The 57,671-nt window shown below is 65.7% G+C and carries 50 protein-coding genes and 1 tRNA gene (2 of these 51 running past the window's edge); 26 read left to right on the forward strand and 25 right to left on the reverse strand.

The features are described 5' to 3' along the window. The 4 genes from AC1DGP_RS07440 to AC1DGP_RS07455 form a co-directional block, all read right to left on the reverse strand. Positions 1-857: the 5' portion of an ABC transporter substrate-binding protein gene (locus AC1DGP_RS07440; RefSeq protein WP_441491944.1), read on the reverse strand. It extends 184 nt beyond the left edge of the window; 857 of the gene's 1,041 nt are visible here — the first part of the coding sequence; its start codon is at positions 855-857; the stop codon falls past the left edge of the window. Between the two features lie 69 nt (positions 858-926). After that, entirely contained in the window at positions 927-1,727 is an 801-nt protein-coding gene (locus AC1DGP_RS07445; protein ID WP_441491945.1) for an inositol monophosphatase family protein, read from the reverse strand. A 2-nt stretch (positions 1,728-1,729) separates the two neighbouring features. Beyond that, a complete protein-coding gene (iolG, locus tag AC1DGP_RS07450; RefSeq protein ID WP_441491946.1) occupies positions 1,730-2,734 on the reverse strand; it encodes an inositol 2-dehydrogenase in 1,005 nt (334 codons plus the stop codon). A 34-nt stretch (positions 2,735-2,768) separates the two neighbouring features. Further along, positions 2,769-3,569 (reverse strand): SDR family oxidoreductase, encoded by an 801-nt coding sequence (locus tag AC1DGP_RS07455; protein WP_441491947.1) that lies wholly within the window; start codon positions 3,567-3,569, stop codon positions 2,769-2,771. Between the two features lie 115 nt (positions 3,570-3,684). Between AC1DGP_RS07455 and AC1DGP_RS07460 the strand changes: the two genes are divergently transcribed. The 5 genes from AC1DGP_RS07460 to iolB are packed head-to-tail and all read left to right on the forward strand — an operon-like array spanning position 3,685 to position 10,058. After that, positions 3,685-4,551 (forward strand): MurR/RpiR family transcriptional regulator, encoded by an 867-nt coding sequence (locus AC1DGP_RS07460; protein WP_441491948.1) that lies wholly within the window; start codon positions 3,685-3,687, stop codon positions 4,549-4,551. 19 nt (positions 4,552-4,570) lie between these two features. Next, on the forward strand, positions 4,571-6,475 hold the full coding sequence (locus AC1DGP_RS07465; protein WP_441491949.1) for a bifunctional 5-dehydro-2-deoxygluconokinase/5-dehydro-2-deoxyphosphogluconate aldolase: 1,905 nt from the start codon (positions 4,571-4,573) through the stop codon (positions 6,473-6,475). 10 nt (positions 6,476-6,485) lie between these two features. Further along, positions 6,486-8,324, forward strand: a complete 1,839-nt coding sequence (gene iolD / locus AC1DGP_RS07470; protein WP_476831925.1) for a 3D-(3,5/4)-trihydroxycyclohexane-1,2-dione acylhydrolase (decyclizing) — start codon at positions 6,486-6,488, stop codon at positions 8,322-8,324. Between the two features lie 19 nt (positions 8,325-8,343). Then, complete coding sequence (gene iolE, locus AC1DGP_RS07475) at positions 8,344-9,243, forward strand: myo-inosose-2 dehydratase (RefSeq protein WP_441491951.1); 900 nt, start codon at positions 8,344-8,346, stop codon at positions 9,241-9,243. 14 nt (positions 9,244-9,257) lie between these two features. Then, positions 9,258-10,058 (forward strand): 5-deoxy-glucuronate isomerase, encoded by an 801-nt coding sequence (gene iolB / locus AC1DGP_RS07480; RefSeq protein ID WP_441505041.1) that lies wholly within the window; start codon positions 9,258-9,260, stop codon positions 10,056-10,058. A 58-nt stretch (positions 10,059-10,116) separates the two neighbouring features. Here the strand turns inward: iolB and AC1DGP_RS07485 are convergent, their stop codons facing one another. Beyond that, positions 10,117-10,341, reverse strand: a complete 225-nt coding sequence (locus AC1DGP_RS07485; RefSeq protein WP_441491953.1) for a hypothetical protein — start codon at positions 10,339-10,341, stop codon at positions 10,117-10,119. Positions 10,342-10,977: 636 nt separating this feature from the next. Between AC1DGP_RS07485 and AC1DGP_RS07490 the strand changes: the two genes are divergently transcribed. The 4 genes from AC1DGP_RS07490 (at position 10,978) to AC1DGP_RS07505 (ending at position 16,722) form a co-directional block, all read left to right on the forward strand. Then, positions 10,978-11,574, forward strand: a complete 597-nt coding sequence (locus tag AC1DGP_RS07490; RefSeq protein ID WP_441491954.1) for a TetR/AcrR family transcriptional regulator — start codon at positions 10,978-10,980, stop codon at positions 11,572-11,574. A 162-nt stretch (positions 11,575-11,736) separates the two neighbouring features. Beyond that, on the forward strand, positions 11,737-12,894 hold the full coding sequence (locus AC1DGP_RS07495; RefSeq protein ID WP_441491955.1) for an efflux RND transporter periplasmic adaptor subunit: 1,158 nt from the start codon (positions 11,737-11,739) through the stop codon (positions 12,892-12,894). Continuing rightward, complete coding sequence (locus AC1DGP_RS07500; RefSeq protein WP_476831926.1) at positions 12,891-16,046, forward strand: efflux RND transporter permease subunit; 3,156 nt, start codon at positions 12,891-12,893, stop codon at positions 16,044-16,046. Before AC1DGP_RS07495 ends, AC1DGP_RS07500 begins: the two co-directional genes overlap by 4 nt. Before the next feature lie 124 nt (positions 16,047-16,170). Beyond that, positions 16,171-16,722, forward strand: a complete 552-nt coding sequence (locus tag AC1DGP_RS07505; RefSeq protein WP_441505044.1) for an NADPH-dependent FMN reductase — start codon at positions 16,171-16,173, stop codon at positions 16,720-16,722. 105 nt (positions 16,723-16,827) lie between these two features. Here the strand turns inward: AC1DGP_RS07505 and AC1DGP_RS07510 are convergent, their stop codons facing one another. Further along, positions 16,828-18,726 carry an FUSC family protein gene (locus tag AC1DGP_RS07510; RefSeq protein ID WP_476831927.1) on the reverse strand — a complete coding sequence of 633 codons (1,899 nt, stop codon included), beginning with the start codon at positions 18,724-18,726 and terminating at the stop codon, positions 16,828-16,830. A 281-nt stretch (positions 18,727-19,007) separates the two neighbouring features. On the opposite strand from AC1DGP_RS07510, the gene AC1DGP_RS07515 reads away from it, so the two are divergent. From AC1DGP_RS07515 to AC1DGP_RS07540, 6 genes are all read left to right on the forward strand, one after another. Beyond that, entirely contained in the window at positions 19,008-19,397 is a 390-nt protein-coding gene (locus AC1DGP_RS07515; RefSeq protein WP_441505046.1) for a c-type cytochrome, read from the forward strand. 436 nt (positions 19,398-19,833) lie between these two features. Continuing rightward, positions 19,834-20,649 carry a cytochrome c oxidase subunit II gene (locus AC1DGP_RS07520; RefSeq protein ID WP_441491961.1) on the forward strand — a complete coding sequence of 272 codons (816 nt, stop codon included), beginning with the start codon at positions 19,834-19,836 and terminating at the stop codon, positions 20,647-20,649. A gap of 64 nt (positions 20,650-20,713) precedes the next feature. Next, positions 20,714-22,474, forward strand: a complete 1,761-nt coding sequence (locus AC1DGP_RS07525; protein ID WP_476831928.1) for a cytochrome c oxidase subunit I — start codon at positions 20,714-20,716, stop codon at positions 22,472-22,474. 12 nt (positions 22,475-22,486) lie between these two features. Beyond that, positions 22,487-23,206, forward strand: a complete 720-nt coding sequence (locus AC1DGP_RS07530; protein WP_476831929.1) for a cytochrome c oxidase subunit 3 — start codon at positions 22,487-22,489, stop codon at positions 23,204-23,206. A gap of 12 nt (positions 23,207-23,218) precedes the next feature. Continuing rightward, entirely contained in the window at positions 23,219-23,941 is a 723-nt protein-coding gene (locus tag AC1DGP_RS07535; RefSeq protein ID WP_476831930.1) for a heme-copper oxidase subunit III family protein, read from the forward strand. 7 nt (positions 23,942-23,948) lie between these two features. Further along, positions 23,949-24,284: a cytochrome C oxidase subunit IV family protein gene (locus tag AC1DGP_RS07540; protein WP_476831931.1), complete on the forward strand. Its 336-nt coding sequence runs from the start codon at positions 23,949-23,951 to the stop codon at positions 24,282-24,284. A 99-nt stretch (positions 24,285-24,383) separates the two neighbouring features. Here AC1DGP_RS07540 and AC1DGP_RS07545 read toward each other — a convergent pair whose 3' ends face one another. From AC1DGP_RS07545 to AC1DGP_RS07605, 13 genes are all read right to left on the reverse strand, one after another. Beyond that, positions 24,384-25,904: an amidohydrolase family protein gene (locus AC1DGP_RS07545; RefSeq protein WP_476831970.1), complete on the reverse strand. Its 1,521-nt coding sequence runs from the start codon at positions 25,902-25,904 to the stop codon at positions 24,384-24,386. 20 nt (positions 25,905-25,924) lie between these two features. Beyond that, a complete protein-coding gene (locus tag AC1DGP_RS07550; protein WP_476831932.1) occupies positions 25,925-26,782 on the reverse strand; it encodes a LysR family transcriptional regulator in 858 nt (285 codons plus the stop codon). Between the two features lie 235 nt (positions 26,783-27,017). Continuing rightward, positions 27,018-28,007, reverse strand: coding sequence for an ABC transporter substrate-binding protein (locus tag AC1DGP_RS07555; protein WP_441491968.1), 990 nt, complete (start codon positions 28,005-28,007; stop codon positions 27,018-27,020). Continuing rightward, the gene (locus AC1DGP_RS07560; protein WP_476831933.1) at positions 28,004-29,773 is read right to left on the reverse strand and encodes a thiamine pyrophosphate-binding protein; all 1,770 of its coding nucleotides are present in this window, start codon (positions 29,771-29,773) and stop codon (positions 28,004-28,006) included. Before AC1DGP_RS07560 ends, AC1DGP_RS07555 begins: the two co-directional genes overlap by 4 nt. A gap of 19 nt (positions 29,774-29,792) precedes the next feature. Continuing rightward, the gene (locus tag AC1DGP_RS07565) at positions 29,793-31,292 is read right to left on the reverse strand and encodes a tripartite tricarboxylate transporter permease (protein WP_441491970.1); all 1,500 of its coding nucleotides are present in this window, start codon (positions 31,290-31,292) and stop codon (positions 29,793-29,795) included. Between the two features lie 7 nt (positions 31,293-31,299). Further along, positions 31,300-31,758, reverse strand: coding sequence for a tripartite tricarboxylate transporter TctB family protein (locus AC1DGP_RS07570; RefSeq protein WP_476767762.1), 459 nt, complete (start codon positions 31,756-31,758; stop codon positions 31,300-31,302). An 88-nt stretch (positions 31,759-31,846) separates the two neighbouring features. Continuing rightward, positions 31,847-32,818, reverse strand: a complete 972-nt coding sequence (locus AC1DGP_RS07575; protein ID WP_476831934.1) for a Bug family tripartite tricarboxylate transporter substrate binding protein — start codon at positions 32,816-32,818, stop codon at positions 31,847-31,849. Positions 32,819-32,885: 67 nt separating this feature from the next. Continuing rightward, a complete protein-coding gene (locus AC1DGP_RS07580; RefSeq protein ID WP_476831935.1) occupies positions 32,886-34,400 on the reverse strand; it encodes an aldehyde dehydrogenase family protein in 1,515 nt (504 codons plus the stop codon). A 135-nt stretch (positions 34,401-34,535) separates the two neighbouring features. Then, positions 34,536-35,441 carry an NAD(P)-dependent oxidoreductase gene (locus AC1DGP_RS07585; RefSeq protein WP_476831936.1) on the reverse strand — a complete coding sequence of 302 codons (906 nt, stop codon included), beginning with the start codon at positions 35,439-35,441 and terminating at the stop codon, positions 34,536-34,538. Positions 35,442-35,455: 14 nt separating this feature from the next. After that, positions 35,456-36,064: a malonic semialdehyde reductase gene (locus AC1DGP_RS07590; protein WP_441491975.1), complete on the reverse strand. Its 609-nt coding sequence runs from the start codon at positions 36,062-36,064 to the stop codon at positions 35,456-35,458. A gap of 98 nt (positions 36,065-36,162) precedes the next feature. Further along, entirely contained in the window at positions 36,163-37,143 is a 981-nt protein-coding gene (locus AC1DGP_RS07595) for a LysR substrate-binding domain-containing protein (protein WP_476831937.1), read from the reverse strand. Between the two features lie 292 nt (positions 37,144-37,435). Further along, positions 37,436-37,511 (reverse strand) — tRNA-Ala (locus AC1DGP_RS07600). A gap of 169 nt (positions 37,512-37,680) precedes the next feature. Next, positions 37,681-38,079: a TIGR02300 family protein gene (locus AC1DGP_RS07605; RefSeq protein WP_113515648.1), complete on the reverse strand. Its 399-nt coding sequence runs from the start codon at positions 38,077-38,079 to the stop codon at positions 37,681-37,683. Positions 38,080-38,245: 166 nt separating this feature from the next. On the opposite strand from AC1DGP_RS07605, the gene aroA reads away from it, so the two are divergent. From aroA to AC1DGP_RS07620, 3 genes are all read left to right on the forward strand, one after another. Then, complete coding sequence (aroA, locus tag AC1DGP_RS07610) at positions 38,246-39,586, forward strand: 3-phosphoshikimate 1-carboxyvinyltransferase (RefSeq protein WP_441491977.1); 1,341 nt, start codon at positions 38,246-38,248, stop codon at positions 39,584-39,586. 23 nt (positions 39,587-39,609) lie between these two features. Further along, positions 39,610-40,236 carry a (d)CMP kinase gene (cmk, locus tag AC1DGP_RS07615; protein WP_441492057.1) on the forward strand — a complete coding sequence of 209 codons (627 nt, stop codon included), beginning with the start codon at positions 39,610-39,612 and terminating at the stop codon, positions 40,234-40,236. A gap of 77 nt (positions 40,237-40,313) precedes the next feature. Then, positions 40,314-41,126 (forward strand): DUF1194 domain-containing protein, encoded by an 813-nt coding sequence (locus tag AC1DGP_RS07620; RefSeq protein ID WP_476823435.1) that lies wholly within the window; start codon positions 40,314-40,316, stop codon positions 41,124-41,126. Between the two features lie 7 nt (positions 41,127-41,133). Here AC1DGP_RS07620 and hrpB read toward each other — a convergent pair whose 3' ends face one another. The 3 genes from hrpB to AC1DGP_RS07635 form a co-directional block, all read right to left on the reverse strand. After that, a complete protein-coding gene (hrpB, locus tag AC1DGP_RS07625) occupies positions 41,134-43,638 on the reverse strand; it encodes an ATP-dependent helicase HrpB (RefSeq protein WP_476831938.1) in 2,505 nt (834 codons plus the stop codon). 46 nt (positions 43,639-43,684) lie between these two features. Beyond that, positions 43,685-44,473, reverse strand: a complete 789-nt coding sequence (locus AC1DGP_RS07630) for a class II glutamine amidotransferase (protein ID WP_441491980.1) — start codon at positions 44,471-44,473, stop codon at positions 43,685-43,687. A 92-nt stretch (positions 44,474-44,565) separates the two neighbouring features. Further along, on the reverse strand, positions 44,566-45,045 hold the full coding sequence (locus AC1DGP_RS07635; RefSeq protein ID WP_476831939.1) for a hypothetical protein: 480 nt from the start codon (positions 45,043-45,045) through the stop codon (positions 44,566-44,568). 153 nt (positions 45,046-45,198) lie between these two features. Here AC1DGP_RS07635 and AC1DGP_RS07640 point away from each other — a divergent pair, with 153 nt between their 5' ends. Continuing rightward, a complete protein-coding gene (locus AC1DGP_RS07640; RefSeq protein WP_476831940.1) occupies positions 45,199-46,617 on the forward strand; it encodes a sodium:proton antiporter in 1,419 nt (472 codons plus the stop codon). 110 nt (positions 46,618-46,727) lie between these two features. Here AC1DGP_RS07640 and AC1DGP_RS07645 read toward each other — a convergent pair whose 3' ends face one another. The 3 genes from AC1DGP_RS07645 to AC1DGP_RS07655 all read right to left on the reverse strand — a co-directional run bounded on the left by AC1DGP_RS07645 (position 46,728) and on the right by AC1DGP_RS07655 (position 50,358). Further along, positions 46,728-47,738 (reverse strand): Lnb N-terminal periplasmic domain-containing protein, encoded by a 1,011-nt coding sequence (locus AC1DGP_RS07645; RefSeq protein ID WP_441505064.1) that lies wholly within the window; start codon positions 47,736-47,738, stop codon positions 46,728-46,730. 36 nt (positions 47,739-47,774) lie between these two features. Then, positions 47,775-49,385, reverse strand: coding sequence for a phosphoenolpyruvate carboxykinase (locus tag AC1DGP_RS07650; RefSeq protein WP_441492058.1), 1,611 nt, complete (start codon positions 49,383-49,385; stop codon positions 47,775-47,777). Positions 49,386-49,578: 193 nt separating this feature from the next. Further along, a complete protein-coding gene (locus AC1DGP_RS07655) occupies positions 49,579-50,358 on the reverse strand; it encodes a HugZ family pyridoxamine 5'-phosphate oxidase (protein ID WP_141740036.1) in 780 nt (259 codons plus the stop codon). 202 nt (positions 50,359-50,560) lie between these two features. Here AC1DGP_RS07655 and AC1DGP_RS07660 point away from each other — a divergent pair, with 202 nt between their 5' ends. From AC1DGP_RS07660 to AC1DGP_RS07690, 7 genes are all read left to right on the forward strand, one after another. Further along, complete coding sequence (locus tag AC1DGP_RS07660; protein WP_113515657.1) at positions 50,561-51,262, forward strand: response regulator transcription factor; 702 nt, start codon at positions 50,561-50,563, stop codon at positions 51,260-51,262. A gap of 72 nt (positions 51,263-51,334) precedes the next feature. Next, positions 51,335-53,131 carry a stimulus-sensing domain-containing protein gene (locus AC1DGP_RS07665; protein WP_476831941.1) on the forward strand — a complete coding sequence of 599 codons (1,797 nt, stop codon included), beginning with the start codon at positions 51,335-51,337 and terminating at the stop codon, positions 53,129-53,131. 9 nt (positions 53,132-53,140) lie between these two features. Continuing rightward, the gene (locus AC1DGP_RS07670; protein WP_441491985.1) at positions 53,141-53,608 is read left to right on the forward strand and encodes a hypothetical protein; all 468 of its coding nucleotides are present in this window, start codon (positions 53,141-53,143) and stop codon (positions 53,606-53,608) included. A gap of 110 nt (positions 53,609-53,718) precedes the next feature. Next, on the forward strand, positions 53,719-54,120 hold the full coding sequence (locus AC1DGP_RS07675; protein ID WP_043234821.1) for a PTS sugar transporter subunit IIA: 402 nt from the start codon (positions 53,719-53,721) through the stop codon (positions 54,118-54,120). Between the two features lies 1 nt (position 54,121). After that, positions 54,122-54,457, forward strand: a complete 336-nt coding sequence (locus tag AC1DGP_RS07680; RefSeq protein ID WP_069878534.1) for an HPr family phosphocarrier protein — start codon at positions 54,122-54,124, stop codon at positions 54,455-54,457. A gap of 290 nt (positions 54,458-54,747) precedes the next feature. Continuing rightward, on the forward strand, positions 54,748-56,148 hold the full coding sequence (gene ahcY, locus AC1DGP_RS07685; protein WP_476831942.1) for an adenosylhomocysteinase: 1,401 nt from the start codon (positions 54,748-54,750) through the stop codon (positions 56,146-56,148). A gap of 497 nt (positions 56,149-56,645) precedes the next feature. Then, a protein-coding gene (locus tag AC1DGP_RS07690) for a sensor histidine kinase (protein ID WP_476831943.1) crosses the window boundary here: on the forward strand, positions 56,646-57,671 show its start. The gene runs 1,341 nt beyond the window's last position; only the first 1,026 of its 2,367 coding nucleotides appear in the window; its start codon is at positions 56,646-56,648; its stop codon lies off the right edge, out of view.

Below are 57,671 nucleotides of genomic sequence, written 5' to 3' on the forward strand. Positions count from 1 at the left end.
GCCTGAGCCGCCGGGGTCAGCGCCCAGTCATAGAACTTCTTGGCGTTGTCGAGATTGCGCGCACCCTTGATGATCGACATCGAGCCGATCTCGTAGCCGGTGCCCTCGCAAGGCGCGACAGCCTTGATCGGATCGCCCTGGACCGCGAAGACGACCGCGTCGTGGATGAAGACGATGCCGACGGCGGTTTCTCCGAGGCTCGCGGCCTTGGCGGGGGCGGCGCCCGACTTGGTGTACTGGCTGACGTTCTTGTGCAGCTTCTTGAGATAGTCGAAGCCCTTCTCCTCGCCCATCAGCTGGACCACGGTCGCAAGCAGGTTATAGGCCGTTCCCGAGGAGTTCGGATCGGCGACCTGGACGTCGTCCTTGAGCTTCGGATCAAGCAGGTCAGCCCAGCATTTCGGCTCGTTCAGGCCCTTCTGCTTGATCTGCTGGGTGTTGAAGCCGAAGCCGAGAGCGCCGGCGTAAATGCCGACGGAGCGCTTCTGAGCCGCCTTCCACTGCGACAGCGCCCAGTCGTGAAGGTCCTTGTTGACCGGCGATTCATATTCGAGGGTCAGCCCTTCCTCGGCAGCCTGGAGATGGGGGTCACCCGTGCCACCCCACCAGATATCGCCGCGCGGATTGGCCGATTCCGCCTTGAGCTGGGCATAGATCTCGCCCGCCGATTTGCGGGTCATCGCGACCTTGATCCCCGTATCGCGCTCGAACGCGGTCGACATGGCGCGGCACCATTCCTCCTGGACGCCGCAATACATGACGAGTGCACCCTGGGCCTGTGCGGGGGCCGCCGCAAAAGCAGCCCCGCTGGCCAGCGCTGCCAGGACCCCGGTCCGGAGCCATTGAAATCCCTGCATGTCATCCTCCCGTTACGTGTCGTTCTTGGTCTTGTTATTGGCTTGATAGTGACGTGTTGCCGGCAAAGATCAATCGTTCGCCTGCCGGCTCCCGATCTGCGTGACCTGTTCGAGTTCGCGGCGAAGCCCCGGCGTGCAGCACAGGATCGGGTTGCCCTTGGCAATACCGTCCCCGCTGAAGAAATCGCTGACATAGGCGCCGGCTTCGGCTGCGATCACGACACCCGCCGCAACATCCCATGCGTTGATGTGGAGTTCGGCATAGGCCTCCGTCCGGCCATTCGCGACATGGGCCAGGCCGAGCGCGCCGGAGCCACCGCGCTTCACCGAGGCGCCTGCGGCGTAGCCACGCCCGATCATCGCGACATAGCGTTCGGCCGGGATGCGCGTCGACCAGCCCAGTTCGACATAGGCGCGCTTGATATCGGTCTGCCCCGACACCTTGATCGCCTCGCCATTCAGGGTCGCGCCTTGCCCCTTGCGTCCGACATAGATCTCGCCCAGCGCCGGCGCAGAGAGAATGCCGATTTCGGGAACGCCGTTCAGCAGAAAACCAATCGAGATGCACCAGTTGCGGTCGCCACGGGCGAAATTCGAGGTGCCGTCGATCGGGTCGATGATCCAGACCGCGTCCGAGGCTTCGCCGCCACCCTCTTCGCCGATGATCGCATCCTGCGGGAACATCACGGCAAGGCGCTGCCGCAGGAAATCCTCGACAGCACCATCGGCGACGGTGAGCCAGTCCTGGGCGCCCTTCATGGTGACGCCAAGGCTTTCGCTCTTGTTGAAATAGTCGAGCGCCATGAAGCCGGCCTGCTGGACGAGGCCCAGCACGGCATATTGGCGCAGATCGAGTTCAGCGGGCGTCATGATCAGATCGCCCCGAGATCGACAGCGACCGGCTTGCCGCTGCGAGCGGATTCGGTCGCCGCATCGGCCAGGATCTGTGCCTTCAGGCCATCTTCTCCGGAGGGCAGGGGCGCCGTCTTGCCCTTCAGGGCGGCGACGAAGGCATCGAGTTCGGCGCGATAGGCGGCGGCATAACGCTCGAGGAAGAAATTCTGCACCGGGTCAGCCCGGAAGCCGGCGCCGGTTGCGATCTCGACCGTGGTCTCGTGGATATTGCCGGCCCGCAGCATGCCCTTCGAGCCATGGACTTCGATGCGTTGGTCGTAGCCATAGCTGGCGCGGCGCGAATTCGAGATCTGCGCGATCTTGCCTGACGCCGTGCGCATCAGAACCGCAGCCGTATCGACATCGCCGGCCTGCCCGATCGCCGGATCGACCAGCGCCGAACCGAGCGCGAAGACCTCGACGGGCTCTTCGGCGAGGAGGAAGCGGGCCATGTCGAAATCATGGATCATCATGTCGCGGAACAGGCCGCCCGAGCGCTTGACATAGTCGACCGGCGGCGGCGAGGGGTCGCGCGAGATCACGCTGACGATCTCGATCGCGCCCGCCTCTCCGGCCCGCAGGCGGTTCTGGAGCGCAGCGAAGCTCGGGTCGAAGCGCCGGTTGAAGCCGATCATCAGCGGCCTGCCGGTCTTGGCGACGGTCTTGAGGCATGCCCTGATGCGCTCGGCGTCGAGATCGACCGGCTTTTCGCAGAACACCGCCTTGCCGGAGGCGACGGCTGCCTCGATCAGATCGGCATGGGTGTCGGTCGGCGTGCAGATCAGGACCGCATCGAGCGTCTTGTCGGCGAGAATCGCGTCGAGACTGGCAACTGTCGCGCCGGTCTCGGCTGCCAGCGAGGCCGCCGCATCCGCAAAGGCGTCCGCAACCGAAACCAGCGTCGCGTCCTTGCGCGCCGCAAGGTTCAACCCATGAATGCGTCCGATCCGGCCGGCACCCAGCAATCCCATGCGCATCGTCATATGTCCTGTCGTCAAGGCTGTGGCTGCGGCAGGGTTACTGCCGCGCTCCAAGAATCGTCTGGTCGAAATCGATGTTCGAGCCAGTCATCAGACCAGATTCGGCCGAGGCCAGATAGGCGACGGCGCGGGCGACCTCTTGCGGGTCGAGCAGGCGGCCGAAGGGCTGGCTCGCGGCAGCCTGATCGAGCCAGCCATCCTGCGCGTCATGGCGCAACCGCATGATCGCGTCTTCGCCCGGCGTCGCCATCCAGCCGATATTCAGTCCATTGACCCGGATACGGTGCGGCAGGAGCCCGAAGGCGGCGTTGCGGGTCAGCGTCGCCAGCGCCCCCTTGGAGACGCTGTAGGCGCTCAGGAATGGCTGGCCGCCATGGGCCGACATCGACTGGATGTTGACGATGGCGCCCGCGATCCCGAGCCGGCACATCAGCTCGGCGGCGCCCTGGATCAGAAAGAACGGCGCACGCAGATTGACCGCCATGATGCGCTCATAGAGCTCGGGCGTCGTCTCCAGGATGGAGCCGCGATCCGTGTCGCCGGCGGCGTTCACCAGGATGTCGAGACGACCGAACGCCGCCTCGGCGGCCGGAACGATTGACTTGACCTGATCGAGATCGGAAAGATCGGCGGCGTGGAAACGAACATCGCAGCCAGCATTGCGAAGATCGCGGGCAACGGCCTCGCCGCGCTCGCGATTGCGGCCGGTCAGCAGCAGGGAAGCAATCCCGCGCGCCTGAAACTCGCGGGCGACGGCTTCACCAAGCCCCTGGCTGCCACCGGTCACGATGGCGGCCTTGCCGGTCAGATCCCGACCGAATTCGTTCTTCCCTGACACCTGACGCCACGCTCCCCAGCGAAATTTTGATATGAATGGATTGTCTTTGTCTGATTTTGGAATAAACATTCCGCCGATCAGCGCTTGAAGTCAAGGCGCTTTAACCGGAACCGGCATGTCATCAGGATCACAGCCTCAGCCCACGGACAGGCCGGAATTCGACCGTTTCGTCGCCTTGCTGCGGGAACGGCGGCCATCCCTGCCGAAGCGACTGAAGCAAGTCGCTGATCATGCGCTTGCCCATCTCGACGACATGGCCTTCGGCTCCACCGCGCAGATCGCGGAGAAGGCCGGCGTGCAGGCCTCGACGCTGGTGCGTTTCGCGCAGGCGCTCGACTATTCCGGCTTCAGCGAACTCCAGGAGGTGTTCCGCTCGCGGCTGCGCCGGCATGCCGCCGATCACCGCGCGCGCCTGGCAGCCCTACGAACGGCAGGAACAGGCTCGGGGGGGGGCGCAGCCCTGCTCGACGGCTTCATTCAGGCGAGCGAAGCGTCGCTTGCCCAGCTCAGGGCGGCTGTCAGGCCCGACCAGCTGGAAGAGGCGGCTGCCTTGCTGGCCAGGGCGCAAACCATCGTCCTCGTCGGCGCGCGACGCATGTTCCCGGTGGTGTCCTACCTCGCCTATGCCTTCGGCAAGCTCGGCATCAGAGCGGTGCTGGTCGACCATGTCGGCGGCCTCGGCCAGGAGCAGGCAGCCCTTGCCGGGCCAGGCGACGCCATCCTGGCGATCAGCTGCGCGCCCTATACGACTGCCACGGTCGAGATCGCTGCCGCCGCACATCAGCGCGGCATTCCGGTGCTGGCCCTGACCGACAGCCCGCTCAGTCCGCTCGCCGAGAACTGTGAGCTCTGGCTGGATGTGGCGGAAGCAGATTTCGGCGCATTCCGCTCGATGGCGGCCAGCTTCACCCTGGCGATGGCGCTTGCAGTCGCTACCGCCGAACACGCCGGCGTCAGCGCCGATCCCGATCTCGCAGGTTAGTGCGGAAGGCCGAAGCTCCATGCCCGTCGCCCCTCAGCTCGACGTCATCACGATTGGCCGCTCCTCGGTCGATCTCTACGGCCAGCAAATCGGCGGCCGGCTTGAAGACATGGGCAGCTTCCTCAAAGCGGTCGGTGGCTGCCCGACCAATATCGCAATCGGCACCGCCCGCCTGGGCCTCAAATCGGCCGTGATCACCCGTGTCGGCGACGAGCAGATGGGCCGCTTCATCCGCGAACAGCTGGAGCGCGAGGGCGTCGAGACGAGCGGCGTGATCACCGACCCCAAGCGGCTGACCGCACTCGTCATCCTCGGCGTCCGCGACGAGAAGACCTTCCCGCTGATCTTCTACCGCACCGACTGTGCCGACGCCGCATTGCAGGAAAGCGAGATCGACGAGGCCTTCATTGCCTCCGCCAGGGCGATCGTCGTCACCGGCACGCATTTCGCCATTCCCAACGCCGCCGCGGCTCAGAAGAAGGCGATCGCGCTCGCCCGCAAGCATGGCCGCAAGGTCGTGTTCGATGTCGACTATCGGCCCAATCTCTGGGGACTTGCCGGGCACCAGGCCGGTGAGGAGCGCTATATCCGCTCCGAGACGGTGACCGAGCATCTCCAGGCGATCCTGCCCGATTGCGACCTGATCGTCGGCACGGAGGAAGAGCTCCACGCCGCCGGCGGCTCGGAGGATACGCTTCAGGCCATCCGCACGATCCGATCCTTGAGCGCCGCGACGATCGTCTGCAAGCGCGGGCCGATGGGCTGCGTGGTATTTCCCGGCGCGATCCCCGCGTCGCTCGAAGACGGAATCAAGGGCCCCGGCTTTCCGGTCGAGGTCTACAACGTGCTCGGCGCCGGCGACGCCTTCATGTCCGGCTTCCTGCGCGGCTGGCTGCGCGACGAGCCGCTTGCGACCTGCTGCGCCTTTGCCAATGCCTGCGGCGCCTTCGCCGTCTCCAGGCTGCTCTGCTCGCCGGAAAGCCCGACCTTCCCCGAGCTGCAATATTTCCTTGCTCATGGTTCGCCGCACCGGGCGCTACGCCGGGACGCCGAGATCAACCATGTGCATTGGGCGACGACGCGCCTGCCGCAGCCCGCGGGCGTGATGGCGCTCGCCATCGATCATCGGGCGCAGCTCGAGGAGATGGCCGACGCGGCAGGCGTGCCGCAGGAGCGGATCACCCATTTCAAGACGCTTGCGGTGAAGGCGGCCGCCCGGGTCGCCGACGGACGCCCTGGCTTTGGCATGCTGGTCGACGGCATCCATGGCCGCGAAGCCCTGTTCCGGGCGGAGGATCACGGCTTCTGGATCGCCCGCCCCCTCGAACTCCCCGGCTCGCGCCCACTCGCGCTGGAGACCGATGCGACAGGGTCTCTCGGCGCCACCCTGGCCGAGTGGCCGGTCAGCCATGTCGCCAAATGCCTGTGCTTCTACCATCCGGATGACCCCGAGGCTCTCAGGAGTGCGCAGGAGCAGGTACTGAAGCGCGTCGCCCTCGCCTGTCGACAGGTCGGGCGGGAATTGCTGGTCGAGATCATTGCCTCGAAGCACGGACCGGTTGCTGACGACACGGTTGCTCGGGTGATGACGCGACTCTACGCCATCGGCATCAAGCCCGACTGGTGGAAGCTCGAGGGCCAGCCCTCCCCGGCTGCATGGCGCGAGATCGATGCGGTCATCGCGGGCCATGACCCCTATTGCCGCGGCGTGTTGCTGCTCGGGCTCGACGCTCCGGAAGAGACGGTCGCGCAGGCCTTCCGGGCAGCGCAGGGCTCGGCATCGGTCAAGGGATTCGCCGTCGGCCGCACGATTTTCGGTGAAGCGGCGCGCGGCTGGCTTGCCGGCGGACTCGACGATGAGGCCGCAACGACGATGATGGCAGAACGCTTCGCCAGGCTGGTCGCAGCCTGGCAGGAACGCTGAGGAACTCCCAATGGGTACGATCCGCCTCACCATGGCGCAGGCGCTGACACGCGCCATGCAGGCACAGAAGACGGTGATCGACGGCAAGACCGTGCCGATCTTCGCGGGCGTCTGGGCCATCTTCGGGCACGGCAATGTCGCCGGGCTCGGAGAGGCGCTGCATGCCGCTCGCGACACGCTGCCAACCTATCGCGCCCATAACGAGCAGGCCATGGCGCATGCTGCTATCGCCTTCGCCAAGGCTTCGCGCCGGCGCCAGATGATGGCGGTGACGAGCTCGATCGGACCCGGTGCCACCAACATGGTCACGGCCGCCGCCGTCGCGCATGTCAACCGCCTGCCGCTGCTGCTGTTGCCGGGCGATGTCTTTGCCGGGCGCCTGCCGGACCCGGTGCTGCAGCAGATCGAGGATTTCGGCGACGGCACGGTCTCCGCCAATGACTGCTTTCGCCCGGTCTCGCGCTATTTCGACCGGCTGACACGGCCGGAGCAGCTGATGCCGGCCTTCGAGCGGGCCATGGCCGTCCTGACCGATCCGGCCGGATGCGGGCCGGTGACGCTGGCGCTCTGCCAGGACGTGCAGGCCGAAGCCTATGACTATCCCGAGAGTTTCTTTGCCGAGCGGCTCTGGACGCCACGCCGCCCACGCCCGGACGAGCAGGAGCTGGCCGAGGCCGTCAGACTGCTCAAGGCGGCGAAGAAACCACTCGTCATTGCCGGCGGCGGCGTACTCTATAGCGAGGCCGAAGCCGCGCTCGCCGAATTCTGCGAGGCGCACGGCATTCCCGCCGCTGAGACGCAGGCCGGCAAGAGCAGCCTCGGGGCAACCCACAGGCTCAATCTCGGCGCCATCGGCGTCACCGGCACGGCCGCCGCCAATGCGCTGGCGCGCGAGGCCGATCTGGTCCTGGCCGTCGGCACGAGGCTGCAGGATTTCACCACCGGCTCCTGGGCACTCTTCGCCAACCCGGCCTGCCGGATCGTCGGGCTGAACACGCAGGCCTTCGATGCCGGCAAGCACCGCGCGCTCCCGCTGGTCTGCGATGCCCTGGCCGGCCTCTCCGAGCTGGCTACGGCACTGGCGGGACATCGCGCTCCGGCGGCATGGACGGAGCGGGCGGAATCCGAGGGCAAGACCTGGCTTGGCCTCGCCGCGCGCTACACCGATCCCGGCAACCAGCCCCTGCCGAGCGATGCGCAGGTGATCGGCGCCGTGCAGCGCTGGAGCGAGCCGTCCGATGTCGTGCTCTGCGCCGCCGGCGGACTGCCCGGCGAATTGCACAAGCTCTGGCAGGCCGGCGCGCCCGGCGGCTACCACATGGAATACGGCTATTCCTGCATGGGCTACGAAATCGCCGGCGGGCTCGGCGTCAAGATGGCCGATCCGAGCCGCGAGGTCGTCGTCATGGTCGGCGACGGCTCCTATCTGATGATGAACTCCGAGATCGCAACCTCGGTGATGCTCGGCCTGAAGCTGACGATCGTCCTGCTCGATAATCGCGGCTACGGTTGCATCAACCGGCTGCAGAATGCGACGGGCGGCGCCTCCTTCAACAACCTGCTGCGCGACACCCGCCACGAGACGCTGCCCGCAATCGATTTTKCCGCGCATGCCGCTTCACTCGGTGCCGTCGCCACGAAGGTCGGCAGCCTCGCCGAACTGGACGAAGCGCTGCGTGCCGCCCGCGCGCATGCGCGCACCACCGTCGTGGTGATCGATACCGACCCGCTCGCCTCGACCGATGCGGGCGGCCACTGGTGGGATGTCGCGGTGCCGGCAACCTCCGCGCGCGCCGAAGTCCGGCAGGCGCGTGAGCGTTATGAGACCGCGCTGAAGTCACGCCCCTGATCCCGAAGGACACTTATCCATGCCCATCCGCATTGGTGCCAACCCGATTGGCTGGTCGAATGACGATCTCCAGGAGATCGGCGGCGCGACATCGCTCGAAACCTGCCTCGCCGAGGCGCGTGAGGCCGGCTTCACCGGCATGGAGCTTGGTCACAAGTTCCCACGGCAACCGGCAGCCCTGAGGGCGGCTCTCGCCCCCTTCGGCATGGACTGCATCTCGGGCTGGTATTCAGCTGAACTGCTTCAGCGCGACGCCGACGAGGAGATGCACCATCTGCGGCCGCATCTCGATCTGCTCAAGGCCATGAGCTCGACCGTGCTGGTCTTCGCCGAGACCTCGAATGCGATCCATGGCGACCGCTCGAAGCCGCTCTCGCAGCGCCCTGTGATGAGCGCGCAGGACTGGGCCGAGTTCGGCCGCCGGATCACGCAGGTTGCCGAGCGCACGCTGAGCGAAGGCGTCCGGCTGGTCTATCATCACCACATGGGCACGATCGTGCAGAGCGAAGCCGATATTGACGCCTTCATGGCGGCGACGGGCCCTGCCGTGCATCTCCTGCTCGACACCGGCCATGCCACCTGGGGTGGCTCGGACCCAGCCGCGCTCGCCGCGCGCTATCGCGAGCGGATCAGCCATGTCCACGCCAAGGACGTGCGCCCGCATGTCATGACGCAGGCAGCGGCGGAAGGCTGGAGCTTCCTTGATGCCGTGCTCGGCAAGGGCAGCGATCTCGGCATCTATACCGTGCCGGGCGACGGGATGGTCGATTATCCCGCCGTGTTCCGCGCATTGCCGGGCTATTCCGGCTGGGTCGTGGTCGAAGCCGAGCAGGATCCGGAAAAGGCCCATCCGCTGACCTATGCCAAGAAGGGCGTCGCCCATCTCAAGCACAGCCTGAAGGAGGCCGGGCTCGTCTGAGGCCCGGATGCGCCATGTCGAAGCTGCTCGTCAAACCATCCGCCCCAGATCAGGACGGCCGCATCCATCATGTCACCCCGGAATCGGCCGGCTGGGGCCATGTCGGCTTCGAAGTCTACCGGCTCGCCGACGGCCAAGTGCTTGACCGGGAGACCGGAGACCGGGAGGTCTGCGTCGTCCTGCTGTCCGGAAAGGCCGCAGCCATGGCCGGGGGCACCGATTTCGGCATCATTGGCGGTCGGTCCTCCCCGTTCGAACCCGACCCCTGGTCGCTCTATGTACCGGCCGGATTGTGCTTTGCCGCGACGGCGCAGGGCCCCTGCGAGCTGGCGATCTGCTCGGCGCCGGGAAAACCGGGTTCAAAACCCCGGGTGATCGCGCCAGGGGATGTCGGCTGCATGACGCGCGGCAGCGGTACGAACACCCGCCATGTCCGCAATATCCTGCCGGAGACCGAGCCCGCCGAAGGGCTGCTCGTCGTCGAGGTGATCACCCCGTCAGGCAATTGGTCGAGCTATCCGCCGCACAAGCACGACCAGGACAGGCTGCCGCAGGAATCGCTGCTGGAGGAGACCTATTACCACCGGCTCTCGCCGCCCCAGGGCTTTGCGCTGCAGCGCGTCTATACCGACGACCGTTCGCTCGATGAGACGCTCTGCGCCGAGGACGGCGATGTCGTGCTGGTGCCAAGGGGTTATCATCCGGTCGCAGCACCGCACGGCTATGAACTCTATTATCTCAACGTGATGGCGGGTCCGAAGCGGGTTTGGAAGTTCGCCAACGATCCGGCCCATGAGTGGATCGTCAAGCCCTGAACGGTCGGGCGCGGCGGGTCGCGCGAATGCAATCCGCCGCCTTGCGATGCCCCGGCGCTCAGCGGCGTTTCCGGATTTCCCGCAAGCGTTCGATATCGGCGCAGAGACGCTCGGCGATCTCCGGGGGATATCCACGCAGGACCCGGCCCCGTTCCAGCGAGGGTAGCCACAGCAGATAATCGACATCCCGCTCGTGGCACCATTCCGGCGAAGAAATCGCGACCATCTGCCCGGCCAGGTCAGACCAGATCATGCGTTCCCCGCCGCCGTTATCCTTGGTCATGCCCAGCCCCCCGCTGGAGATTCAGAACAGCGTTACCTGATATTTGTTCCAATCACCTAGTATTTTGGCCATTCTAATTCTTGCGTTACTCCTCTCTCAGAGAGTCTGACGTGATATTTCTCAATAATACTTGAGAATCCGAAACCCTGAATTCCGCGACCGGCCCCATCGGCAATCACAGATCCGCCGCAAGTCGGGACCCTTCCAAAATATACGACCCAAAGACCCCGAGAACGATTTTCACAGTACAAATAAATCATAACCTCGGTAAAATACCAGAGGATCATCTGACTGGATCGCTGAAGATGGCTTGGGGTCTCGTTTCAGATACTCCTGCCCTTCGGCGGAAGCTGCGGGCCAACACGACTTGCACTCGCCTGAGAGGGGCGTCGCGCGCCGCCGCCGGCATTACGCCATGCTCGGCATGACCCTTGGCCAGGCCAGCATCTCCCTTGCGTAACGATCTCGTGACTAAGGCCGTCACCAGGCGATCGCGTGCGCCCTTGCGTCCCGCTTCACGCTGAAATATCCTCACTTGTAGATTTTATAGCAATCATCCGAGCAATGCCGCGATCCGAGCGATCCACTTCCCCCAGCCCAGCTCCGCGCCCTCGCGGTCGGCGGCTCAAGGACCAGATGTCGGGCCGCGAGGCTTTGCTTCTCGCTGCGACGAGCGCCTTTGCGCGTCATGGCTATGACAGCGTCGATCTGCGCAGCCTGGCCGCTGCCGCCAAGGTCGACCCCGGGCTGGTGCGTGTGCATTTTGGCGGCAAGGAGGGGCTCTGGCTCGCGAGCATCGACCATGTCGCCTCGTATACGACGCAGCTGCACGCCGAGATCCGACGCCTGACGGCCGAGACACGCCCGCTCAGGGACCGAGTGACCGATGCCATCCGCCTGACAGTGCTTTTCCATTTCAGCCACCCGGAACTCGGCCTCTTCATCGCGCAGCAGGCGAGGGAGAGCGGGGCGCGACTGGCCGCATTGAAGGAACTCCTGCTTCGTCCCGCGCTCGATGCCTTCATACCGCTTCTCGATCAGGCGGTTCGCGAAGGTGTCACGCATGCGAGCGACCCCTTCATCGCCTTCTCCATTCTCGCCGGCGCATTCTTCTGGCCCTCGACCGCGCCCGACCTCGTTCAATCCCTGTCCGCGAGCCCGATGGATCGCGGACAGTTTCAGGAGCATTTCCTTGAGAATCTCGTCGCCGTATTCCTGTCCAAGCCTGACTAGAGGGAGGACACCCCTGCCTCATGCCCCCGCAAAGACGATGAAGGCTACCCGCGCTTCCGGTGGGCAATGCTCGTGGTTGGATACGGGCCTTGCTCATGGAAGACTGCGCGATGCCCCGACGGCGACCGCGCCGCGACCTGCACTACTGGAAGGATGCGACGGATGACCACCTACACGCCGCGGCGCCGTTTCGCGCTCTTCAGCCTTGCCTTCATCTGGCCGCTGCTTGGCGCAGCAACCCTGGCCCAGGCGCAGGGGGCCGCGCCCCCGCCTCAGGTGACCGTGGTCGAGGTCAAGGCCGGCAAGGTGCCGCTGACATTCGAGTATGCCGCACGCGTCGAGGCCTCGCGGGAGGTTCAGGTCCGGGCCCAGGTTGGCGGGATTCTGCTGAAGCGGAACTTCGTCGAGGGCGCCGAGGTCAAGGCCGGCGACATTCTCTTCGAAATCGATCCGAGGCGCTACGAGGCCGACGTTGCCAAGGCCAAGGCACAGCTCCAGCAGGCGGAGGCACAGCTCGCCCAGGCGACGCGTGATGCCGAGCGCTATACGCGGCTGGCCCTGACCGGCTCCGGCACGGAAAAGGCGCGCGATGACGCCCTCTCCGCCAAGGAACTCGCAACGGCTTCGGTCGCCGTCGCTCACGCCGACCTGAACGTCGCGGAACTCAATCTCGGCTACACCAATGTGAGGGCGCCGATCAGTGGGGTCACGAGCCGCGAGGAGTTGCCCGAGGGCAGCCTGATCGGCACCACTGGCGACAGCAGCCTGCTCACCAAGATCACCCAGCTCGACCCTGTCTACGTCATCTTCAACTCCAGCGAGAGCGAAGTGGCCGAGGTCAGGGCCCTGCTCGAGGCACAGGGCATCTGGGAGCGTGCCGGGGAGGTCCTCTCGGTCAAGCTCACCTACGGCGATGGCCGCGTCTATGCGCAGCCCGGCGTCATCGATTTCGCCTCCTCCGGCCTTGATCCGGAAACCGGGACGCTGCGGCTGCGTGCCGTTGTCCCCAATCCCGAGCATCGCCTGCTGCCCGGCCAGTTCCTGCGCGCGATCGTGATGGGGGTCGTGCTCAACGACGCCATCGTCGTTCCGCAGGCAGCCGTCTCGCAGGGACCGCGCGGACAGTTCGTCTACACAGTCGACAGCCAGGGGAAGGCCGAAGCCCGCCCCGTCGTACTCGGACGTCAGGTCGCCGACGGCTGGATCGTCACCTCGGGCCTCAAGCCCGGCGACAAGCTGATCACGGAGGGGATCATCAAGGTTCGTCCCGGCGCGCCGGTCTCGATCGCTGCTGCGGCGCCCGGAGCTGCCAAGCCATGAATCGCTTCTTCATCGACAGGCCCGTCTTCGCCGCCGTCATCTCGATCGTCATCGTGCTTGCCGGCCTCGTCGCGATCCGGGCGCTTCCGATCGCGCAATATCCCGAGCTGACGCCGCCGCAGATCGTCGTCAGCGCCACCTATCCCGGCGCCAGCGCCGAGACGATCGCGCAGACGGTGGCAGCGCCGCTCGAGCAGCAGATCAACGGCGTCGAGGGCATGCTCTACATGCAGTCCTCGAACTCGAGCAGCGGCCAGATGTCGCTGACGGTGACATTCGCTCAGGGCACCGATCCCGATCAGGCAACGATCAACGTCAATAATCGCGTCCAGCGCGCGACGCCGACCTTGCCGCAAGAGGTCACCCGGCTCGGCGTGACGGTCAGCCAGCGCTCGACCTCCATCCTCGGCCTCGTGGCGATGTATTCGGAGAACGACCGCTTCGACACGACCTATGTCGGCAACTATGCCCTGCTGAACGTCATTGACGATCTGAAGCGCATTCCTGGCGTCGGTGACGCGGCATTGCTCGGCCAACGCGACTACTCGATGCGGATCTGGCTGAGCCCCGACAAGCTCGCCCGCTACGGCCTGACGACCACCGATGTCGCGGCAGCCATTCGCGAACAGAATGCCCAGTTTGCAGCCGGCCGTTTCGGCGATGAGCCGAACGACCCATCGACCCCCTTCACCTATTCCGCCACGACCCAGGGGCGTCTCCCGGATGCCGAGGCGTTCGGCAACATCATCCTGCGCTCCGACATCAACGCGGCGACGCTCAGGCTCAGGGATGTGGCGCGGGTCGAGCTCGGCTCGGCCAGCTATACCGTCGACAGCAAGCTCAACGGCAAGCCTGCGGTGCCGCTTGCGGTCTATCTTCAGACGGGAGCGAACGCGCTCTCGACCATGGAGGCGCTCAAGAGCCGCATGGACGAGCTGAAGCAGTCCTTCCCGGAGGGCATGGCCTACAGCATTCCCTACGACACGACGAAGTTCATCCAGGTCTCGATCGAGGAGGTGGTCAAGACCTTCGTCGAGGCCATCGTCCTGGTCATCCTCGTCGTCTTCCTCTTCCTGCAGAACTTCCGGGCGACCCTCATCCCGGTCATCGCGGTGCCGATCTCGATCATCGGCACCTTTGCCGGCATGTACATGTTCGGCTTCTCGATCAACCTGCTCACCCTGTTCGGCCTCGTCCTCGCCATCGGCATCGTCGTCGACGACGCGATCGTGGTTCTGGAGAATGTCGAGCGCATCATGGCGACCGAGCACCTGTCGCCGCGAGAGGCTTCGATCAAGGCGATGAGCGAGGTCACCGGGCCGGTCATCGCGATCGTCCTGGTGCTGTGCGCGGTCTTCATCCCCGTGTCGTTCATGGGCGGGTTGGCCGGCGCGATGTACAAGCAGTTCGCGGTCACGATCGCCCTGTCGGTCACGATCTCGGGCATCGTCGCGCTGACCCTGACTCCGGCTTTGTGCGCGCTGATCCTGAAACCGGGCCATCAGGAGCCGGCATTGCCGTTCCGGCTGTTCAACCGCTTCTTCGACAAGCTGACGAGCGGCTACGTCTCCGGTGTCGGCTTCCTGGTCAAACGCTTCGCCATCGGCCTTGTGCTCTTCGCCGTGCTCATCGCCGGCACCGGCATCCTGTTCCGGACCATTCCGGGCTCGCTGGTTCCAGACGAAGACCAGGGCGTGCTGCTCGGGGTGGCCATCCTGCCTCCGGCCGCCTCGCTGAACCGCACCGTGGCGGTGATGGATGAGGCTGCGACCAATATCGGCAAGCACCCGGCTGTCGAAAACGTCTTCGCCATTTCGGGGTTCGACCTTCTCTCCGGAAGCGAGCGGACCAGCGCCGCCACGACCTTCGTGACGCTGAAGGACTGGAGCGAGCGCCGAACCCCGGACCTCGATGCGCGCAACCTGGTCAAGACGTTCACCGGCATGAATATCGGGATCAAGGACGCCATGGTCCTGTTCTTCAATCCGCCGCCGATCAGCGGGTTGAGCACCACGGGCGGGTTCGAACTCTATGTGCAGGATCGCACCGGAGGCGGCGTCCCGTCGCTCTCCGCCGCCACCGCACAACTGGTCGAAGCCGCCTCGAAACGTCCCGAACTGGCCGGCGTGCGCACGACCTTCGACACCGGCGTTCCGCAGTACCGGCTCGACCTGGACCGCGACATGGCCAAGGCGCTCGGCGTGCCGATCAGCTCCGTCTTCGAGACGATGCAAAGCACGTTCGGCAGCCTCTACGTCAATGACTTCACGCTCTATGGGCGCAACTACCGCGTCAACCTGCAGTCGGAGGCCGCTTTCCGTCAGGCACCGAAGGATCTCAAGCAGGTTTTCGTGCGCTCGAGCAACAACAAGATGGTGCCGCTCGATACGCTAGTGAAAGCCGTGCGCGTCGCCGGCCCCGACCAGTTCGAGCGCTTCAACGCCTTTGCCGCGGCCAAGGTGATGGGCAATCCGGCGCCCGGATACACATCGGGCGCGGCGATCGCTGCGATGCAGGAGGTGGCGCGTGAGTTGCCGCAGGGCTTCCAGATCGCCTGGACGGGCTCGGCCTATCAAGAGCTCGCCACCAGCGGGACCGGCTCGCAGGCCATGATCTTCGGCATCATCATGGTGTTCCTGATCCTCGCCGCGCAGTACGAGAAATGGACCCTGCCGCTGGCGGTCATTCTCGCGGTTCCATTCGCGCTGTTCGGGGCGCTGCTCGCGGTCTGGCTCCGCGGCCTGACCAACGACGTCTACTTCCAGATCGGCCTTGTCACGCTGATCGGTCTGGCCGCCAAGAATGCCATCCTGATCGTCGAATTCGCCGTTCTGGTGCGGCAGGAGGGCATGAGTGCCGCCGAGGCCGCGCTCGAAGCAGCGCGGCTGCGCTTCCGGCCGATCGTGATGACCTCGCTCGCCTTCATTCTCGGCGTCGTTCCGCTCGCGATCAGCAGCGGAGCGGGCTCCGCGAGCCGGCACTCGATCGGCACGGGCGTGATCGGCGGCATGTTGGCGGCGACCTTCATCGCCACCTTCTTCATCCCGATGTTCTACCGGCTCATCGACTGGCGCGACCCTCGCCCGGCCAAGGATGCAGGGTCGGCGGCGAAAGTCGAGGTGACGGCGGAGAAGGCGGGAAGCTCGATCTGAACCTCGGACCGGTCTCGTATCCACCTCGCTCACGTCGCGCGCGGCCGGGATGATCGCGCGCGACAAATCGGGTGTCGGGCACTAGGCTCGACGCCGCAACCAGCACGATGTGATGGGACACACCATGAGCGAATTCAGAATTGCCGTCGTGATCGGCAGCCTTCGTCGCGATTCCTTCAATCGCAAGCTTGCCACGGCCATCGCCAAACTCGCCCCGCCCGAATTCAGGTTTCATCAGGTCGCGATCGGCGATCTGCCGCTCTACAATCAGGATGACGACGCGAACCAGGCCCCGGTCGTGAAGCGACTGAAGGCTGAAATCACCGGCTCCCAGGGCGTCATCTTCGTCACTGCCGAGTATAACCGCTCCATCCCCGGCGTGCTGAAGAACGCGATCGATCAAGCCTCGCGGCCCTATGGGCAGAGTGCCTGGGTCGGCAAGCCGGCCGGTGTTCTCGGCGTGTCGGTCGGCGCTATCGGAACAGCGATTGCGCAGCAGCATCTGCGCAATGTCCTCGCCTATCTCGACATGCCGACGCTCGGACAGCCGGAAGTCTTCATCCAGGCCAAGGATGGCTTGTTCACCGAGAGCGGCGAGATCGGTGATTCCAGCCGGGCTTTCCTGCAAGGCTGGATGGATGCCTATGTCGCCTGGGTGAAGAAGCACTCAGCCTGAGGCGCCCTTTCTGGGAAAATCTAACGACGACATCCCGGCTCTGTGCCGCTGAAGCGGCCTGACCGGGATGAGCGCCGAGCTTGCGCCGGCCTCCTGCGCACGCCATTACGCGCCGGCGAGAAAGGCCTCCGCCTGCCGAAATGCTGCTGCGGCCTCCTTCACGGCGCGTGCGGCCTCGGCATTCGCGATTGTTCGCGCGGCCTCGTCGAACAATTCCGGCCTGGGCGATTCCGTCCTGAACCGCCCCAGAGCCGCGAGCCCCTGCGCAATCAGCCGCCGATCCTCGTCCCCGAGCCCTCCCTCAGACATCAACCGCTGCAGCGCCGTCGCCGCGATGCCGAGATTGAGCACGCCAAGCAGGCCATGCGTAGCGCCGCCATCGCCCTCTCCGGCTCGGGCGAGGTGCAGAGTGAGGCGCATGATCTGCCGGGTCATGCCCTGATCCCAGCTTGCCCCGCGCCTGGCCTGCGGATTGGCGAGGAGCCGCTCGAGGTCTCGCCGGATATCCTCGCGGGTCCTTGCCGCGTGCCGGTCATGCCTGCGCGGCAGCAGAATGAAGCTGCTTGTCACCAGCACCGCAGCGGCGACAAGCGCGCCGGCCTCGCTCAGGATTGCGGCGGGTCTGGTGACGGCCGGCAACACCGCCTGGCTGGCCAGGAGAAAACACATATTGGCGTCGATCGCCGCGATTGCCGTCCTGCGGCTCGCGCGCGCCAACCCTCCAAGCAGGAGGAACGGGGCCACAGAAACCAACAGCTCGGGCACGGTCTGGACATGCGGCTGCACGCCGAAGCGATAGATCAGGGCAGCCACCACCCCAGCCAGCACCCCCTTCAGCATATGCGGCGCAATGGCCTGCGGCTGCGCCAGCGAGCCCAGGACCATCGAGAAGATGCAGACTCCCAGCGCTGCGAGCTCCGCCACCGGCCAGTTTGCAGCATAGGCCGCAGAGGCAGCCAGCCAGGTGGCCAACCCCGACACCGCGCCGGCGGTGGTGCCCAGCGACCAGTCGCCATGAGGATTGTGCAGGAAGACAGGCACCAGGCCGGAGAGCTCATCTCCGGCCGGGCGGTCCGCACTGAGCGCGGCTTCTGCTGCGACCAGCCGCCGCAGACTGTCCGACAGGCGGGGATCCAGCCCTTCGGCACGGGGCACCTCCCCTTGCGCCTCTGTCTCCCGTTCGAAACGTTGCGCCAACCGGTCAAGTTCTGCCAGAGCCCTGGCGTTGGTCTCCTCCGACGCCTCCCGCGACGCAGCCGCGCGCCCTGCCGACATCACCAACAAGGCGGCCGCGACCAGTGCATCGACGCGCTTGCGACGCCGCGAGCCCCGCAGCGAGCCTGCCGTCATCTGATCCGCCGCCTGGGTGACGCTGCTCATCTCGGCGAGAAGCTGCCGTTCGGCTACGGCAACCCGATCCTGCGGAACGCCCTGGAGCGCCAAGGCTGCGAACCGCACCGCTTGCCGGGCCATCAGCCGCGCCCGGGACATGAGAGCAGAACGCGATGCTGACGGCGTGAATAGCGCCGTGACCAGCGTCACCACCGCCACGCCGATCAACGTGCACTCAACCCGTGCAATGGCGATGTCCCAGGATCGTTCCGGAGAGAACACCGTTGGCAGGATGACGATGGCCGCGGTCATGCCGCTCATCAAGGCGCCATAGGCGGTGACGCCGCGCAGCACAAGCGTCAGCGCAGTGTTGAAGCCGACCCAAAGACCAAGCGCGAGCAACAGAAAATAGTGGTTGGGAATCAGATGCAGCAGGCCGAAGCCGACGGCTGCACCAATCAACGTTCCGAGAATCCTGAGAAAGCCACGGGCGAACAAGAGCCCGCGCGAGGCTTGCGCCACAACCCAGACCGGCATTGCGGCCCAATAGGCGTTGGTGATGTGAAGCGACGATGCGAGAGCAAATGCGAGCCAGGCGGCAAGAGCCAGCAGCGCTGCTTGCCGGAGGCCCGCACCATCCAGCCCCAGCCGGAGCAAGGGCGAGGACCTCACGGCCACGGCTCGCGCATGTCCTGAGCAGCCTTCTCCAAGCGGACCTCATGTCGGTCGGTTGCCCGGCACCAAGCCCGGCGGGCGTTCACGCCACCATACCGCATGAGGCCGGTGGACGAGCCTGCATCGGCGGGCACGACCATGTCGACGACTGAGACCGACCGGTTCCAGCGCAGGCAGATTGGAGCTGCACCAATGATAGTGTAGGATTTGTGGCTACGGATGCGCGGGCCGGCCTGCTGCGTGTGGTGGGGCGAACCGAACCCGAAGGAGGCCCTTCGATGATACGCTTGGCCTTGACGACCGTCCTGCTTCTCCCCCTCCTTTCCCATCCAGTCATTGCCGCAGCAGACGCCACCTCCGGCGAGAAGATCTTCCTGCGATGTCGTGCCTGCCACCAGATCGGCGAGACCGCGAGGAATGCGGTCGGCCCGAAGCTCAACGGCCTGATTGGGCGCCCGGCAGGGTCCGTCGAGGGCTACAGCTACTCGGCTGCCAACAAGAACTCCGGCATCACCTGGGACGAGCCGACGTTCCGCGATTACATCAAGGCGCCTCAGGCCAAGATCCCCGGTACGAAGATGGTGTTCCCCGGCCTGAAATCCGATCAGGAGATCGACGATATCGTCGCCTTCCTCAAGCAATTCGACGCCGACGGAAAGAAGAAGTAGCCGCCTTCGACGCGCAGGTGCGGCGATAGCGCGGCTGGCTCAACGCCGGCCTCGATTGACAACCAGCGAACGCGGCTGGACAATATTCAGCGACCATAGGCTGAGAAGCGGAGCGCTTTGCAGCCTGGGCGGGAGCTTTGCGTCACATGTGACGCGCAATCGTCTGACGAACCGGGAGGTTCGGCGATGGCGAGCAGGAAGCGACGCTTGAAACCGGTTGACGCGCTCGTCCGAGCCCGCGCCACGCGATCCCTCTGCGCCATCCCTCCAGTCTTTCTCCCTGCCCCGTTCTCGCCGCTCCCCGGCACCGCCATGAGCAGGCGGTATCGTTCTCGGGCCGACGAGAAGCCCGCTTTCACGACGTCGCCACGCTCCTATCGCGTCGCGGCGCCGACCGGACCCCGTTCATCGCCGCCATAGGCAAGGGTGACTGACCATGGGTGTTGCCGTCGTACTTGCGCTGGTCGTGGTCGGCTCGGTGGCGTTCCACCTGCTAAGCCCATGGTGGTGGACCCCGATCGCCTCCAACTGGCACTATATCGACAACACCATCATCATCACCTTCTGGATCACCGGCACCGTCTTCGCTGCCGTGGTGCTGTTCATGGCCTATTGCCTGTTCCGCTTCCGCCATCGCGAAGGACATCGGGCAGCTTATGAGCCGGAGAACAAGCGGCTGGAATGGTGGCTCGCGATCGGGACCGGCATCGGTGTCGCCGCCATGCTGGCGCCTGGCCTCGTCGTCTGGAAGCAGTTCGTGACGGTGCCGGCCGATGCCGCAACGGTCGAGATCGTGGGCCAGCAATGGCAATGGAGCTATCGCCTGCCCGGCGCCGATGGCCGGCTCGGAGCGACCGACGTAACCCTTGTCAGCCCCGAGAACCCGCTTGGCCTCGATCCAAAGGATGCGCGCGGCCAGGACGACATCATCATCCAGGGAGACCAGCTTCACCTCCTGCTCGACAAGCCGGTGAAGGTGCTGCTGCGCTCACTCGACGTCGTCCATGATTTCTACGTGCCCGAGTTCCGCGCCAAGATGGACATGATCCCGGGCAACGTCACCTATTACTGGTTCACGCCGACCCGTACCGGCACGTTCGAGGCGCTGTGCGCCGAACTCTGCAGCACCGGCCATACCTTCATGCGCGGTGGCGTCGTGGTCGAGCCGGAAAGCGAATACCGCGCATGGCTGCAGCAACAGAAGACCTTCGCACAGCTCACCGCAGCGGCGCGGGCGCAGGCGAGAAACTAGGGGATGGAAGACGGCTGAGCCTCCGACGAGGCGTGCCATCTGATGGAGAGCGGGAGGCGGTTTGATGGTCGATGTGCCGAGTGACGCTGCCGGACCTCTCTCGACCGCCGAGGTCGAGGATGTCGAACTCTATCATCCGAGAAGCTGGGTCACGAAATATGTCTTCTCCCAGGACGCCAAGATCATCGCGATCCAGTACTCGTTGACGGCGCTGGCGATCGGCCTCGTCGCCCTCGTCCTGTCCTGGCTGATGCGGCTGCAGCTCGGCTTCCCTGGCCTCGTCTCCTTCATCGACCCGGAGCGCTACTACCAGCTCATCACCATGCACGGCATGATCATGGTGATCTACCTGCTGACCGCGCTGTTCCTCGGCGGCTTCGGCAACTACCTGATCCCGCTGATGCTCGGCGCGCGCGACATGGTCTTTCCCTATGTCAACATGCTGAGCTACTGGATCTATCTGCTTGCCGTGCTGGTGCTCGTCGCCGGTTTCTTCGTGCCGGGCGGAGCGACCGGAGCCGGCTGGACCCTCTATCCGCCGCAGGCGATCCTCCCCAACACGCCCGGGCAGCCCTGGGGCATCATCGTGATGCTGGTCTCGCTGATCCTCTTCATCATCGGCTTCACCATGGGTGGGCTGAACTATGTCGTGACCGTGCTGCAAGGCCGGGCGAAGGGCATGACGCTGATGCGCATGCCACTCACCATCTGGGGCATCTTCACCGCGACCGTGATGGCGCTTCTGGCCTTCCCGGCTCTCTTCGTCGGGGCGGTGATGATGCTGCTCGACCGGCTGATCGGAACGAGCTTCTTCATGCCGTCCATCGTGGCTCTGGGAGAACAGCTCCCCTATCGCGGCGGCAGCCCGATCCTGTTCCAGCATCTGTTCTGGTTCTTCGGGCACCCTGAAGTCTACATCGTCGCATTGCCGGCCTTCGGGATCGTCTCCGACCTGATCAGCACCCATGCGCGCAAGAACATCTTCGGCTATCGCATGATGGTCTGGGCGCTGGTGGGGATCGGCGCGCTCAGCTTCGTCGTCTGGGCGCACCACATGTATGTCAGCGGCATGCATCCCAGTTTCGGGTTCTTCTTCGCGACCACGACGCTGATCATCGCCATCCCGACCGCCATCAAGGTCTATAACTGGGTGCTGACGCTCTGGCGCGGCGACATCCATTTCACCTTACCCATGCTGTTCGCGCTCGGCTTCATCGTCACTTTCGTCAATGGCGGTTTGACCGGGCTGTTCCTCGGCAATGTCGTCGTCGATGTGCCGCTCTCGGACACGATGTTCGTCGTCGCGCATTTCCACATGGTGATGGGTGTTGCTCCTATCCTCGTCATCTTCGGCGCGATCTATCACTGGTATCCCAAGGTCACCGGGCGGATGCTCGATACCACCCTCGGAAAACTGCATTTCTGGGTCACTTTCCTCGGCGCCTACCTGATCTTCTTCCCGATGCACTATATCGGCTTGATGGGCGTGCCGCGCCGCTATCACGAGATCGGCGACATGGCCTTCGTTCCGGCGTCGACGGCGACGCTGAACGGCTTCATCACCATCGTCGCCCTGATCGTCGGCGCCGCCCAGCTCATCTTCGTCTTCAATCTCGCCTGGAGCCTGAAGCGAGGCCGGCCGGCTGGCGGGAATCCCTGGCGCGCGACCACGCTGGAATGGCAGACGCCCGAGACACCGCCGGCCCATGGCAACTGGGGCAAGACGCTGCCCGTGGTCTATCGCTGGGCCTATGACTACAGCGTGCCCGGCGCCGCAGAGGATTTCCTGCCGCAGAACCAGCCTCCCGATCCGCAAACGGCGTGAGGAGGCAGCATCGTGGTCGTCATCCTCCTGTTCATGGTCCTGATGGCAACGCTCGCCGGCTGGTGGCTGTCGCATCAGCGGCTGACAGCCAAGCCCTGGCTCGAAGTCGGGGTCATCGACGAGGCCGGAGATGCGGGGACGCGATCCCTCCTGATCGCGAAGCTCGGCCTCGGCGCCTTCCTCGCCGTCGCCGGCTCGCTCTTCGCACTCCTGATCAGCGCCTATTCAATGCGCATGAGCATGACGGACTGGCGCTCTCTGCCGATGCCAATCGTGCTCTGGTTCAACACCGGGCTGCTCATGCTTGCGAGTGTCGCCCTGCATTCGGCGGTAATCGCTGCGCGCTGTGACGAACCGTCGAGCGTCCGCTCTGGACTGCTGGCTGCAGGGGTCTGCTCGCTGGCCTTCCTCGCCGGACAGGTGCTGGCCTGGCGCGAACTCGCGGCTGCCGGCTATTTCAGCGCGGCGAACCCGGCGAGCGCCTTCTTCTATCTGGTCACCGCAATCCACGGCCTGCACATGCTTGGAGGTCTCGTGGCGCTGGGGCGGACAACGGCCCGGTCTTTCGCGCCGGCCGAGCGTACCCCCCAGGCATCGGGCGCCTTGCGCCTCAGCGTCGAGCTCTGCGCGATCTACTGGCATTTCCTGCTGCTGGTCTGGCTCATTCTCTTCAGCCTGCTGATGCGCTGGACCGACGACCTGATCGAGATTTGTCGCGGATTGCTGAGCTAGGAGGCGCGACCGATGAACGAGCTATCGCCAACCGCCCTGAAGCCCGAAAGCATAGGTCTCACCGGCTGGAGCAGTGTCGAGGCGGACTGGTCCGCGGATCAGCGGGCGTTCAGGACGGCCTCCTGGGGGAAGGCCATGATGTGGATCTTCCTGCTCAGCGACACCTTCATCTTCGGCACCTTCCTGATCTCCTACATGACGGTCAGGATGTCGACGGTCGTGCCCTGGCCCAATCCGAGCGAGGTCTTCGCGCTTGAGATCGGCGGCCACCACCTGCCGCTGATCCTGATCGCCATCATGACCTTCGTGCTGATCAGCAGCAGCGGCACCATGGCGATGGCCGTCAATTTCGGCTACCGGCGCGACCGCCGGAAGACGGCGATCCTGATGCTGCTGACCGCACTGCTCGGCGCAACCTTCGTCGGCATGCAGGCCTTCGAATGGTCGAAGCTGATCGCGGAAGGGGTCCGTCCCTGGGGCAATCCCTGGGGCGCCGAGCAGTTCGGCTCGAGTTTCTTCATGATCACCGGCTTCCACGGCACCCATGTCACGATCGGCGTGATCTTCCTGCTGATCATCGCGCGCAAGGTCTGGCGCGGCGATTTCGACCAGGAGCGCCGCGGGTTCTTCACGAGCCGGAAGGGCCGCTACGAGATCGTCGAGATCACCGGCCTGTACTGGCACTTCGTCGATCTCGTCTGGGTCTTCATCTTCGCGCTGTTCTATCTCTGGTGAGGTCGCCATGGCTCAATCAAACACTCCGCACGGCGATACGCAGCAGCATCCCATCCGGCTCTATCTCGTCGTCTGGGCCTGGCTCTTCATCCTCAGTGCCTGCTCCTACATGGTCGATTACTTCGGCCTCGTGGGCTATCTGCGCTGGTCGCTGATCCTGCTCTTCATGGCGCTGAAGGCAGGGTTGATCATCGCGGTCTTCATGCACATGGCCTGGGAGCGCCTTGCGCTCGCCTACGCGATCCTGCTGCCGCCTGCGGCGTTGATGGTCTTCGTCGCGATCATGGTCTTCGAAGCACACTACACGCTCTTCAACCGGCTGGCATTCTTCGCGACAGGATGACGTGCCCGACCGCCCGGCGCGCTACGCCACGACCAAGCAAGCGGCCTCCCCTCCCGACGGCCCCGGGCAGGCGGTCAGGAGGGCGAGGACGCACCGCTATCAGGCGTTGCCGACGCTGCCATAGACCATGCGCCCGCGATGGAATGTGGCGCTGCGTGCGGGCAGGCGGGCGACCGCCTCGGCGGAGCAACTGGCCCCGACCAGCGTGAAGGCAGCGTCATCGCCGGCCTTTGGCCAGACGCGATTGCCACCATTGTCCAAGGGCAGCACCCCGCCGGTGGCGATCGCCATGGCACGCGACAACCGGAACTCATCGCTGCCCCGGTAGAGCTGAGCATACAGGTTGGCTTTTTCCAGCATGTCGGCGCAACCGAACGGCGACCAGTGATCGATCACGCTGTCGGTCCCGGTCATCACGAAGACGCCTGCTTCGCTCAACCGAGGCAGCGGCATCATCAGGCCGCCGATCGGTACCGTCGAGGCGATGGTCATCTGCTGCGCCGCCAGACGGGAGGCGGTTTCGGCCAGAGCGTCCGGAGGGAGCGTGGTGAGCGCGAAGGCGTGGCTGATGGTCACCTTGCCGCGCAGTTCCGGATTCTTTTCCACCGTATCGATCATGTGGTTGATCGCGGCCACCCCGGCCGGATTGGTCTCATGCAGGTGGATATCGACGCCCTTGCCGGTATCGAGAGCGATCTGGAACATCGCGTCGAGCGATTTCTGCATTGAACCGTCGACATTGGTCGGGTCCAGACCGCCGACATAGTGCACGCCCATCTGCATGGCTTCGCGCATCAGGCCGTCGACCTGGGAATGCAGCAGGCCGTGCTGCGGGAAGGCGACGATCTCGCAGCTGAAATCGCTGCGGTGGTTCTCCAGCGCGCGCTGCAGGTGCTCCAGGCTCTTCAGCCCGCTGACCGGGTCGATGTTGCAATGGCTGCGCGCCACGGTCGTGCCCTTGGACTGCAGCAGGGCAATCAGCTGCTCGGCGCGCTGTTGCGAGGTCGGCAGCAGCTTGGGGAGCAGAGTCTGTTCCAGCGCGATCATGTCCATAATGGTCTTGCCCTGGCGCGGTCGCGGCGCCTGCCACGGGCCACCGTAGAAGGTCTTGTCCAGGTGAATGTGCATGTCGCGCATCGCCGGCAGCATGAGCTGGCCATGCGCCTGATAGCGCGGCACGCCGGCGGGCGGAGCGGTGTTTGCCGGGTGCAGCGCGGCGATCTTGCCGTCCTTGATCTCAAGCGTGTGGAGCGCGGTGCGGGTGCCGATGACCGTGTCGCCATCATACTCGAAGCCTTCTTCGAGCCGCACGTCGCTCAGGTAGTAATGACGATCGGTCAGCGTACTCGCGCCGGCCTCGGATGGGCGGCCGGCGCTGGCCGGCGCGGCCTGTGCGCCTCCACCGGCCAGGCCGATGACTGCGCAGGCGGTGGTGAGTTTCCCGGTCTGGCTGAGAAAGCCCCTGCGGCTGTGTTGATGGACGCTTTCCACGTTTGTTTCCTTAACCTCGGGTCTGGGCGTTTCGGCTCCTAGTTTACGAATGGGCTGCGCGGGTTGGCAGCGATATTTGCCAATGATGACTATTCGATTTGGCAATGATGTCCGTCGCGGACATAGCATCACCGTCAACTCGGGCCCGCTCACCGTTCCAGGTGGCAGAACTCGGCCAATCTTGCTGCCAGCATGACGGCCGCGGCGGGCGCGTTGTCGCGGTAGTACAGCGCCAGCTCGAAATCGTTCACCGGCGGCAGGCCTTCCGCCGCGCCCAGAATTCGGTGGTCGGGCAGCCGGCAGCCGGCCGGCAGCAGGGTCACGCCCAGCCCGGCGGCGGAGGCGGCAGCGAGGGCAGCCAGGCTGGCGCTGCTGTAGCTTACACGCCAGCGAATGCCGAGGCTGTCCAGCGCCTGGCAGAGCTCCTCGCGATAGAGACCGTTGAGCGGGAACACCGCCAGCGGCACCGGCGAGCGTTCGATGGCCGGGTGCGCTTGGCTGTCCAGCCATAGCAACGGTTCGAGCCTGGCCGCGCGCGGCGGCTGACGGCGGCGCTGCTTGACCAGGATCAGGTCCAGCTCTTCGCGCTCATAGGCGCTGCGCAGATCGGCGCTGAGGCCGCTGGTGACGTCCAGCCGCAGATGCGGCTGCTCACGGCTGAATGCCGCCAGCAGGTCGACGGTGGGGACCGTAAAATCCTCCGGCATGCCCAGCCGCAGCACGCCGTCGCGCCAGAAGCCGGTCAAGGCGTCATGCGCCTCCTCGTTCAGGGCGATGATGCGCCGTGCATAGCTCAGCAGCCGCCCACCCTCCTCGGTCAGCTCGACCTGATGGGAGGAGCGTTCGAAGAGCGGCTTGCCCAGCATCTCCTCCAGACGCCTGACCTGCTGGCTGACGGTGGACTGCGACAGGGACACGCGGTCGGCGGCGCGGGTGAAGCTCTGGCTCTCGCAGACCGCGACGAAGCTGAGCAGCAGCTGCGGGTTGAACATCGGATAGCGATTCATGCGCCCGCCGCCAGCATTTCACGAGCCGATTTGCCTGATACTAGGCGGTGCGGGCGGTCATGGCCAAGGCGAAGCAAGCCTTCGCGGGCGAATATCCGCGCGTTGGCGTCGGACTCAGCAGCCGCTGAATCCCGTCCTTGAGCTGCGCGCGGCAATCTGCCCGGCACTGGCCTTCGCTCACTGCGCCTGTCGGCCAGACGGAGCGGCGTTGGCGCCTGGCGCCACTGAGGATCCCTCAGCGGTGATTCGGAAAGATCTCCGGGATCGAGAGACATCTGTCGGTAAGCCCCTGTTCCCGGGAATAGCGGGCCATGGCCTCGATCGCCGTGCGGTTGGGCTCGATCCCATAGGGCCAGTAATCCTTGCCCATGACCTCTTCGGTCTGGCGCAGCGCCGCCTCCTGCCAGGGCAGCATCGCCGTGTCATAGGCAAACTGATGCAGCTCGTTGGCGGCGAAGGCCTTGGCCTGCTCGAAGGCCACGGTCAGCGACGCAGCCAGGTCGGGATGGCGATCGGCGATGTCGGAACGGATGCCGATCAGATGCATCGGCGGGAACAGGCCGGTCTTTCGGAAATAGGCCCTCTCAGCCGCCGGAACATCCGGAAACAACCGCCGGATCGCCGGATGCCCGTCGGCGAAGGCCTTCGGCGCGCGCGGCGCGATGATGGCATCGAGCTTGCCCTCGAGCAGCCACTGCCAGAGCGTCTCGCCGGCGGGCAGCCGCGTCGTCTCGAACCGGGCGGGCAGGGTGACCGGCACCTTCTCCTCGCGACCGGGCGCATCGATGCCGCCGATGATCCAATGGACTGCTTCCGGCCGGACGCCATATTCGTCGGCGAGGAGGCCGCGCACCCAGACATTGGCCGTGAGCTGATATTCCGGGACGCCGACGCGCCGGCCGGCGAAATCCTCCGGCCGCTCGATCCCGGAATCGCTGCGGACATAGAGCGCGCTGTGGCGAAATTTGCGCGAAACGAACAGCGGCAGCCCCAGATAGCGACAGGTGCCGCGCGAGCGCAGCAGGAGGTAGGTCGAGAGCGACATCTCGGTTATGTCGAACTCGCCTCCAAGCATGCCGCGCAGGAAGACCTCCTCCGGCGGGAGCACCGACCAATTGAGCGTATAGCCCTTCGGCCGGAACATGCCCGCAATCAGCGGCCAGGTCCGGTCATAGGCGCCGCAGCCGACGGTGAGCCGCGTGTCCTCTCCCAGGGGCCCGTTCATCGGTCGGAATAGCCGGGGATGATCAGCGCATCGATGATGTAGCGACCGCCGGCCGCGACAACGGCAGCGCCCCGCTCCAGCTCGGCGAGCAGCTCGTCGACGCTACGGACCGAAACAGCCCCTTCGAAACCCTGCGCGCGCGCCAGCCCGATGATGTCGGGCGCCGGATCATCCAGCCGCTGGCCGATCCACTTGTTCTCGACCGGCCGGCCGCGCTGGCGTGCCATGCGCTCCTGATGGACCTCGTCGTTGAAATAGGACCGGTTATTGGCGACGACGAGCAGCATCGGCACGCGCTGATGCGCGGCTGTCCAGAGTGCGTTCACGCCCATCAGGTAATCGCCGTCGCCGATGACTCCAATCGTCATCCGGCCGCTGCCCTTCAGCGCAATCGCGGCGCCGATCGTGTGGCCAGGCCCTGTGCCGACGGCGCCGCCGCCATCCTTGCCGAGAAAATCCAGTGGCGTGCGGAACCGGCAGGCGCTGCGCGGCCAGCCGAAGGAGAGACGGGCGAACGTCACCTCCCGATCGCGCGCGAAGGCAGAGATCGTGAAGGCCATCTGTTCGGCGTTGAAGGGCGCGGTACGGTCCGGGCCCTCCGAGGCTATCTGCGTCCAGTGGCTGCCTTCGGACACCAGTGACGGCGCCGGTTGCCAATCCGTACCGGCAGCCTCCAGCAACTGGCTGACGAAGCGATCCGGATCGGCCGCGATCCTGACATCGCAGGCCGGCAATGCCTGATGGTCCATGCTCCAGCCATTGGCGACATGGCCGTCGAGCGAGCAGTGGACGATCGCGGTCGTCAGCGGCTCCTGCGTCTGCGAGGCACCGCAGCGGGCGCTGAGGAAGCCGGCCAGATCGTGCCAGTCGAGGCTGACGATGGCATCGGCCTCGCGCAGCAAGTGCTGCTCGGCGTCGTTCGGGCGCTCGCCGACCGGGGCCAGCGCATGAAGCCGGTGCTCGGTCGGAAAGCCTGATGCATTATGCGTGGTCGTCAAAACCGTCGCCCCCAGCCGCTCGGCCAATGCGATACGGCGTTGCCAATCGCCGGCATGGCGCGAGACCCGGCCGATCAGGAGCAGGGGCGCACGCGCATTGCGCAGGATGTCCAGGGTCCGAGCGATGTCCTCGGCGGGAGCCGCGGCCGGCCGCGGCGGCGCAAAGCGGCGGATATCGGGGACCCTTACCGCGCGGTCGAGCCGGCTTTCCTGCATCTCGGCGTCGAGGCAGACATAGACCGGGCCGGTCGGAGCGGTCCGCGCGATCTGGTCGGCGCGCAGCACGGATTCGACCGCGGCCTCGGCCGAGGCCGGCTGGTCGTCCCATTTGGTGTAATGCCGGACCAGCGCGCCCTGGTCGCGCGCAGTGTGGATCCAGTCGATCCAGGGCCGGCGGCGATGCGCGTCGACCGGGCCCGTCGCGCCGAGGATCAGCATCGGCCGGCGATCGCACCAGGCGTTGAAGATCGTCATCGTCGCATGCATCAGCCCGACATTGGAATGCAGGATGACGGCCATCGGCTCCTGCGCCACCCGCGAGAATCCGTCGGCGATCGCCACCGCGTGTTCCTCGTGCAGGCAGACGATCATCGCCGGGTCATGGTTGCCGAGGTGGTTCACCAGGCTGTCATGCAGGCCCCGGAAGCTCGCGCCTGGAACCAGTGCGACATATCTGTAGCCCAGCGCCCTGATCGTCTCGGCAACGACGTCGCTGCCCCATCTTTCGGTCGCCGGCGCCACGGCGCCCCCCTCGGTCTGCATGGTCATGTCCATCTGGCTGTCGCGCTTATTCGCTGAAGACCTCGTCGCGGCCCTTACGGATCGCCGGCAGGATGGCGACGGTGAGCATGGCGAACGCGATCAGGATGAGGATGGCGGCGATCGGCCGCTCGACGAAGGTCATGGGGTTGCCGCGCGAGATCATCAGTGCCTGACGGAGGTTTTCCTCCATCATGCGTCCGAGCACGAAGCCGAGGGTCAGCGGCGCCGGCTCGAAGCCGAACTTGGTGAGGCCGTAGCCGAACACGGCCAGCGCTCCCATGATCAGGATGTCGGCCGGCTCGTTGTTGATCGAGTAGACGCCGATGCAGCAGAAAATGACGATGCCGACGAACATCAGGCGATACGGCACTTTCAGCAGTTTCACCCAGAGCCCGACCGCCGGCAGATTGATGACCAGCAGCATCAGGTTGCCGACCCACATCGAGGCGATCAGCCCCCAGAACAGGTCGGGCATCTTGGTCATGATCTGCGGGCCGGGTACGATGCCGTGGATCGTCATTGCGCCGACCATCAGGGCCATCACCGCATTGGGCGGGATACCGAGCGTCAGCAGCGGAATGAAGGAGGTCTGAGCTCCGGCATTATTGGCCGATTCCGGCCCGGCGACGCCCTCGATCGCGCCGCGGCCGAAGCGGCGCGGATCGCGGGCCAGCTTCTTCTCGAGCGTGTAGGAGGCGTAGGGCGCGAGCACGGCGCCGTTGCCCGGCAGGATGCCGAGGATCGAGCCGAGCAGGGTTCCGCGCAGGATCGGCTTGGCCGAAGCGCGCAATTCCTCGGGGCCAGGCAGCAGCCGGCCGATATGGGTCTGGCGTACCTGCCGTGACTCGCCATGCTCGAGGCTGCGAAAAACCTCGGCGATGCCGAACAGCCCCATGCCGAGCAGGGCGATCTCGATACCGTCGGCGAGCCAGGTCGCTCCGAAGGTGAGGCGGAGCTGGCCGGTTGTCAGGTCTGGCCCGACAGTCGAGAGCAGCACGCCCACCAGGATCATCACCACGGCCTTGAGCACGGATCCGCGCGCCAGCAGGACTGCGAATGCGAGCCCCATCAGCATGAGCGCAAAGTACTCCGCTGGCCCGAAGATCAGCGCGATGCTGGCCAACGGCGCGGCGAGGGCGGCAATCACCAGTGTCGCAATCGTGCCGGCGACGAAGGAGCCTATCGCCGAGATCCCGAGCGCGATGCCCGCTCGGCCTTGGCGCGCCATCTCATGGCCGTCGATTGCGGTGACGACAGCGCTCGACTCGCCGGGGATATTGAGCAGGATCGAGGCGGTGGAGCCGCCATACTGGGCGCCGTAATAGATGCCGGCCAGCATGATCAGCGCGGCGGTAGGATCGAGCCCGAAGGTCAGCGGGAGCAGGATCGCGATGGTCGCGATCGGGCCGATGCCAGGCAGGACGCCGATCAGCGTCCCCAGCATGCAGCCGGCAAAGCAGAGCAGGATATTGGTCGGCGACAGCGCGATGCCGAGGCCGTGGCCGAGATTCTGCAGGAGTTCCATGCGCGCCTCAGAAGTTGATCGAGAACGACGGGAGCACCAGCATCGGGATCGGCTGGTTAAGCGCGAAGCGGAACAGAAGGGCACAGGCGACCGTCATCGCCAGCGCAAAGACAATGAGCTCGCGCGGCCTGACCTCACGCGAGCCGAAGCCGGCGACGAGCATGGCAAGAGGCGCCGCGACGATGAAGCCGGGCTCACGGATCGTCGCGGCGAAGAGCACGATTCCGGCCAGCACGAAGGCCGGCCCGCGCAGATGCCAGCGTTCGAGCGCGTCGCCATCCTCGATGAAACTCAGCACGACGAGGACAGCACCGCCGATGCCGATCGCTATCGCCGTCCAGCGCGGCACCATGGCCGGGCCGATGACGCGCAGCGTGCCTTGCGCGAGATTGCCCAGCATCAACACGACGACGGTCGCCGCTGCGATGAGGATCAGGCCGGAGACCAGATTCTGCGGAGAACGCACGGCGCGTTTCCACCGGGGGAGAGGCTCGGACTGGCTCATGGCAGTTTCGCCCTGGCTTGGGAGGCGGCGCGTTGCGGCCGGCTCGGCGTCATTCGACGGTCACGCCGACGGTGCGCACCATCTCGCCCCATTTGGCGACCTCAGCCTTCAGATAGGTCGCGACCTGGGGAGCCGAGCGGACATGGAGTTGGTAGCCCATGCCGAGGAGCTTCTCCCGCGTCTGCGGCTCGCTGACGATCTCGTTGATCGCGGCGTTGAGCTGCTCGACAATGGCCGGCGGCGTCTTGGCCGGGGCGAGCACGGCGACCCAGGATTCGGCGACGAAGGGGAATCCGGACTCGGTGTAGGTCGGAACATCGGGCATCGCCGCGACACGCGTCTCGCTCGCAACGGCCAGTCCCTTGAGCTTACCCTCCGCGACCTGCGGGATGATGCCGAAGGACGAAGCGACCATGTCGACCTGGTTGCCGAGTGCCGCCTGCACCGAGAGCGCGCCGCCGCGGAAGKGGATATGCGAGGCCGGCTGCATGGCGAGGCGTTTCAGGAAATACTCGGTCGCCAGATGCGAGCCCGAGCCGACACCGGCGCTGGCGAAGGTGATCTCCTCCTTCTTGGCCCAGGCGAGATAGTCCTTCAGATTGCCGGGCTTCGACGGATGCGTCGCGATCGTCTCCGGCGACGAAACCGCAAGGGCGACCGGGATGAGCTGATCGAGCGCGTAGTCGCGCTTCTTGTAGAGCGTCTCGTTGATGGCGATCGCCGTCGAGGTGACGAGCAGCGTCAGCCCGTCGGGCTTTGCATGCGCGACGATGGCGGCCGCCGTATTGCCACCGGCGCCGGCCTTGTTCTCGACCGTGACCGCCTTGCCCCATTTCTCGTTGAGCTTCTGGCCGACAATGCGTGCGAAGGTATCGACGAAGCCACCGGCGGCAAAGGCGACCGTCATGTTGATGCGGTCGGACGGGTAGGCCGGCGCCTGCGCCGAGGCGAGGCCGGCAGAAGCCGAAAGTGCGATACCGACTCCGACGAGGCGGGCGGTGGCGCCAGTGAGACTACGCATGTTTATCCCTCCGTTTATGTATTTTTATGACCCGCGAGCAGTCACGCAGTCTTTCCGATCGCTCCTGTCAGCTTCTTGCCGGCCGCTTCAGGTTGACGTGGATGTGCTTTTCTTGGGTGTAGCTGAGCAATTCTTCGAGGCATTCCTCGCGGCCCAACCCGGATTGCTTGTAGCCCCCGAAGGGTGTGCCGAGGAAATGCCGCGAAACCTCGTTGATCCAGACAAAGCCGGCCTCGACCTCGCCGGCGAGACGGTGCGCGTTGCGGACGTCATTGGTCCAGATCGAGCAGGTCAGCCCGTATTCGACGCTGTTGACGGTCTCGAGCATGCTTGCCTCGTCCGACCAGCGGAAGACCGCAAGAACCGGTCCGAAGACCTCCTCGCGCGCCAGCCGCATCGCAGGCGTCACCTCGGTAAACACGGTGGGCTCGACGAAATTGCCGTTGGCGAGCGCCGGATCGAGCGGGCGGCCGCCACCACAAAGCAGGCTCGCGCCCTCCGCCTTGGTGTCCGCGATGAAGCCCATCACCTTGTCCAGCTGGGCACGGCTGATGATGGCGCCCATCGTGGTCGCCGGATCGGTCGGATCGCCGGGGCGGAATTGCTTCACACGCTCGGCGATACGCGCCACGACCGCGTCGTGGATTGCCTCGTGGATGAAGGCCCGGCTGGTCGAGCCGCAGGACTGGCCGCACCAGATGAAGTTCATGCCGGCGACCACGGCGGCCGCGACCTCGTGGGGATCGGCATCGGCAAGCGCGATCAGCGCATTCTTGCCGCCGAGTTCGAGCAGGACCGGCTTGATGGTATCGGCACCGGCCTTCATGACGGCGCGCCCGGCCTGGACGCTGCCGATGAGCGAGATCATCGCGACGCCTGGATGGGCGGCAAGCGCCGCTCCGGCCTCGCGACCGCCTGGGAGTACGTTGAAGACGCCGGGAGGCAGCACCCCGTCGATCAGCTCGGCAAAGCGCAGCGCGCTCAGCGGCGCCTGGTCCGGCGGCTTGACGATGACGGTGTTGCCAGCCGCGAGCGGCGCAGCCGACTTGGCGGCGCAGAACATGAACGGGTGGTTGAACGGGATGATGCGGCCGATGACGCCGCGCGGCTCGCGCACCGAGAAATTGACCGAGTCGCGGCCGAGCGGCACCGATTGGCCCTTCATCTCGGTGACGAGGCCGGCGAAGAAATCAAGCTGAGAGGCGGCGTTGGCAACGTCCCCGAGCATCTCGTGGACCGGATTGCCGCCGTCGATTGCGTCGATGAGCGCGAGTTCCCGCGCGTTGTCGCGGACGATCTGGGCGATTCGCCTGAGGATCTTGGCGCGCTCGGCCGGGGCGACGTTCCGCCAGCCGCGATAGGCGGCGCCAGCGGCCCGGACCGCGGCATCGACATCACTGCTTCCAGCCTGCGCGACGAAGCCGAGCGACGCGCCCGTCGCCGGGCTGGTCAGTTCGAGACCGCCGGTCTCGGCCGCCTCGCGCCAGCTGCCGTTGATGTAGAGGTTCCGGTTCCGCGGCAAGACATCGGGCGATGCGCTTGCAGTTGCTGGCGCGATCGGGTCGCGCATGTCCTGGTCCATCGTCTGTCTCCCCTTCCGGCGAGGCCGGTCGCGCCGGCTTGCTGCGCCGGCGCATTTTCTTGCTTGCTTATTGGGTATCGGCTTCGCCCGGAGCGGTCTTCGCGGTGTTTCGGGCTTCAGCTATAACTTTCGCGACTATGAGGGCTCCGGCTTCTGCCCGGAGAGTGCGGCGCGTACGGCATCGAGCATCGCGAAACCGTCTTCGGGCTCGGCCTGCAACGGCAGGCGCCCGAGTCGTTCCTGCTGGAGGACGACGCCCTCTGTGACGGCCGGGTCGATGCCAAGCTCGCGAAGCGTCAGCGCGACCTCGCGCATTTCGGCGGCACGCCGGACGCCATGCTGCAGCATACGGCTGACATTGTAGGGAACGACTTTTGGCCAATCGAGGCCAGGATAGCTGCGCCCGAGGGAGTCGAGGATCACCGGGTCGATTCCGGCGACACGCGCCGCCATGAAACACTCATAGGTCAACGCCTCCAGCCCCTTGACCATGACGCTGCGGATCATCTTGATGATCGTTGCCGAGCCGATCTGCGGACCCGCCGGCCCGAGTTCCATGCCGAAGCCACCGAAGATCGCGATGAAGCGCTCGGCCGCCTCGCCGGCGACCAGGCAAGGTGTGGCGTGGCGCTTGGGGTGAACCGGCGCCATGATCGCGAGATCGAGATAGGCACCAGGCGAAGCAAAGGCTGCGGCCGCCTCGCGCTTGCGGCCGGGCGAGACCGAATTGACGTCGACGAAGACCTGGCCGGATACAAGATGCGGCGCAACCTGGCGGGCGGCGTCGAGACTGTCGGCTGCGGTGACGGCCGAGAATACGAAATCGGCACCGGCCAGCGCGGCCTCGAGGCTGTCGGCGAGGCGGACGCCCAGGTGCTCTGCCGGCTTGCGGACGCGCTCCTGCGTACCCGCGGTGTCGAAGGCGGCGATCTCGACGATGCCGGCTTCGAGCAGGCCGCCGGCGAAGGCCTGACCGGCCTCGCCGAAGCCGATGAAGCAGAGTCGCGGCGGGTTGGTGCGCGGAGAAACGGTTTGCGGCATGATGCCCTCCGCGATCAGAGAATCTGGCAGATATCGTCGAAGTCGAACCGCGCGGCGCGCGGCCTGACGCTCGCCGGGTCGCCATGACCGATATTGATCAGGAAATTGGACCTGACCTCACCGCCTGGGAAGAATTCGGCGTCCACGACATCATGCAGGACTCCGGACATCGGGCCGCAATCGAGCCCCAGCGCACGCGCCGCCATCAGCAGGTAGGCGCCCTGCAGGGTCGCGTTGCGAAAGGCCGCCCGGGCAGCAAGGTCGGGATCCGCGAGATAGCCCGCGCGCTTGTCGACCGCATGCGGCGCCAGGCGCTCCAGATGATCGAAGAAGCGGCTGTCGATGCCGAGGATCGCGGTCACCGGCGCCGCCATGGTCTTGTCTACATTGCCGGGTTTCAGCCCGGGCCGCAGCCGCTCCTTGGCCTCTTGCGAGACGACGAAGACGATGCGCTGGGGGCTGATATTGCTGCTCGTCGGCGGCATCCGCGCGAGTTCGTAGAGCTCGCGCAGCTGCGCGTCGCTCACCGCCTTCGGCAGCCAACCGTAATAGGTTCGTGCCTCGCGGAAGAGAATGTCCAGGCAATGCTCGGATACGCATTGTCTTGTCGTCTGTTGAAGCATGAGCTGCGAACCTGCGGATGAGACGCCGGAACGCTATCCGCAGGATGCCCGTCGCGTCTTCATGTGCTGGTTCACAAGAGCTATAAGTGCCGGGAATATCACATGCCGGTGAGCGTATCCGGCGAGGCGCCGTCCTCGTCGAGGAGGCCGGTCGCCCGCAATTCGCGCAGATGGTCTCGCAGCGCCGCCAGCAGGGCCCCGACGCTCGGCGACCGTCGACGATGGCGCAATGTGATGATTCCGGCCGGCCGGCTGCCTGAGACCATGGGAACGGGCAATATCCTGACGGCACCGCGGCCGAGATCGCCGGCGAGCATCAACCGCGGAAGGATGGTGACATAGTCGTTCGACAGAACGAGCTCGCGGATGAAGGAAATCGAAGTCGAACGCAGCGGCGCGGCCAGCATCTCCAATCCGGAATAGGCGATCACCGCATCGATCTCCTGACCGAGGCGCTGTTCCAGCGAAGGCAGTACGAGGCCGAACTTCCCGAGCTCCGCTCCCGCGCTGCCGGGGCGGTCGAGCAAGGGATGACCGGCCCGTGCCAGGACCGAGATCGGCTCGTGATAGATCGTCTCGCGGTGAACATCATGGGCGGTTTCGAGCTCGTAGAGCCGCCCGACGATCAGATCGAGCTTGCCGCTCTCCAGCTGCGGCATCAGCTCCGCCGTGCGCCCCTGCACCAGCCTGATGTTCAACTCGGGATTGGAGGCGCGCAGCCGGCCGAGCGTCGGCGGCAGCACGCTCGTCGCCGCAGTCGGCAGGGCGCCGATGACGAGCGTGCCGGCCTGCCCCTGCTCGATCAGCCCGATATCGTCCGTGAGTCGCTCGACCAGCGACAGCATGGCCCGGCCACGCTCGACAACGGCACGGCCGAAGGGATTGATCATCACGCCGCGGGCCATCCGGTCGAAGATGGGATGGCCGACGATCAGCTCGACATCCTGCACCGCCTTCGACACTGCGGGCTGCGTGATGCTGAGCGCGTGGGCCGCGGCCAGGAAACTGCCCTGCTCGGCCACGGCAATGGCGATCTCGATCTGCCGCAGCTTCAGGCGCGCATTGATCTGCGATCGCATGGCCTGCCTCTCCCCATTGCAGGCAAGCCCTTTGCCCTACTGAGGGGGCAATGACAAATTGGGGGAATCAATGATCTCACCGACGCATACCAGCGAATCGATGGTTCTTCGGAGAGTCGGGCCTTCGGGCTGAGATTGCCGGCATGGTCGGGCGACCGCGAAGCTGATTCTCAGGAACGATCTGTTCGGCGGCCTCTGAGAAAGCCTGAGGGCCGAGCGCGGCGGCCGGCGATCAAGGCCGCAGATGCGACCCGTCCACTCTCGGTGAGTTCGTGATCCGGATCGGAAAATTTGGTGGAGCCAGGCGGAATCGAACCGCCGACCTCTTGAATGCCATTCAAGCGCTCTCCCAACTGAGCTATGGCCCCACGCTGGCCGATTGATTTGGGGGTCAACCGGCAAATTCCCGGACACCGCAGGAGTGGCTTCAACTTCGAAGCCCGGCGATGTCCGCGTCGTCACTGTCGCGACGGAGGGCTCTATAGGCGGGCTCGGCAGAAGACACAAGCACCTATATCGCAGAAATATTTTTTGTCCTCAGACGTCCTCGTCACCCTCGATGTCGCCATCGATCAGATCGGAGACGTCATCGTCGCCTTCCTCGTCCTCTTCCAGGAACGTGTCGTCTTCCTCGGCAGCGATGTCGTCCTCGACCTCGATGTCGTCCTCGCTGGTGACAACCGCGTCCTTCTCGCTCGTTTCGGCATCGGCCTCATCGAGAGAGACAAGCTCGACCGCGCCGTCAGCGGCCTCGGTCTCGTCCTCGTCATCCGCTTCCTTGGCGACAACCGCCGCCGCTTTGGCCTGCGGCTCGAACATCGAACGCGGGAAAGCCTGCCCCGTATAGGGCGAGACGATCGGGTCCTTGTTCAGGTCGTAGAATTTGCGTCCCGTGGTCGGGCAAACGCGCTTGGTACCAAGTTCCGGTTTCGCCACTGCGTCGGACCTTCATTCATTCATGTTTTGAAAAGCAGGCGCGTCCGTTAGTCGTGCCGGCCGGCCCTGTCAAATGCTGATTTGATTCGCGTCTCGCGCGTGGCGCGCGACGGGTGGCCATGCTAGGCAGCCAGCGTCCAAGATCAAGCAGCCAGAGACGATCGACGTGGCCCACGCGCAGCACCCAACTCCCGTCACCGCCCGGGCCTCCGGCCCGCTCTCCGGCCGTGTCCGGGTTCCCGGCGACAAGTCGATCTCGCATCGCGCGATGATCTTCGGCTTGCTCGCCATCGGCGAGACCAAGGTCACCGGCCTGCTCGAAGGCGAGGACGTGCTGCGCACAGCCGACGCGGCCCGCGCGCTGGGCGCCATCGTGCATCATGACGGACCCGGCGCCTGGCGCGTCCAGGGCGTCGGCGTTGGCGGATTGAGGGAGCCGGCCGGCCTGCTCGATTTCGGCAATGCCGGCACCGGCTCGCGCCTGATGATGGGCGTTTGCGGCGCGCACCCGATCACCACCACCTTCGATGGCGACGCCTCGCTCAGGAAACGGCCGATGCGGCGTATCCTCGATCCGCTCGAACTGATGGGCGCCACCATCCTGTCGCAGGAAGAGGGCGGGCGCGTGCCGTTGACGATCCGCGGGCCGAAGGAGGCGCTGCCGATCACCTATCGCACACCGGTCGCCTCGGCGCAGATCAAGTCGGCCGTTCTGCTCGCCGGCCTCGCCGCCCCGGGCGAGACCACGGTGATCGAGACCGAAGCGACGCGCGACCATACCGAGAAGATGCTAGCGCATTTCGGCGCCGAGGTGCGGGTGACCCCCGAGGGGGCCCATGGCCGGCGGATCGTGCTGACGGGCCAGCCCGAATTGCAGGCAGCGCCGATCGTGGTGCCTGCCGACCCCTCCTCCGCCGCCTTCCCGCTGGTCGCCGCGCTGATCGTGCCGGGCTCCGACATCCTGATCGAGAGCGTGATGACCAATCCGCTCCGCAGCGGGCTGCTGACCACGCTGCGCGAGATGGGGGCCGACATCACGGTCGAGAGCGAGGCCAATGAAGGCGGCGAGACGGTCGCGACGCTGCGCGTCCGCTCCGGCGCCCTCACGGGCGTCGAGGTGCCGCCGGAGCGCGCGCCATCGATGATCGACGAGTATCCGGTCCTCGCGGTCGCCGCGTCCTTTGCCAGCGGCACGACCCGGATGCGGGGGCTTCAGGAGCTGCGCGTCAAGGAATCAGACCGGCTCGCCGCTGTCGAGGCCGGGCTGAAGGCCGCGGGCGTGACCTGCCGGATCGAAGGCGACGACCTCGTCGTCGAGGGCGGAAACGGCAAGGTCACGGGGGGCGGCACGGCCGCAACCCATCTCGATCACCGCATCGCCATGAGCTTCCTCGTCATGGGGCTGGCGACGCAGAAACCGATGCAGGTCGATGACGGAGCGATGATCGCGACCAGTTTCCCGACCTTCATCAGCCTGATGAACGGGCTGGGCGCTGAGATCGCATGAGCCCTGCCGCGATGCGTAAGCGCCTGGTCATCGCCGTGGATGGTCCTGCCGCCTCGGGCAAGGGTACGCTGGCGCGGCGGCTCGCGGCCCATTACGGCCTGCCCTATCTCGATACCGGCCTGCTCTATCGCATGGTGGCCCGCGCGATGCGGGACGTGGGCAAGGATATCCACGATGCCGAGGCCGCCGCAGCGATCGTCTCGACATTCGATGAAAAGGCCTTCGCCGAGGACAGCCTGCGTGGGCGCGAGATCGGCGAGGCCGCATCGGTCGTTGCTGCGATGCCGGCGGTCCGCAAGGGGCTGATCGACCGTCAGCGCCGCTTCGCCGGGCAGCCGGGCGGGGCCGTTCTCGACGGGCGCGATATCGGCACGGTGATCTGCCCCGAGGCTCCGGCCAAGCTCTTCGTCACCGCGACGCCGGAGGTGCGGGCGGCCCGGCGCCACAAGGAATTGGCCGGACGCGGCGAGCTTGCCTCCTTCGAGGGCATTCTGGCCGATATCAGGCGTCGCGATGCCCGCGATTCCGGCCGCAGCGATGCCCCGCTGAAGGCAGCTGAGGACGCGGATATCCTCGACACCTCGGCGCTCACGGTCGAGGAGGCGGTCGCGGCCGCGATCGCCATCGTGGATGCCCGCCGCGCGGGCTGAGCCTGCCGATAAATCATTCTTGGCGAGAGCCGAAACGAGGTGCACACTTCCGCCGCGCCCTGATGGCGGAGGTGGCGATGCGGCATGTGCTGTTCGGTCTCTTGAGTCTTGCGGCGGCCGGCTTCTGGACGGGCACGGCGCCGAATGCGCAGCCGGCGGCCGCCCCGCCCGACGAGGTCGATCTCGCCCTCGTGCTGGCGGTCGACATTTCCTACTCGATGGATCTCGACGAGCTCGCGCTGCAGCGCGGCGGCTATATCGAGGCCTTTCGCTCGAAACAGCTGCACGACGCCATCGCCAAAGGCGCGCTCGGCAAGATCGCCGTGACCTATTTCGAATGGGCCGGCGGCAATTTCCAGCATATCGTCAAGCCCTGGACGGTCATCGACACGCCACAATCGGCCATCGCCTTTGCCGAGGAGCTGGGCGAGGCCCAGACACGGCGCGGCCGGCGGACGTCGATTTCGGGCGCGATCGATCTCGGCATGCAGTTGCTCGAGCAGGCCAATGTCACCGCGATGCGGCGTGTGATCGACATCTCGGGCGACGGCGCCAACAATGACGGGCGCCCCGTTACCGCGGCGCGCGACGATGCCCGCGACAAGGGCATCAGCATCAACGGCCTGCCGGTGATGCTGAAACAGGCGAGCTATTTCGATATCGACAATCTCGACGTCTATTACGAAGACTGCGTCGTCACCGGCGTCGGCGCCTTCGTGATCCCGATCCGCGAACGTCACCAGTTCGTCGATGCGACCCGGACCAAGCTGGTGCGCGAGATTGCCGACGCCCCGGCTGCCGAGGCCACCATCCAGAAGGCGCAGGCCAAGGAGCCGCGCGTGTCCTGCCTCTCGGGCGAGAGGCAGTGGCGCGACCGGATGGGGAATTGAGGCGGCCTCAGGTGCCGCGCGGCTTCGCTCGCGTCGTCGGCAGCGCTGCGGCTGGATCGTCCGGCCAGAGATGGCGGGGATAGCGGCCCTTCATGTCGGCCTTCACCGCGGCCCAGGAGCCGCGCCAGAAACCCGGCAGGTCGCGGGTCACCTGGATCGGTCGATGCGCCGGCGACAGCAGCTCCAGGACGAGCGGCACGCGGCCGGCCGCGAGCGAGGGGTGCTGGGCAAGCCCGTAAAGCTCCTGCACGCGCACCGAGATCGTCGGCCCTGCCTCGGCCGCATAATCCACGGCGAGATGGGAACCGGTCGGTGCAGCGAAATGCGTCGGCGCCTCGGCATCGAGCCGGCGTTTCAGATCCCAGGGCAGCAGGCTGGCCAGCGCCGCATCGAGGTCGGCCGGCGCAATCGCGGCGAGCGAGGTTCGCCCCTCGATATGGGGCGCAAGCCAGAGTTCCGGCTCGGCTGCGAGCCCGGCATCGGACAGGTCGGGCCAGGGATTTTCGCCTTCTGTGCCGATTGCGGCCTGACGCAGGAAGGCGGTCCGCTCCCGCAATTGCTGCTGTGCCTTCGTCCATGGCAGCAACCCAATGCCCAACGTCGCCACACCAATCGCCAGGATCGCAGCGTTCTCCGACGTTGCCTCGACTGCAAGCGGGCGCTCCGACAGGCTGATGGCGCCATAGCGCCTGACCGCACGCGCACGCAGAGCGCGGGCATTGCGGTCGAAGATCGTTTCCGTCCGCTCCTCCAGGCCGAAGGACGCGAGGCCTTCGGCGGCCTGACGCAGGACTTCGTCTTCACCGATTGCGGCACCCCCGAGGATTCGGGCCTGCTGCGCCATGCCCGTCATGTCGGCCACGACGATCCAGGGCTCGCGGGCGAGGCGCTGCGTCGGCTCCAGCGCCGCACCGCGGCCATTGGCCAGGAGATACTGGCCCGAGCCCGCTGCGCGTAGCCTGGCGATTCGATCGGGATAGGCGAGCGCGAGCAGGAAGCCGATGGAGCCCGTCGCGTCGCACCCGGGCGGGCTCGCCTTCTCCGCCAACCGGGCCCAGCCCTCCGCGAGGCGGCGCATATCGGCGGCACGACCACCGCGCTCCCGCCCGAAGCGCTCGGCCCGCTCGGCGAGATCCGTCGCATCCCCGCCGAGCCCCCGCTCGACCAGCAGCGCCGCCAGTTCCGCCGCCGCCCTGGCCTGACCGAAGCGCGCGGCAACGACGACCATGCGCGCGAGGCGCGGCGGCAGCGGCAATGCCTGCAAGGCCCGGCCATCGGCGGTGATGCGGCCGTCATCGGCGAGTGCGCCAAGATTGAGCAGCAGCGCCCGCGCCTCCTTCAGGGCAGGCGCCGGCGGCTGGTCGAGAAAGGCGAGCGATGTCGGATCGGCGACGCCCCAGGCGGCGCAATCAAGCAGCAGCGGCGCGAGATCCGCAGAGAGGATTTCAGGCCGGGCGAAGGCTTCCAGGGCGCCAGTACCAGCCTCCTCCCAGAGGCGGTAGCACACGCCCGGTTCGGTGCGGCCGGCGCGGCCGCGGCGCTGGTCGGCCGCAGCGCGGCTGACCCGGCGGGTCTCGAGCCGGGTCACGCCGATATCGGGCTCGTAGACGGGGACGCGCGCGAGGCCCGAATCGACCACCACGCGCACCCCCTCGATGGTGAGCGAGGTCTCGGCGATCGAGGTCGCCAGCACGATCTTGCGACGTCCGGCCGGCGCCGGCAGCACGGCGCGATCCTGCTCGGCCTGATCGAGCGCGCCATAGAGCGGCGCGATCTCGACCGCGGGATCGCGCACCCGTTCGCGCAGCCGCTCCTCGACCCGCCTGATCTCGCCCTGTCCTGGCAGGAAGACGAGGAGCGAACCCGATTGCTCGTTCAGGGCCTGCTGCACGGCCTCGGTGACCTGGTCCTCGATCCGCTTCAGCGGATCCCGGCCGCGATAGCGCGTCTCGACGCGATAAGCCCGGCCCTGCGATTCGATGACCGGCGCGCCGAGCAGCTTTGCGACCCGCGCGCCATCCAGGGTGGCCGACATCACCAGGATGCGCAGGTCCTCGCGCAATCCGCCTTGCGCGTCGAGCGCCAGGGCGAGACCGAAATCGGCATCGAGGGAGCGTTCGTGGAATTCGTCAAAGAGCACGGCGGCGATGCCGTCGAGCGCCGGATCGTCGAGGATCATCCGGGCGAAGACCCCCTCGGTGACGACCTCGATCCGCGTCTTCGGCCCGATCTTCGATCCGAGCCGGACACGCAGGCCAACCGTGTCGCCAACGCGCTCCCCCAGCGTCTGCGCCATGCGGCCGGCAGCACCGCGAGCCGCGAGCCGGCGCGGTTCGAGGATGATCAGCTTGCCGCCGGCCGCCCAGGGCTCGTCGAGCAGGGCGAGCGGGACACGCGTGGTCTTGCCGGCGCCGGGAGGAGCGACCAGCACCACATTCGGGCCGGCACGGAGCGCCGCGGCGAGATCGCCCAGGACGGCATCGATCGGAAGCGGGGTATCGAAATCGCGCATGGCGCGATGTGACGCAGCCGGCGCGCGGACGCAAGCGATGGCGGACTCAGGCTGCCTGCCGAAGCCCGACCTCGAAGGGGCTGACCGTGATCGCGCCTGATTTCACCGACACCATCGAATTGCATCCGAGCGCCTGCCAGCAGTCGCGCGCGGCATCGACCGGCTCGGACGCGACGACGATGCTGTCGCTGCGGTTGCAGATATAGAGCGTCGGCGGCCGCGTATCGGAAGACCAGCGCACGGCGTGGATCGTCTCGCCATCGGCGAGCGCGGCGGCGCAGCGCAAGGGCTCGCGAATGCCGGCCGCCTGCATCAGGGCCAGCGCCTCGCCCAAGGTCCAGGCCAACGCCTCGCCGGGCGAATAGCCGTCCGCCATGCGGGCGAGCGCCAGCAGGAAGATCGCCTCCGAATCCGTCGTGCCGACACGGGCGGCATAGAGTGAATCGGGAATCAGGCTCTCGAGCTTGCGGCGGATCAGGGCGTAGCCGCCGATCTGGCCGTTATGCATGAAGAGATGCCGGCCATGGACGAAGGGATGGCAATTGGCCCGTGTCGTCGCCGTACCGGTCGCAGCGCGCACATGGGCGAAGAAGAGATGCGAGCGCACCTGACGGGCGATCGAGAGCAGGTTCTCGTCGGACCAGGCCGGACGGACCTCGCGATACTGCCCGGGCTCCGGCTTCTCGCCATACCAACCGACGCCAAACCCGTCGCCATTCGTGCCGGTCTTGCTCTCCTCGGCATGGAGCGACTGGTGAATCAGCGAATGGCAGGGCGAGGCGACGAAATCCTCAAGAAAGACCGGAACGCCAGAATAGGCGAGGAAACGGCACATGGTCGGTCCCGAATCAGGCTGCGGGCGGGACGCCGCATTGAGGAGATTATTCCACGAGAATGAACCGTGACATAACAAATCTTCCCCGCACCCTACTCGCTGCAGGAGAAATCCAGCTTCGCTTCCTTGCGGCTCCGACCGACCTTCACCTCGATCTCGAGCGGAGAGCAGGTGGCGCTGTCGAGCAGGAAGGCCTTGTGGATGCGCCCCTCTTCGCCGAAGACGAATCCGCCATAGACGCGCCTGAGCAGGATCCTCTCGCCGGTCTTCGCCTTCTGCCTGACGGTGAGCGAGGCGAGGTCGGGCGCGATCTTGTCCGAGGATTTGGTGTTCTTCGCGCCGGTGAAGGAAAGCGTCACCAGCAGCGCATCGGCCGGCTCGCCGGCTTCGCCCTCGCCGATCACTGCATTGTGGAGCGCCTTCTTCGTCCCGACCAGATTCTCCGAGAGCCTGCCGGTGCGCTCGAGGAAGAGCTGGGCCTTGATCTCCTCGACCGCGACCTGGGCGAAGGCCGAAGCTGAAGACGCCGCCAGAAGGCCCAGGCCGAACAGTGCGGAGAAAGCCGGTTGCATCGTCGAGGCCCCATCTGAATCACGGCCTATCGGCAGGATTGCGCAGCTATGCCATTTCGCCGTGAGGTTGCTAGCCCTCCGATCAGGCTTTACGCGACAACACAACCGGGCGATGACGGAAACCGCTCGATATCGGGATTGGGGAGCGGGTCCTTGAAGTCAGTGATTTCGCTTGCGGGTGCAGCCTTGGCGCTGTGCCTGGTTCCCAGCCTCGCGTTCGCGGCGGGCGATATCGGCGGGGCGACGCTCGGTGCGGCCTGGGCTCTTCCCTTTGCCGGCATGCTGCTCTCGATCGCCCTCGGACCGATCCTGTTTCCGCATGTCTGGGAGCTCAATTACGGCAAGTTCGCAGCCTTCTGGGCAGCGCTCGTGCTGGTGCCTCTGGTCCTCTTCCGTGGCTTCGATCCGGCGCTCGGATCACTGCTTCACACCGCGCTGCTCGAATATATCCCCTTCATCATCCTGCTCTTCGCGCTCTTCACCATTGCCGGCGGCATCCTGATCACCGGGAATCTGCGCGGTACGCCAGCGACCAATACGGCTCTGCTGGCGATCGGGACCGCGATGGCGAGCGTGGTCGGCACGACGGGCGCCTCGATCATCATGATCCGGCCGCTGCTACGCGCCAATGACGACCGCCGCCACAACGTCCATGTCGTCGTGTTCTTCATCTTCCTGGTCTCGAATATCGGCGGCTCCCTGACACCGCTCGGAGATCCGCCACTCTTTCTCGGCTTCCTGCGCGGCGTCAGCTTCTTCTGGACGACCCAGCACCTCCTGCCGGAAACCAGCTTTGCGGTCGCTGTGCTGCTGGCACTGTTCTTCGCGCTCGACAGCTATTTCTTCAGCAAGGAAAAGGGGGCTCCAGCCCTCAAGGATCCGACGCCGGACCGTGCCATCAGGCTCTTCGGCAAGGTCAATATCGCCCTGCTCGGCGGCGTCATCCTCGCCATCCTGATGTCGGCGAACTGGAAGCCCGGCACTGTCTTCGACATCCATGGCGTTCATGTCGAGCTGCAGAATCTGGTGCGCGACGCGATCCTGCTCGGCCTCGCGGGTCTCTCGCTGGTACTGACGCCGAAGCCCGTGCGGGCCGGCAATGAATTCAGCTGGGGGCCCATCAAGGAGGTCGCCAAGCTCTTTGCCGGCATCTTCGTCTGCATCATCCCGGTGCTGGCGATGCTGCAGGCCGGCAAGGACGGGGCGTTCGCACCGCTCGTCGCGCTGGTGACGCATGCGGACGGAACGCCGAACAACGTCGCCTATTTCTGGCTGACCGGCATCCTCTCGTCCTTCCTCGACAATGCCCCGACCTATCTGGTCTTCTTCGAGCTTGCCGGCGGCGACGCGAAAGCCCTGATGACAACCGGCGCGCTGACGCTGACCGCAATCTCGGCCGGCGCGGTCTTCATGGGCGCCAACAGCTATATCGGCAACGCGCCGAACTTCATGGTCTACGCCATCGCCAAGGATCGGAAGGTCAATATGCCGAGCTTCTTCGGCTACATGCTGTGGTCGGGCACGATCCTGATCCCGCTCTTCCTGCTGCAGACGGTGATCTTCTTCAGGTAGCTGCAGGCCTGTCCGGCAGCTCGGCCCCGTGCCGGGCGGCCGCCGTCCCCGGTTCACGGACGGACGAGGCCGGGGGCGCTCCGGGCGCGTCCGCCCATGGCTGCGCGGCGCTAGGGCCGTCCCGTCGGCACGCCTTCGCGAATCCTCTGCGAAAACGCGGGATCGTCGAGGGACAGTGTGCGTGCCCGCTCGCTGATGCGCCCGCGTCGAATCAACTCGTCGAGCGGCATGTCGGAGCGGATCGCACCGATGCGGGCGAGGTAGCCCGGCAGGTAGCCGGAGAGCAGCACGCGCGGATCGAGCGGCAGCGAGAAGGTCCAGCCGGGGGCAACCGAACCGACGAGATGGTAGACCACCGTCGTGCAATTGGTCGTCAGCGTGTTGTACCAGCGCGGCTTCTTCGCCAGCCGGTTGATGTCGGCGGCATAGGCCAGCAGCACGTCGCGGGCCTGGGTCGGGGTCGCGGCGAGCCGGAACAGCCTCACATCCTCGCCACGCGCATGGGTGCGCAGGCCAACGATGTCGCGCTCGTCGGCGGCGACATAGGCCATCTCATAGGTCCGGAAGAAGCCGGCCAGCGACGACCATTCCTCGCTCTTCTCGCGCCGAACCTCGATCGAGAAGGTCAGCGGCAGGGAATCTGAGAAGGTAAAGCTGACGAGCAGATGCGCAATCGCTTCGCCGGACCAGTAGGACAGGAAGAGATCGGCGCCCTCGATCTTCGACAGGTCGAAGCTGCGCGTTTCCCAGTGCTGATCGTAGTCGGTTTCGGTGCGCCAGCGGAAATGACGCAAATTGCTGACGGTGATGCGGTCGCCCTCGCGCGCGATCTCCGGCAGGCGCGCAAGCTCGGGGATCCAGTCGCGATCATGGGATGGCAGCATGCTGTTCCACCAGCCGAGCAGGCCGAGGAACACGACCGCGAAGCCCAGCGGCAATCGCAGGGCGCCGGTCCAGATCCCGATCAGCCCGGCCAGCGCGGCGAAGCCGAAGCCGATGGCGCCCATGATGGCCAGCGCGCCGTTGAGGCGGAACAGCAGGAGGCCAACGCCCCAAAGACCCGCCCCGACGATGACGAGGGTGGTGAGAAGCTTCAGCAGAATCAAAAAGAGGCGGCTCATCGCCGCCTCTCGTAACACATCAATCCGATTCGGGCGTCACGCCGCGAGCGAACTGGTCGGCGCTGCCGCCTTCACGGCATCATCGACATGGCTCTCGAAGCGCTTGAAGTTCTCGCGGAACATGCCGACGAGCGTCTTGGCGGTCTCGGCGAACTCGGCCTTATCCTGCCAGGTCTTGACGGGATAGAGGATGTGCGGCTCGACGCCGGGCACCGAGGTCGGCACCGCGAAGCCGAAATAGGGATCGCGGCGGAAATCGGCACGGTTGAGCGAGCCGTCCAGCGCCGCCGACAGCAGGCGGCGGGTGACGCGGATCGGCATGCGCCGGCCAGTACCGTACTTGCCGCCGGTCCAGCCGGTGTTCACCAGCCAGCAATCGACATGGTGCTTGGCGATGAAGTCGCGCAGCAGATTGGCGTATTCCGACGGGTGACGCGGCAGGAAGGGCGAGCCGAAGCAGGTCGAGAACTCCGGCTCGACGCCGACAAGGCCGCGCTCCGTGCCGGCGACCTTGGCGGTGTAGCCGGAGAGGAAATGGTACATCGCCTCGGCCGGGGTCAGCTTGGCAATCGGCGGCATCACGCCGAACGCGTCGGCCGTCAGCATCACGATGTTCTTGGGCGTGCCGGCACGGCCGGTGCGCGACGCATTCGGGATGAAATCGAGCGGATAGGCCGAGCGGGTGTTCTCGGTCTTGCTCTGGTCGTCGAAATCCACGACGCGGCTGATCGGGTCGAGTACGACATTTTCGAGCACGGTGCCGAAACGCTGCGAAGCAGCATAGATCTGCGGCTCGGCCTCGGCCGAGAGCTTGATCGTCTTGGCGTAGCAGCCACCCTCGAAATTGAAGATGCCGTCCTTCGACCAGCCATGCTCGTCATCGCCGATGAGCGTGCGGTCAGGGTCTGCCGACAGCGTGGTCTTGCCGGTGCCGGAGAGCCCGAAGAAGATCGCCGGGTCTTCATTGCGGCCGACATTCGCCGAGCAATGCATCGGCACGACACCCTTGGTGGGCAGGATGTAGTTCAGATAGGTGAAGACCGATTTCTTCATCTCGCCGGCATAGGCGGAGCCGCCGATCAGCACGATCTTGCGGGTGAAATCGATGGCGACGACGGTCTCGCTGCGGCAGCCATGGCGCTTGGGATCGGCCTTGAAGCTCGGGAGATCGACAATCGTCATTTCCGGCACATAGGTCGGAATCTCTTCCGGAGCCGGGCGGATCAGCAAGTTGCGGATGAAGAGCGAGTGCCAGGCGAACTCCGTGAAGACGCGAGCCTTGACGCGATGCACCGGGTCGGCGCCGCCATAGAGATCCTGGGCGAAGAGTTCCTTGCCTTCGGCATGGCTGATGAAATCAGCGAGCAAGGTCTCGAACTGCGCCGGCGTGATCGCGCCGTTGTTCTCCCACCAGACGGTTCCTTCCGTCAGCGCATCCTTGACGACGAACTTGTCCTTCGGAGACCGGCCGGTATGGCTGCCGGTATCGGCGCAGAGCGCACCGCCATGGGCGATCTCGGACTCGCCGCGCCGCAGCGACTCCTCGTAAAGGCGCGCCGCTTCGAAGTTCCAGCGCACCGCCTTGAGCTTGCGGAAGCCGAATGTGTCGGCGCCGCAGGCGGTGTTGAAGTGACCGATGGTCTCCACAGGCATTCTCCCAAACGGCGCCCTTCGACGCCTTGTTTCGACATGGCGGACTGTGCTTCCGCCACCGTGGGCGAGATCAAGTGCGGCGCTCTTTAAGCGCATGGCGGCGCCGGCTCAAGTCACCGACGAAACTTGAGCAGGCACAAGCTTCCCTAAATCGATTGAATAATCCGAGCCCTCCAGCACAGCGTCATCAGGCCGCAGCTCGGGCCTTCTGGGCCAGCGCCACCAGCGCGGCACGCAACGCCCCCGGGCTGGTGACACGCTCGGGAAAGACAAGGCGCGCCGCAGCATCGCCGCAGACAAGATCAAGCCCTTCGGGGTCGAGTCCCGTCGCCCGCCAGCGCCCCTCCGCCTCACCCAGCAGCCGCGTCGCATACAGCGCGAGCGCGTCCGCATGGTCCTCGTTCATATGTGCGACGGCGCCGTCCTCGGCCTCGATCAGCGCATCGCACCCCGTCAGGTCGAGCAGGACGTCACCTGTCGCGATCTCGGCTGCGCGGGCAAACCCGCCATTGGGATGGAGCCCGGAGACCTCGAGCCGGAAGAGCGAAAAATCGGGGAAATCAATGTAGAGCTTCGACTTGGGGTGACGCGCCAGGAACCGGCGCCGCGCCCGCGGATCGTCGGTGCGCAGGGCACGCCCGGCCACGCTGACGCGCTTCGAGTTGGCCATGGGGTCGCCCTTCCCCAACGCAAAGCACAGGATCGAGCAGCGCGGATCGGCATCGAGATTGCGCGTATGCAATGCGAGCTTCGAGAGCAGAAGAAGCGGCGTTCCATCGACATCGGTCGCGACATTCACGAGAGTCGACAACGGAAATCCGCTTGCCGGGTCAAGGGTCGCCAGCGGCGCCGTGCGAGCAATGCGCAGCAGCTCGCGCGCCATCGCGACCGCATCGAAGGAATCCGGCGCCGTGCCCCCGAGTTCGACGCCGCGCGGCGTGATCGCCTGTCCCTGAACCTCAGACATCGCACGCTCCTCACCCTCAAAAATCGGCCTTGGCGAGCCGCGCCAGCCGAAGCCGCCGACAGCCGCTCCGGACCCTTTCGGCATAACAACGCGTTAGGCTGTAGCGAAACCGTCACGGCACCGCTAGATTGCAGCCACGGTTTGGCCGCTCTCTCGCGAGAGTGGACCCGTCATTGCAACGCGGCCCAGAGACGTAAAGCCCATGCCAACCATTGCGCTGGTCGATGACGACCGCAACATCCTGACCTCGGTCTCCATCGCCCTCGAGGCCGAAGGATACCGGATCATGACCTATACGGACGGGGCATCGGCGCTTGATGGGCTGAAGCAGAACCCGCCGGATCTGGCGATCTTCGATATCAAGATGCCACGCATGGACGGGATGGAGCTGCTTCGGCGGCTCAGGCAGAAATCCGACCTGCCGGTGATCTTCCTGACGTCGAAGGACGAGGAGATCGACGAGCTCTTTGGCCTGAAGATGGGCGCGGATGACTTCATCCGGAAGCCGTTCTCGCAGCGACTGCTGGTCGAGCGCGTCAAGGCGATCCTGCGCCGCGCAGGCGCCAAGGATGTCAGCGCGCCAGCGCGGCCGGAAGACGCCAAGGCCCTGGAGCGCGGCCAGTTGCGCATGGACCCGGAGCGTCATACCTGCACCTGGAAGGGCGAGCCGGTCACGCTGACCGTCACCGAATTCCTGATCCTGCAGTCGCTGGCACAGCGTCCCGGCGTGGTGAAAAGCCGCAACGCCCTAATGGACGCCGCCTATGACGACGAGGTCTATGTCGACGACCGCACCATCGACAGCCATATCAAGCGGCTGCGCAAGAAGTTCAATCAGGTCGATGCCGAGTTCGACATGATCGAGACGCTGTACGGTGTCGGTTACCGCTTCAAGGAGATGTGAGAATCGCGATCGATGCCTTGACCTGCTCCGAGGGACACTTAACGGCCTTCGTGGAATTGGAACGCATCACGCATGGCGACGATTGAACAGGACAGACCCCGCGCCGAAGGCCGCCGCAGCCGTCCGGCGCTGCGGCGGCGCGTAGCGCTTGCGGGACGGCATGCCTGGCGCGCCATCTCGTCGCGCGCGGCCTCCAGCCTGACGCGTCGCATCGTCGTCCTCAATCTCGCCGGGCTCGTGGCACTGCTGCTCGGCTTTCTCTACCTCAATCAGTTCCGCGAAGGATTGATCGAGTCCCGGGTGCAAAGCCTGCTGACGCAGGGCGAGATCATTGCCGCGTCGATCGCGGCCTCCGCGACGGTCGAGACCGACACGATCACCATCGACGCCGATAAGTTGCTGCAGCTGCAAGCAGGTGAGAGCGCCGGCATTGCCGACGATCCGCTCGATTTCTCGATCAATCCCGAGAAAGTGGCGCCGCTGCTCAGGCGCCTGGTGACGCCGACCAAGACCCGTGCCCGCGTCTATGACAAGGACGGGATGCTGACGCTCGATTCGCGCAATCTCTATTCGCGCGGCGACGTGCTCCGGCTCGACTTGCCGCGCCTCGGCGAGCAGGACGAGGCGCCCTTGCTCGAGCGCACATGGAACATGCTGCGCAGCCGGCTCGGGCGTGCCGACGTGCCGGCCTATGACGATTTCGCCAATGCCAATGGCAAGTCCTATCCGGAGGTGGCACGCGCCTTGAGCGGCGTTCCAGCCAGTGTCGTGCGCGTCAATACGCGCGGGCAGACCATCGTCTCCGTCGCCGTGCCGGTCCAGCGCTTCCGGACCGTACGCGGAGCGCTTCTGCTCTCGACCCAAGGCGGCGACATCGACGGCATCATCGCCGGCGAACGCTACGCCATCATCCAGGTCTTTGCCGTTGCTGCGGGCGTGATGATCGTGCTGTCGGTGCTGCTGGCCGGCACGATCGCCGAGCCGATCCGCAAGCTCGCCGACGCTGCGCAGCGCGTGCGCAAGGGCGTGAAGTCGCGCGAGGAAATTCCCGATTTCACCAATCGCCACGACGAGATCGGACACCTGTCAGGCTCGCTGCGCGACATGACAAAGGCACTCTACAACCGCATCGAGGCGATCGAGAGCTTCGCCGCCGATGTCGCCCATGAGCTCAAGAACCCGCTCACCTCACTGCGCAGTGCCGTGGAAACGCTGCCGCGCGTGAAAAACGACGATTCCCGCGGCCGGCTGCTCGCCGTGATCCAGCATGATGTCCGGCGCCTCGACCGCCTGATCTCGGATATTTCGGATGCGTCGCGGCTCGACGCGGAGCTGGCACGCAACGATGCCGCCCCCGTCGACATGGCCCAGGTCTTGGAAGCAGTGGTCAGCTTGCAGAACCAGACGCGTCGGGATGGCCAGCCCGGCATCGAGCTTTCGGTCGAGCGGCGCGGGCAGCGCCCTGGCGGACGTCAGGACTTCCTGGTGATGGGCCATGATTCCCGGCTCGGCCAGGTCATGGTCAATCTCATCGACAACGCCCGTTCCTTCTCGCAGCCCGACAACCCCGTGCGCGTCATACTGTCGCGCGTCGGGCCCGATGTGCTGATCAGCGTCGAGGATGACGGGCCGGGCATCCCGCCCCACGCCATCGAGCGCATCTTCGAGCGCTTCTATACCGACCGACCGGACGAGGGCTTCGGGCAGAATTCCGGGCTCGGCCTTTCGATCTCACGCCAGATCGTCGAAGCCCATCGCGGCAGCATTCGGGCCGAGAACCGGCTCGACCGCTCGACCGGAGCTGAAGACCCGCCACGGCTCGGTGCCCGCTTCGTCGTACGGCTGCCTGCCGTTCAGCACATCGCCTGAGTTGCCGCCATGGACAATGCCAACACGGCCGCAACCGGCGAACGCGTGCATGCCAGCACGATTGCGATTGGAGAGGCCGGAATCATCATCCGCGGCCCATCCGGCGCCGGAAAATCGGTTCTGGCGCTGGCCCTCATCGCGCTCGCCAGGCAGGACGGCCTGTTTGCGCGCCTGGTCGCCGACGACCGGACCGAACTGAATGCGACTGGCGGCAGGTTGGTCGGCTACCCCGTCTCCCCGCTGGAGGGACTGATCGAGCGACGCGGTCTCGGCCTCACGCCCGAGCCCTACTTGCCCGGCGTCGTGATCCGGCTGATTGTCGATTGCAGTGGCGAGGAGCCGGAACGCATGCCTGAGCCGGAAGCGCTGGTGGAACGCCTGGCAGGTATCGACCTGCCGCGGCTGACCGTGAAGGGTCGGGCCGGTGACGAGCGGCTTGTCCTCACCGCCCTGCGCCTGTTCATGGGAGATGCGTGAGCCTTGTTTTCGACAAGATTCAATCCAGCTGTCTTGCCTAACCCGCGCGCCTGCCGCATAAACCGCGACCTTGTCCGGGCGCCTGCAAGCGCTCTCCGGTGCGATAGTGAATGATCGGACTCGTCCTTGTGACGCATGGGCATCTGGCGACCGAGTTCCGCTCAGCGCTCGAACATGTCGTCGGCCCCCAGCAAAACCTCGCCACCATCGCCATCGCCCCCGATGACGACATGGAGGCCCGTCGACGCGACATCATCGCGGCGGTCGAAGCCGTCGAGAACGGCAAGGGCGTGATCGTTCTCACCGACATGTTCGGTGGCACGCCCTCGAATCTGGCCATCTCGGTGATGGAACCCGGGCGGATCGACGTCGTGGCCGGGATCAACCTGCCGATGTTGATCAAGCTCGCCAGCGTGCGCGAGGAGAAGACCCTCGACGAGGCCGTAACCAGCGCGCAGGATGCCGGCCGAAAATACATCACCGTAGCCAGCCGGGTTCTGGCGGGAAAATAGGATGAGCGGCCAGGTGAGCAGCAGCGAAGACGATTGTGATTGCCCGGAAACGGCGATCCCGAACGGCGCGCTTTATTGCGAACTGCCGATCGTCAACAAGAAGGGGCTGCACGCCCGCGCCACGGCGAAATTCGTGCAGTGCGCCTCGAATTTCGACGCCGACATTACCGTGACCCGCTGCGGCGAGACCGTCGGCGCGACCTCGATCATGGGTATCCTGACGCTCGGCGCCGGCATCGGCTCGACCATCACCGTCGTCGCCAAGGGCCGTGACGCCCAGGAGGCGCTGAAGGCGCTCGAAGCGCTGGTCGCCGACAAGTTCGGCGAAGGCGAATAGACTGAGGCGCCGACCGCGCTCCCTTCCAGGTCGCCTGAGGTCGGATTTTGCTGCGCTCGGCCTGAGATGCGCTGGTGGCAAACCGTCCCCTCCCTTCCCGGACTGCTGACTTCTGATGGCAAGCACGCGACAATGCCCGATGCGGGCATCTGACGGGCGAGGTTCGCGCATGTCGCGCCGCGCTCATTCCCGGCGCATATAAAGACATCTTTATATCTTTGATTGCCTTCTGACGCCGTCGCTGCTAGAGAGCCGCGCGTCATTCAAGATCAAGCCATTGGAGCAGCCCCGTGTCGAAGCACGATTACGTCGTCAAGGACATCAGCCTCGCGGATTACGGCCGCAAGGAAATCAACATGGCCCAGGACGAGATGCCGGGCCTGATGGCGATCCGCGCCGAGCATAAGGGCAAGGCCCCGCTCAAGGGCGCCCGCATCGCCGGCTGCCTGCACATGACCATTCAGACCGCCGTGCTGATCGAGACGCTGAAGGAACTCGGCGCCGACGTGCGCTGGTCGTCCTGCAACATCTTCTCGACCCAGGACCATGCCGCCGCCGCGATCGCCGCGACCGGCACCCCGGTCTTCGCCATCAAGGGCGAGACGCTGGAGGAGTATTGGGAATACGTCCTGCGCACCGCGACATGGGGTGACGGCGGCACGCCGAACATGATCCTCGACGATGGCGGCGACCTGACCATGCTGATCATCCTCGGTGCCGAGGCCGAGGCCGGCAAGGCCGAATTCCTGGACAAGCCGGGCAACGAGGAAGAGACGATCTTCTTCAAGCTGATCAAGCGGGAGCTCAAGGCCAATCCAGGCTGGTTCACCAAGACCCGCGCCGCGATCAAGGGCGTCTCGGAAGAGACCACCACCGGCGTGCACCGCCTCTACGAGCTGGCCAAGGCCGGCCGCATGCCCTTCCCGGCGATCAACGTCAACGACTCCGTCACCAAGTCGAAGTTCGACAACCTCTATGGCTGCCGTGAATCGCTGGTCGACGCCATCCGCCGCRGCACCGACGTGATGATGTCGGGCAAGGTCGCGGTCGTCGCCGGCTATGGCGACGTCGGCAAGGGCTCGGCCGCTTCGCTGCGCCAGGCCGGCTGCCGCGTGCTCGTCACCGAGATCGACCCTATCTGCGCGCTGCAGGCGGCGATGGAAGGCTACGAGGTCGTGACCATGGAAGATGCTGCGCCCCGCGCCGACATCTTCGTGACCGCCACCGGCAATCTCGACGTCATCACCGTCGAGCACATGCGCGCCATGAAGCACCGCGCCATTGTCTGCAATATCGGCCATTTCGACTCGGAGATTCAGGTCGCCGGCCTGAAGAACTTCAAGTGGGACAACGTCAAGCCGCAGGTCGACGAGGTCGAGTTCCCCAACGGCAAGCGCATCATCCTGCTCTCGGAAGGTCGCCTGGTGAATCTCGGCAACGCCACCGGCCACCCGTCCTTCGTGATGTCCTGCTCGTTCTCGAACCAGACGCTGGCCCAGATCGAGCTCTGGAACCACCACGCCAAGTACGAGAACAAGGTCTACACGCTGCCGAAGCATCTCGACGAGAAGGTCGCGGCGCTCCACCTCGCCAAGGTCGGGGCCAAGCTGACTGTGCTCAACGATGCGCAGGCGAAGTATCTGGGCCTGGCCCCGACCGGCCCGTTCAAGCCCGAGCTCTACCGCTACTGACACGCCAACAGGCGTAAAGTTGAAGAAGCCCGGCGTTCGCGCCGGGCTTTTTTGCATCTGACTGACCTCTCATTATTGCAAGAAGACACCACTAATAGACAGTGCCCTACAGCCAGGCTCAATTTGTTGATTTCTTGGCCTGGGGCGGCACTCGGTCGCGATTTTCCACGCATTTACCTGCCATTAAGCACTTCCTGCCGGACTCCACCGGTGATTAGAGTGGAGCTGATTCGGGCCCGCTGCGTTCGCGCGAGGTCGAGCAAGCTCAAACGGGTTGGTGTGGTGGTGTGCGTGCGTCCGGTTCGGGCTGCGGCGCCTCGATCGGCTTTCCACCTTGGCCGTTCAACGCCAGGGTCGGGTTCAGACTAAGTGACGGAAGCAGAATGAGACGAGCGGGGCGAAAGAGACGGAACGGAGATGCGGGGCGCCACAGCGCACTGCTCCCAGGCCTCGCCGTCGGCAGCATTCCGCTTCCGGCGCTCGCACAAACCGAGATCATGGCTCCGCTCCCGGCAGGTGCGCTTGGTGCCGGCAGCCTTTCGATCGTCCTGGCCGGGCTTGTGGTCTTCGCGGCAACAACCTCGATCATCTATGTGCGCGAGCGGGGACGCTGGCAGCGCCGTGAAGGAGAGCTCGCGAGCGAACTGGAAGCGGCCCGCAGCCACCAGGAACGCCTGGGTGCGCTGCTCGCCTCCGATGCCCAGGTCGTCGTGAGCTGGAACGGAAAGAACGCCGAGCCGATCTTCGAGGGCGACAGCGGCTTTCTCGGCGCGCCCGGCGCTGCGCTGGCCCTTGCCTATGGCAGCTGGGCCCCTCCCGCCGACGCCAAGCGCCTGGAACTCGCCACCGACGCATTGAAGGAGCGCGGCGAAGCCTTCGGCTTCACGCTCAGGAGTCGCTCCGGCCCGTTCATCGATGTCGAAGGCCGCCCCGTCGCAGGGCGTGCGGTGATCCGTTTCCGCCAGGTCAGCGGCGAGCGGGCCCGGGTCATGGCGCTGCAAAGCGAACTTGAGCATGTCACCGCCGATCATGCAGCGCTCTCCACCTTGCTGGCTGGCCTGCCGCAACCGGTCTGGACCCGCAATGCCGACGGTCGCCTGAGCTGGGCCAATGCCGCCTATGCCCGCGCGGTCGAAGCTGCCGGCGGCAGCGAGGCGGTGAAGGGCGGCCTCGAGCTGCTCGACCGCAATGAACGGGAGAACGCAGCCAAGGCGCGCAGCGAAGGGCGCCCGTTCGCAACACGCGCTCCGGCCGTGGTAGCCGGCCAGCGGCATACGCTCGACATCCTGGAATTGCCGACGCCGGCCGGCTTTGCCGGCATCGCGACCGACATGAGCGAGCTTGAGGCCGTTCGCGCCGACCTGCAGCGCCAGATGGATGCGCATGTGCGCACGCTCGACCGGCTGAAGACGGCCGTTGCCGTGTTCGATGCCTCACAACGGCTGGTCTACAGCAATTCCGGGTTCGAGACGCTCTGGTCGCTCGACTCCGCCTTCCTCGAAGGCAAGCCCAGCGATAGCGAA

This window comes from Allobosea sp. 05T433, from assembly GCF_056396065.1.

Excerpts from the sequence above, each read along its gene's own strand:
- AC1DGP_RS07445 (WP_441491945.1), bottom strand. The coding sequence starts at position 1,727 with ATGACGCCCGCTGAACTCGATCTGCGCCAATATGCCGTGCTGGGCCTC.
- iolG (WP_441491946.1), bottom strand. The coding sequence starts at position 2,734 with ATGACGATGCGCATGGGATTGCTGGGTGCCGGCCGGATCGGACGCATT.
- AC1DGP_RS07460 (WP_441491948.1), top strand. The coding sequence starts at position 3,685 with ATGTCATCAGGATCACAGCCTCAGCCCACGGACAGGCCGGAATTCGAC.
- AC1DGP_RS07465 (WP_441491949.1), top strand. The coding sequence starts at position 4,571 with ATGCCCGTCGCCCCTCAGCTCGACGTCATCACGATTGGCCGCTCCTCG.
- iolE (WP_441491951.1), top strand. The coding sequence starts at position 8,344 with ATGCCCATCCGCATTGGTGCCAACCCGATTGGCTGGTCGAATGACGAT.
- iolB (WP_441505041.1), top strand. The coding sequence starts at position 9,258 with ATGTCGAAGCTGCTCGTCAAACCATCCGCCCCAGATCAGGACGGCCGC.
- AC1DGP_RS07485 (WP_441491953.1), bottom strand. The coding sequence starts at position 10,341 with ATGACCAAGGATAACGGCGGCGGGGAACGCATGATCTGGTCTGACCTG.
- AC1DGP_RS07490 (WP_441491954.1), top strand. The coding sequence starts at position 10,978 with ATGTCGGGCCGCGAGGCTTTGCTTCTCGCTGCGACGAGCGCCTTTGCG.
- AC1DGP_RS07495 (WP_441491955.1), top strand. The coding sequence starts at position 11,737 with ATGACCACCTACACGCCGCGGCGCCGTTTCGCGCTCTTCAGCCTTGCC.
- AC1DGP_RS07500 (WP_476831926.1), top strand. The coding sequence starts at position 12,891 with ATGAATCGCTTCTTCATCGACAGGCCCGTCTTCGCCGCCGTCATCTCG.
- AC1DGP_RS07505 (WP_441505044.1), top strand. The coding sequence starts at position 16,171 with ATGAGCGAATTCAGAATTGCCGTCGTGATCGGCAGCCTTCGTCGCGAT.
- AC1DGP_RS07515 (WP_441505046.1), top strand. The coding sequence starts at position 19,008 with ATGATACGCTTGGCCTTGACGACCGTCCTGCTTCTCCCCCTCCTTTCC.
- AC1DGP_RS07520 (WP_441491961.1), top strand. The coding sequence starts at position 19,834 with ATGGGTGTTGCCGTCGTACTTGCGCTGGTCGTGGTCGGCTCGGTGGCG.
- AC1DGP_RS07525 (WP_476831928.1), top strand. The coding sequence starts at position 20,714 with ATGGTCGATGTGCCGAGTGACGCTGCCGGACCTCTCTCGACCGCCGAG.
- AC1DGP_RS07535 (WP_476831930.1), top strand. The coding sequence starts at position 23,219 with ATGAACGAGCTATCGCCAACCGCCCTGAAGCCCGAAAGCATAGGTCTC.
- AC1DGP_RS07540 (WP_476831931.1), top strand. The coding sequence starts at position 23,949 with ATGGCTCAATCAAACACTCCGCACGGCGATACGCAGCAGCATCCCATC.
- AC1DGP_RS07545 (WP_476831970.1), bottom strand. The coding sequence starts at position 25,904 with ATGCTATGTCCGCGACGGACATCATTGCCAAATCGAATAGTCATCATT.
- AC1DGP_RS07550 (WP_476831932.1), bottom strand. The coding sequence starts at position 26,782 with ATGAATCGCTATCCGATGTTCAACCCGCAGCTGCTGCTCAGCTTCGTC.
- AC1DGP_RS07555 (WP_441491968.1), bottom strand. The coding sequence starts at position 28,007 with ATGAACGGGCCCCTGGGAGAGGACACGCGGCTCACCGTCGGCTGCGGC.
- AC1DGP_RS07560 (WP_476831933.1), bottom strand. The coding sequence starts at position 29,773 with ATGACCATGCAGACCGAGGGGGGCGCCGTGGCGCCGGCGACCGAAAGA.
- AC1DGP_RS07565 (WP_441491970.1), bottom strand. The coding sequence starts at position 31,292 with ATGGAACTCCTGCAGAATCTCGGCCACGGCCTCGGCATCGCGCTGTCG.
- AC1DGP_RS07580 (WP_476831935.1), bottom strand. The coding sequence starts at position 34,400 with ATGGACCAGGACATGCGCGACCCGATCGCGCCAGCAACTGCAAGCGCA.
- AC1DGP_RS07585 (WP_476831936.1), bottom strand. The coding sequence starts at position 35,441 with ATGCCGCAAACCGTTTCTCCGCGCACCAACCCGCCGCGACTCTGCTTC.
- AC1DGP_RS07590 (WP_441491975.1), bottom strand. The coding sequence starts at position 36,064 with ATGCTTCAACAGACGACAAGACAATGCGTATCCGAGCATTGCCTGGAC.
- AC1DGP_RS07595 (WP_476831937.1), bottom strand. The coding sequence starts at position 37,143 with ATGCGATCGCAGATCAATGCGCGCCTGAAGCTGCGGCAGATCGAGATC.
- AC1DGP_RS07620 (WP_476823435.1), top strand. The coding sequence starts at position 40,314 with ATGCGGCATGTGCTGTTCGGTCTCTTGAGTCTTGCGGCGGCCGGCTTC.
- hrpB (WP_476831938.1), bottom strand. The coding sequence starts at position 43,638 with ATGCGCGATTTCGATACCCCGCTTCCGATCGATGCCGTCCTGGGCGAT.
- AC1DGP_RS07630 (WP_441491980.1), bottom strand. The coding sequence starts at position 44,473 with ATGTGCCGTTTCCTCGCCTATTCTGGCGTTCCGGTCTTTCTTGAGGAT.
- AC1DGP_RS07635 (WP_476831939.1), bottom strand. The coding sequence starts at position 45,045 with ATGCAACCGGCTTTCTCCGCACTGTTCGGCCTGGGCCTTCTGGCGGCG.
- AC1DGP_RS07645 (WP_441505064.1), bottom strand. The coding sequence starts at position 47,738 with ATGAGCCGCCTCTTTTTGATTCTGCTGAAGCTTCTCACCACCCTCGTC.
- AC1DGP_RS07655 (WP_141740036.1), bottom strand. The coding sequence starts at position 50,358 with ATGTCTGAGGTTCAGGGACAGGCGATCACGCCGCGCGGCGTCGAACTC.
- AC1DGP_RS07660 (WP_113515657.1), top strand. The coding sequence starts at position 50,561 with ATGCCAACCATTGCGCTGGTCGATGACGACCGCAACATCCTGACCTCG.
- AC1DGP_RS07665 (WP_476831941.1), top strand. The coding sequence starts at position 51,335 with ATGGCGACGATTGAACAGGACAGACCCCGCGCCGAAGGCCGCCGCAGC.
- AC1DGP_RS07670 (WP_441491985.1), top strand. The coding sequence starts at position 53,141 with ATGGACAATGCCAACACGGCCGCAACCGGCGAACGCGTGCATGCCAGC.
- AC1DGP_RS07675 (WP_043234821.1), top strand. The coding sequence starts at position 53,719 with ATGATCGGACTCGTCCTTGTGACGCATGGGCATCTGGCGACCGAGTTC.
- AC1DGP_RS07680 (WP_069878534.1), top strand. The coding sequence starts at position 54,122 with ATGAGCGGCCAGGTGAGCAGCAGCGAAGACGATTGTGATTGCCCGGAA.